Origin of the sequence: Streptomyces venetus (assembly GCF_039540295.1) — a bacterium.
Lineage (GTDB): Bacteria > Actinomycetota > Actinomycetes > Streptomycetales > Streptomycetaceae > Streptomyces > Streptomyces venetus.
The window spans coordinates 283305-339681 of sequence record NZ_BAABET010000008.1 but is presented as its reverse complement, the minus strand read 5'-3'; the positions used below and the strand labels follow the sequence as shown (position 1 = coordinate 339681).

Genomic DNA, 56377 nt, shown 5'->3' with positions numbered 1-56377 from the left:
CGCCCTGATGCTGCTCGCGACCGGCCTCGTGCTGCTGATCGTGTGGGGCTACCGCATGTGGTGGCAGCGCGGCCGGGGCACCGCCTTCGGCAGGCCGATCCCGCGCGGCGCCTGGCAGCAGGTGCCGCCTCAGATCCTGGTCCCGCTGCTGGCCGGCGTCGCCGTACTCGGTTACTTCCTGCCCCTGTTCGGCATCCCGCTGGCGGCCTTCCTAGCGGTGGACATCCTGCTGGGCGAGATCGCCTACCGGCGGGGGAAGCGGTCGTACGGATCCGGGACTCCGGCCCGCTAGCGAACCCCCGTCGACGCACAGGTGCCCGGCTCCGTGTGGAGCCGGGCACCTGTCTGCCACGGCGGTCAGTGCTGTTCGAAGTCCCCCGCGAGCGCGGAGGCGATCCGCAGATGCGACTCGGCCTCCTCGTGCCGGTTCTGCCGCTGGAGCGTGCGGCCCAGCATCAGCCGGGCGTAGTGCTCGACCGGATCCCGCTCGACGATCGTCCGCAACTCGGTCTCCGCGCGCCGCAGTTGGGCGGAGTGGTAGTAGGAGCGGGCCAGCAGCAGCCGCGGCCCGGTCTGCTCGGGCACCTCCTCGACCAGCGCGACCAGGACGCGCGCGGCGGCGGCGTAGTCCTTGGCGTCGAAGAACATCCGCGCGCGCTCCCAGCGCTCCGCCGGAGTGCCGTGCGCGTAGTAGTTCGTGTCGTGGGGCGTGTCGTAGGTCGTGTTCACTCGGGGCCTCCTTCGAGGCCGACAACCGAACCCGTTGGTTCAATATTCCACTACTTGGTCAGGGAGGTCAGCTCGGCGTTCGCACGCTCGGTGATCAGAGCCAGCACCCGTCCGGCGACGGCCAGGTCCTCCTCCGGGATGCCGGCGTAGATCCGGGCGGTGAACGGCGCCGCCTCCCCGGCCGTCCGGGTGTACAGCTCCCGCCCGGCGTCCGTGATCCGCACGCGCGACACGTCCTCCGGTGCCAGCAGCTCCGCGGTGATCAGCTGGTCGATCACCTCGTGCGCCTCGGCCCCGTCGGTCTTCAGCGCCCCGACGACACCGTCGACGATCTGCCCGCGCTCGACCGGCCCGTCGGCCGTCGCGGCGAGCCGGAGGGTGACGGACTGCTGGAAGGTGACGTCGTGCCGGGCCAGTACGTTCTCCAGGACCGCCCGGCCGGCGTAGTGGGCCAGGGCGATGACGCGCGGATCGACCAGGGGAGTGGTGGTGGTCATGGCTGCTCCGTCTCGTTCTCGCGGGAAGGGTCAAGAGGTGCGTCGAGCAGGGCCGTCAGGTCGCGTGTGAACTCCTGCGCCCGCGCGCCGTCGAGACCGCCGAGCGGCTCCATGAGCTGCTGGAGGAGCCCCCGGACGACCTTGATCGCCCGCTCGGTGACCTCGCGGCCCTGTTCGGTCAGGGCGAGCTGCACCGCGCGCGGGTCGCGGGGATCCCGGGTGCGTTCCAGGAGGCCGGCGGACTCCAGCGCGCGGGCGAGTTTCGACACGTAGAGCGGCTCGAGTCCGGTGCGGTCGGCGAGGCGGCGCTGACTCGGCCGTTCGCCGGAGTGCTGCATGCCGTGCAGCGAGGCCACGAGTGAGTACTGCGCGTGGGTCAGCCCCAGCGGGGCGACGGCCCGGTCGACCGCCACCCGCCACTTCATCGACAGCCGCCACACCAGGAAACCGGGCGTCGGCCCTTCGGAACCTCTGCTCATGCCCGATACAGTACATGGCTACTATGTACATGGCTACTGTTTTCCTCGAGGACGAGGACGCCTGCGCACGGCACGAAGGACGCACTGACGCGAGGCCTTCCGCCGGGCTAGGTTGTGCGCCATGAGCAATCTTGAGCGCGATGCGGCACCCGCCCTGTGCGGTGGCCGCGGCTTCGTCGTCGCGGAGCCGGTGCGTGAACTCCTCAGTCCTCGCCAGGTCAAACTGGGCGAGTCCAGCGAGGTCCGCAGGCTGCTGCCCAACCTGGGCCGCCGTATGGTCGGGGCCTGGTGCTTCGTCGACCACTACGGGCCCGACGACATCGCCGACGAGCCCGGCATGCAGGTGCCGCCGCACCCCCACATGGGTCTGCAGACGGTGAGCTGGCTGCACGAGGGGGAGGTGCTGCACCGCGACTCCACCGGCAGCCTCCAGACGATCCGCCCGCGCGAACTGGGCCTGATGACCTCCGGCCGGGCGATCAGCCACTCCGAGGAGAGCCCGCGCTCGCACGCCCGTTTCCTGCACGGCGCGCAACTGTGGGTCGCCCTCCCGGACGGTCACCGCCACACCGAGCCGCGCTTCGAACACCACGCCGACCTGCCGACCGTCACGGCACCCGGCCTCAAGGCCACCCTGATCCTCGGTGACCTCGACGGCGCGACCTCGCCCGGCACGGCGTACACCCCGATCGTCGGAGCCGACCTCGCCCTCACCCGAGGCGCGGACGTACGTCTCCCCCTGGAACCGGACTTCGAGTACGCGGCCCTGTCCATGTCCGGCGAGGCCCACGTGGACGGCGTCCCGGTCCTGCCCGGCTCGATGCTCTACCTCGGCTGCGGCCGCACCGAACTCCCGCTCCGGGCGGAGTCGGACGCGGGCCTGATGCTCCTGGGCGGCGAACCGTTCGAGGAGGAACTGATCATGTTCTGGAACTGGATCGGACGGTCGCAGGAGGAGATCGAGCAGGCCCGTCACGACTGGATGGAAGGATCCCGGTTCGGGGAGGTGAAGGGGTACGACGGGGCTCCACTGCCCGCACCGGAACTGCCGCCGGTGCCGTTGAAACCGCGGGGAAGGGTGCGCTGACCTGCGGAAACGCGTCAGCATTGGTGGCCGCGGGGCAGAAGACGGTCGAGCCATTCTCGCTGTCTTCCACCTGCTTGCCGGAAGGCGTCCAAACAGCCGACTGGCCCAGGCCGGTGCGGTTGGCGATTCCACGGTGTGGCTGTCTGTGGGCGGCTGTGGCAGGACTCTTGATGACCTAATGCTGACTTTGCTGACGCCTTGTCAGGCTGGGATGCGAGGTCCTTTTCCCAGGTTCTGCGCATGTGTAGGCGTTTGCAGATCCGGTGGTGTCCGGACCTATGCTGACCCTGATGGCGGTCGAGTCAGGCGTTACGGAGGGACGGCGTCGCTCGCACTGCTGCCTTGTGGGGATGCCACACATCTCCGATGTCAGGCTGTGTGGCTGGCCAGGGGGTCGGATACGAGTCCTGCTCGCTGTTTCGCCAGCCGCTTCCCGACGCTCATCCCGCGCCTCCGGCGGTGCGCACCCGCTCTTCGGGGCAGGGCACCTCAGGAGAGCCCCGAGACCCGGAACAGCTCGTGCATGGTCTCGGCGTCGATGCGGTGGCCCAGTCGTTCCACGAGTTCGACACAGGCGTCCGCCGTTCCTTGGAGCATGCACCCTGCGCCACGGAGCGCAGGGTGTTGTCGCGGCGGTGCGCCAGCGCCCGGATGGTGCCGAAACCCGGCTATGACGGTCTCCAGGACCGGGTCCTGAGTACGGCGGCGGATCAGGGCGATCACCGCGGCCCCGATCACCGTGCCGCCGTCGGCGAGCACCAGGAACTCGCGGCCGACGGCACCCAGTTCGCAGCAGCCGACGCCACGGCGACACCCGCCGCGACCCGGACCAGCACCAGCGACGTCGCGTCGTTGAACAGACTCTCCGCCTGCACCAGTACCTGAACACCGGGGGGCAGAGCGAGCCGTCGGCCCGGCGCGGTCACCGCCACCGGGTCGGTGCTGGCCAGCACCGCGCCCAGCACGAACGCCATCTGCTCCTCTGCCGCACGCGATTCCACCATCGGCTCATGTACGCCTGGGTGCTGGGTACCGACTCGGGAGGTCGCGTACTCGGTGATCGTTGCGCCGACGTCAGGGCGGTGGCTGTTGCGGCCGTTTAGGTCGTCAGACAGGGAAGGACATGGGGAGATGAGCGATACCGGCCGGCCGATGATGCCGGAGGTGGTGGACAGTCCAGCTCTGCGGACACACCCGACGGGCAAGGTCGCGCGCTGGCTGCTGCGTCATCAGGTGCAGCCGGTGGGGCCGGCGGCCGATAAGGGGCATGGCGAGGCGCATCCATGGTGGAAGGTGATGTGCCTGACCGGGGTCGACTACTTCTCCAGTCTGGCTTATGTGCCGGCGATCGCTGCTCTGGCCGCGGGGGCCGTTTCGCCTCTGGCGACGCTGCTGATCGTGGCATTGACACTGCTGGGGATGCTGCCGATGTACCGGAAGGTGGCCAAGCAAAGTCCGCATGGCGCGGGCTCGGTGGCCATGCTGGAGGATCTTCTGCCGTTCTGGTGGGGCAAGCTGTTCGTCCTGGTCCTGCTCGGGTTCGTGGCGACCTCGTGGATCATCACCATCACGTTGTCCACGGCGGACGCATCTGTGCACGTGATGGAGAACCCTTTCTTCCCCTCGGTACTCCACGGCCACGAGGTCGCCCTGACCGTGACGCTGCTGCTGGTCCTGGGAGGCGTCTTCCTCCTCGGGTTCAGTGAGGCGGTCAGTGTCGCCATTCCCCTTGTCGCCGTGTTCCTTGCGCTCAACGCGATCGTCATCGCCGTCGGCCTGGTCCATGTCTTCACGACGGACGGCGCACTGGCGGCATGGACCGACGCGCTCGTCGACGGTGGAAGCGGCTTCGGTGACCTCGCCGGTCCAGCGCTGCTCGCTTTCCCTCTGCTGGTGCTGGGCTTGTCGGGCTTCGAGACCGGCGTGAGCATGATGCCCCTCGTAGCGGCCGACGGCGCCGACGCCGAACAGCAGCTGCGCTCGCGGATCCGCAATGCCCGCAGGCTTCTGACCACGGCTGCTGTGATCATGAGCGTCTACCTGCTGGCCGCCAGCTTCGCGACCACTGTCCTCATTCCGGAGAAGGAGTTCGAGCCGGGGGGCGCCGCCAATGGCAGGGCGCTGGCCTGGCTTGCCCACGAACACGTCGGTGAGGCCTTCGGCACCGCCTACGACATCAGCACCATCCTCATCCTGTGGTTCGCCGGTGCTTCGGCGATGGCAGGGCTGATCAACATCGTTCCCCGCTACCTTCCCGGCTACGGCATGGCCCCCGAGTGGGGACGCGCGGTGCGACCGGTTGTTCTCGTCTACACGGCACTGTGCATTCTGATCACCATTGCCTTCGACGCGGACGTCGATGCCCAGGCCGGTGCCTACGCCACCGGAATTCTCGCAATGATGGTTTCCGGCGCCTTCGCCGTGACCGTCTTCATGGCACGCAACCGTCGGCGCCTGAGTACGGTCGGCTTCGGCCTGCTCACCGCGGTCCTGCTCTATGCCTTGGTGGCCAACATCGTCGACAAGCCCGACGGCATCGCCATCTCCGGCTTCTTCATTCTGGGCATCATCATCGTGTCGCTGATATCCCGCGTCTCCCGCACGACCGAACTGCGGGCCGACCGTTTGGTCTTCGATCAGGCCGCCCGCCGGTTCATCGCCGACACCCTCGCCCACGACAACTCCATCAACATCATCGCCAACCGCCGCCAGGCCGGCGACGAAGCCGAGTACTCCGCCAAGGAACGCGAGCAACGCGGCACCAACCCCGTGCCGGGCCCCGCTGACGTGCTCTTCCTGGAGATCGACGTCGTCGACCCGTCCGACTTCAGCGAAACCCTCACCGTCCACGGTGTCGAAGTTGGCGGCTACCGTGTCCTGCGCGCCGAGGCACCAGCCGCGCCCAACGCCATCGCCGCCATCCTTCTCGCCCTGCGTGACGCCACCGGGGTGCAGCCGCACTGCTATTTCGCCTGGGCCGAAGGCAGCCCGCTGAAGCACATGTTCCGCTACTTCCTCCTGGGGCGAGGTGACACGGCTCCGGTCACCCGCGAGATCATCCGTGGCAATGAACCCGATCCCGACCGCCGCCCCGGCATCCACGTCGGCGGCTGAGCTCGTCACCTTCGCCCGAGTGCGGTGCATCGAATGGAAGAAAGCAGGCGCGATGACGTCCTCCATACTTGAGGGCAGCCTTGCCGGAGCCCAGGACACACTCGCCCAGCTGGATGCCGGACGCGCCCGCCAAAGCGCCGCCGTGGACCTCGCCATCCCAACCTTCCGCGACATCGCCGGCCGGGGCGGCGCTTCACCTGGCTGACACGTCCTCGGTCTGGGCCGGTCGGGTGGCGGTCACGCAGGTTCGCGGCCCAGGAGTGTGGCACGGCGGTAGTACTCGTACAGTCCGTCGAAGACCGGCTTGGTGACGGCCATGGTGTGCTCGTCGTCGCCGATCATGGACAGGCCGCGCAGAATGACGTCGAGGCCGGGGGCTTCGGGGGCGTCGAAGAGTTCGTCGTCAAGGTCGGCCTCATGGACGATCTCGGCGATGCGCTTGAGGGCGGGGTCGGCGATGAGGTCGTAGCGGCGCACGATGGTCTCGAAGCTGCATTCGCCGTGGTGGTGGCCGAGTTCGACGCCTCGCATGTCGAAGGGGGTGGCGTCGGCGGGGACTTCGGCCCGATCGGCGACGAAGACGAACTCGGCGTCGGCGTCGACGAAGCGGCGGATCAGCCAGGCGCAGGCGGCGCGGTCGATATGGATGCCGGCGCGGGTGGCCCACTTCATGCGGGGTGCTCCTCGGGTGCGGGGGCTGTGTTGGCGGGGTGCAGGGCGGCCACCGCGGCTTCGGCTGTGCGGCGTTGCGGTGGCGGGAAGTAGTCGCGGCGGTTGATGCGGCGCAGTTCGGCACGGAGTCGGCGCAGGGTGCGCTGCCGTTCGTCGTCCTCCTGGTGGCGGGCCTGTTCGGCCTGGGCGCGGACCTGGTCGTACTCGGCGGCGCGGGCGTCGGCCATGGCCTGCGCGAGCCTGCGTTCCTCGGCGAGGGCGGCCGGGTGGGCGATCCACAAGGTGGCGATGCCGCCGAAGTCGGTGACCTCCTCGGCGATCCACTCCAGTTGCTCGCGGGTGCGGGTGTCGGCGGGCAGCGCGATCAAGCCGTCACTGATCTGGGCCACGCCGAGGCGCTTGAGCTTGCGCCAGACGGTGATGCGCGGAGTCGAGGGCTCGCGCGGCAGACGGTAAGACAGCAAGACCCACTGGCCCGGGCCGCCGGGCGAAGCCGGGGACGGCTGTTTGTCGTCGGTCACGCGGGCATTCCCCGGTGGCGCTGGTTTCGCATCATCACGAGGGTACGGGGCGCACACAGAGCGGCCGTGGCCGACAGCCGCAACAAACTCTTCATGCGCACAGGAACCGCGCTCCCTTCCACGGCGCCACATCATGAGGTAACCATGGTTGCACTTTACGCATCAGGGACGGAGACCTCCGCGGATGACCGCCACCGACCAACCGGCCCCGCACCAGCCACAGGCCGATCCCGACCGCGGCGATCTCATACCCTTCTACCAGGCGCTTCGGGCCTGGTTCGCGATCTCCCTGCAGACCTTCGGCGGCCCGGCCGGACAGATCGCCGTGATGCAGAGGGCCCTGGTGGAGGAGAAACGCTGGATCGGCCAGCAACGGTTCAACCACGCGCTCAGCTACTGCATGCTGCTGCCCGGCCCGGAGGCCCAACAGCTCGCGATCTACACCGGCTGGCTGCTCAACGGCACCCGCGGCGGTCTGGCCGCCGGCACGCTGTTCGTCCTGCCAGGCGTCGTGGCGCTGCTCGCACTGTCCGCGCTGTACGTCGGCTTCGGCACGACCGCCGCGGTCACCGGCCTGTTCGCCGGGCTCGCTCCCGCCGTGGTCGCCATCGTCGCCCAGGCGGTGTGGCGGGTCGGCCGCCGCTCACTCACTCACCCACTGCTGGTGGGCCTCGCGGTGGCCTCTTTCGCGGCGCTGGCCGTCTTCCAGGTGCCGTTCCCGGTGGTGATCGTCGCCGCCGGTGCGGCCGGGTGGCTGATCGCCCGCCGGCGGCCCGGCGTGTTCAAGCCGGCAACGCACGGCTCGGGCGACGGCGGCCCAGCACCGCTGATCCCCGACGACGCGCTGCACCGCGAACGTCCCAGTCGCCGCCGTGCGGTGCGCATCCTGCTGATCGGCCTCCTGCTGTGGGCCGCCCCGGTCGCCGCCGTCGCCGTCCTCACCGGCACAGGGAGCGTGTTCACCACCCAGGGCCTGTTCTTCTCCGGCACCGCCCTGGTCACCTTCGGCGGCGCCTACGCGGTCCTCGCCTACGTCGCCCAACAGGCCGTGCAGACCTATGGCTGGCTCAGCGCCGGAGAGATGGTGCGCGGCCTGGCGCTGGCCGAGACCACACCCGGGCCGCTGATCATGGTGGTGCAGTTCGTCGCGTTCCTCGGCGCCTACCGAGACCCCGGATCGCTCGACCCGTGGGTAGCGGCACTGCTGGGCGCACTGCTGACCACCTGGGTCACCTTCGTACCCTGCTTCCTGTTCATCTTCCTGGGCGCCCCCTACATCGAGCGCCTGCGCGGAAACCGGCACGTCTCCGCCGCGCTCAGCGGCATCACCGCGGCCGTCGTCGGCGTCATCGCCAACCTCGCGCTGTACTTCGCCGAGCACACCCTCTTCACCACAGTCGACGACCACACGTTCGGCCTGCTGCACTTCGCGGTGCCCGACTTCGCCACCTTCCGCCCCATCGCCCTCGGCATCGCGCTCGTCGCCATCACCCTGATCTTCAAGGCGCGATGGAGCGTCCTGCGCACGCTCGGCATCTGCGCGGGCCTGGGCCTGGCCGCTGCCCTCGTCGGTGCGTCTGGCATCTGAGATCGACTTCCGAACACAGGCACATAAGCCGGCTGAGGCATCCCGCAGCTGCGGAAGCACACACGATGGGGCAAGCGCGAGGCGTCGACCGCAGTCGACGTCGGTCACGACGGTCCTCCCGCCACGGAGGACGTTTCGCCCACACGGGCGCGCAGTGCGCGCCGGACGTCGTCGGAACCCAGAATGTCGCGGTCCACCGCTTCCACGTCCGCCCCGCACGGCCGGTCGTCGTCCAGGCGGGGCACGATCTCCCGGATCGCGCGGTGGAGGAATCGAGGTCCTCGTCCCAGGGCGGACGGTGCGGCCAGATCCACGGCCTGGGCAGCGACCAAGGCCTCCACGGCGAGCACCTGCCGTAGCCGGATGAGGATCGTGGCCAGCCGCCGTGTCCCGAGCGCCGCATTGGTCGAGTCGTCCTCCACGGCGTCCGCGCCATGGCGGGCGTCGGTGCACACGGGTACGGACAGCATGCGGATCTCGGCGACGAGTGCCTGCGCCGTCTTGGCCAGCGGTGCGAAGCCCGAGCGCTCCGGACCGTAGGGCGAGAGGTTCGCGGGCAGTCCGCTGACGGCGGGGTCGAGCAGCCGTCGCATCCGCTCGGCGGAGAGCGACGCGGTCTGCGTCAGGGCCAGCGCGAGGGCGTCGAAGGCGAGGGCCAGGGCCGGGGTGTGGAAATTGCCTGAGGACAGGATCTCGCCGGTGTCGGGCAGTACCACCGGATTGTCGCCGCAGCCGTTGAGTTCCGGTCGCAGCGCTGCGTCGGCGAAGTCCAGCGCGGCGTGCAGCGCCCCGTGCACCTGGGCCGCGCAGCGCAGGCTGACGGGGTCCTGGACCCGTCGCGCGTGCCGGGAATCGCCCAGGTCGCCACCGTCCAGCAGAGCGAGCAGCTCACCCGCCGCGCGGGACTGACCGGGGGCGGGGCGCAGACCCAGTACCCGAGCGTCGAGCGGGCTCGTGTTCGCCCGGAACCCCTCGTAGGTCAGAGCAGTGACCGCCTGGGCCAGCGTGAGGAGTGTGGCCGCCTCGTGCAGGGCCAGGGCCCCCTGTCCGGCTGCCAGGGGGCTCGCGCTGCACAGCACATGTCCGTCTTTCGGGCCCAGTCCGGCAGGACTGAGACCGGCGTGCCGCAGTGCCGTGCCGCCGTCGAGCACCTCACCGGCGAGCTCGGCCCTGCCCTCACCGATGACGACCAGGCCGACATGAGCCATCTGACACAGATCGGAGGCGCCGATCGACCCCACCTCGGGTATCACGGGATGCACCCGCGCGTTGAGCATGGCCACGAGCAGCCGCGGGATCTCCGGTCGTACCCCGCTGCCTCCGCCCGCGATGCCGTTGACGCGGGCGAGGACGGCGGCACGTACGAGGGGGACCGGCAGCGGATCGCCGACCGCGTTGGCCCGTCCCCGGACGGTACGGACGCTGAACACCTCCAGTTCCCGGCGTGGCAGTGCGTACGACGAGCGGGTGCCCAGGCCCGTCGTCAGGCCGTACGTCGGCACCTGGCGGTCGACCACGTCGTCGACGACGGCCCGGTCGCGGGTGAGGCGGGGGAGCACCTCGTCCGCCAGCACGACCTCGGCTCCGTGATGGGCGACGGCGACGACATCGTCGTAGGACAGGGTCTGTCCGTCGACGACGACCCCTGTCATGCGAACCGCAACTTCTGGCCGAGGCCGCGCTCTTCCGCCTTCTTCAGCATGGCCGCGCCCAGCGCGATGTCGGAGAGGGAAAGCCCGCGGTGCCAGAACAGGTTCGTCTCGTCGGCGCTCTCCCGGCCAGGCTTGCTGCCGACGACGATCTCGCCCAACTCGCCGTGCAGATTGACCTCGTCGAGTCTGCCGCTGTCGACATGTGCGCGCAGCGCGCCGAACGGTCCGGCGTGCGCCTGGCCCCAGTCGTCGACGACGATCTTGTCCATGACGTCCGTGAGGGAGAGTTCGACGGCGCTGTTCGTCCCGTAGGGCACGACCAGGGAGCCCGGGGAGATCCACTCGGTCCTCAGCAGCGGCTCCGGGCGCTCCAGCCTGGAGGCCTCCACCACGATGTCCGCGCCTTCCACGCAGCTCTTCCAGTCCTCGGTCACGACGACGGGCTTGCCGAGCTCCCGCTGAAGCCGCTCGGCGAAGGCCTCACGGCTCTCGGGGCGGCGTGAGTGGACGCGGATCTCGGCGAGGTCGAAGATCCGGTCGAGCAGGCGGACGTTCCAGTACGACGTGGCACGGGCGCCGACGTGCCCGAGCACCTTGGCGTCCGGGCGGGCCAGATGGCGTGCCCCCAGCGCGGTGAGGGCACCGGTGCGCATCTCGGTGAGGGCGGTGGCGTCGAGGAGGGCCACCGGCATTCCGGTGCTCGGGTCGAAGAGGTTCAGCAGCGCCATCTCGGACGGCAGGCCCTGCCGGTAGTTGCCCACGTAGTCGCCCACGATCTTGACCCCGGCCAGGGCGAGCGGAGCTATGTAGCCGCGCAGGACGTTGAAGTGGCCGTCGAACGCGGGATCGGGCATGAGGTGGACGCGTGGCTCGATGACCGTCTCCCCGAGGCCCTGGGCCCGCAGCCCGCCCTCGACAGCGTCGAGTATCTCGATGTCGGTCAGCTCGAGCTGTTCGACGTCCGAGGCGTTCAGGAAGGTGAACCAGACCGGTTCCATGAGGGTGTCTCCCTTGCGTTTGAGCTGGCCAATTGTGAGTGGTACATCCCTTGTGGAACGCGGGCATTTCGGACGCTCTTTGCCTGATTTCGTACGAACGTAACGCGGCGTTCACAGTCGGCCATTGACTGCCATTCACTCACTCGAAACTCTGCATAGGCATATGCAGTCAGGTGAGGGGCAGCCTTGATCAAATTCGACGCGGTGAGCATGAGCTATCCAAACGGAACCACGGCCGTGGACGATCTGTCCCTGGAGCTGGCCGAGGGCGGCATCACGGTCCTGGTCGGTCCCTCCGGCTGTGGCAAGACCACGACCCTGCGCATGGTCAACCGCATGGTGGAGCCGACAGCCGGGACGGTGAGCCTGCGCGGCCGGGACATCCGGGAGGTGAATGCCCCTGAGCTGCGCCGTGGCATCGGATACGTGATCCAGCACGCCGGGCTGTTCCCGCACCGGACGATCCTCGACAACATCGCGACGGTGCCGCTGCTGCTCGGCTGGAGCCGGAAGAAGGCGCGGGCGCGTGCGGCGGAACTGCTGGAACTGGTGGGCCTGCCGGCCGAGATGGCGGGGCGCTACCCGAGCCAGCTTTCCGGCGGGCAGCAGCAGCGCGTCGGGGTGGCCAGGGCGCTCGGTGCCGACCCGCCGGTGCTGCTGATGGACGAGCCGTTCAGCGCGGTCGACCCGATCGTGCGAGCGGAATTGCAGGCGGAGTTCATACGGCTGCAAAAGGAGCTGCACAAGACGATCGTGTTCGTCACCCATGACATCGACGTCGCGATCAAACTCGGCGACAACATCGCGGTGTTCCGGACCGGAGGCAAGCTCGCTCAGTTCGACACCCCCGAGCGGCTGCTCGCTCACCCCGCCGACGACTTCGTGGCCGGGTTCGTCGGCCAGGACCGGGGCATCCGCCGACTGTCCTTCGTCAATGCGGCCGAAGTGACCCTCCGCGACAATGCGGTGCTGCCGGCGATCTCTCCCGTGGCACGGGCCAGGGCGGCGGAAGAGCCGTGGGTGCTCGTCGTCGACGACCAGCGGCGACCGCTCGGCTGGGTCGCGGTCGCGGAGCTGCCGGAGAGCGGCACCCTCGCGGACGCGCCTCTCGCGCCGCTCGGCCACACCTTCAGCCTTGCCGGCGACTCGGCGCGGGCCGCCCTCGACTCGGCGCTCCTGTCGCCGTCCCGGCTCGCGGTGGGTGTGGACGCGGACGGCGCGGTCGTCGGAGTCGCGGACGCGCACGAACTGTCCGCCGCGGCAGCCGCCGCCGAGGTGCCCGAAGCGACGGCTGCCGTGGAAGCGGCGCCCGAGGTCACCAAGGGCGGCGGCCCGGAGCCCGGGGTCGCCAAGAGCGAGGACGCGAAGACCGGGGACGCGGCCGGTGCCGGCAGCCCTGGCGGTGGTGAGCGATGAGCGGCGGTGAACCGCTGCTCCGGTGGGACTGGATCGGCGACCACATCGGCGAGCTGGCCGACTACACCGGGGTTCACCTGCGACTCGGCCTGCTACCGGTGCTGTTCGGACTGATCATCTCGGTGCCCCTCGGCATCCTCTGCCACCGCTGGCGGTGGTTGTACGCACCGGTGCTGACCATGGCCAACATCCTGTACTCGATCCCGTCACTGGCCCTGTTCATGATCTTCGTCAAGTACACCGGGCTGACGGAACGCACCGTGATGATCCCGCTGACGCTCTACACGCTCTCGGTCCTGGTGCCCAACGTCGTGGACGGGCTGGCCTCCGTCCCCGAACCGGTCCGCCAGGCGGCCACCGCGCTGGGCTTCGCCCCGGTACGCCGTGTCGTCCAGGTCGAACTGCCGATCGCCGTACCCGTCGTCATCGCCGGCGTACGCGTCGCCGCCGTCTCGTCCATCAGCCTCGTCGCCGTGGGACAGCTGATCGGGCAGGGCGGTCTCGGCTACTACATCACCCGTGGCCTCCAGCTCGACTTCCCGACCCCGATCGTCACCGCGATCGTGCTGATCATGCTGCTGGCGCTCACCACCGACGCGCTGCTGGTCCTGGCGCAGCGGCTGCTGACCCCGTGGTCCCGGAGCAAGGTGACGGCGTCATGAACGATCTCCTGAACCAACTCGGGCTCGTGGGGGACTGGATGACGTCCTCCAAGCAGTGGCACGGAGCGGAAGGAATCCCGCAGCGGCTCCTGGAGCACCTCACCTACAGCGGCCTTTCGCTGCTGTTCGCCGCCCTGATCGGGCTGACACTCGGGCTGCTCGTCGGGCACACCGGCCGCGGGGCGTTCGCCGTGGCCAGTGTCGCCAACCTCGCCCGTGCGATCCCCACCTTCGGCCTGGTGGTCCTCGTCGTCACGCTCGCCGGGCTCAGCACCACCCCGGTACTGGTCGCCCTGGTAGCGCTCGCGATCCCGCCGATCCTCATCAACACCTTCGAGGGAGTCCGGGGCGTGGACCCCGCCACCAGGGACGCCGCGCGCGGGGTCGGCATGACCGAGTGGGAAGTCCTGGTGCGGGTGGAGGTACCGATGGCGCTGCCGCTGATCCTGCTGGGCCTCAGGGTGGCCGCGATCCAGGTCGTGGCCACCGCGACCATCGCGGCCTATCCGGGGCTCGGCGGCCTGGGCCGCTTCATCGTCGACGGGCTCTCCCGCAACGACTACGAACTGGTCATCGGCGGCTCGGCCGTCGTCGTCGTCCTGGCGCTCGTCGTCCAGATCCTGTTCACCGCGCTACGGCGCGTCATCGTCTCGCCGGGCCTCAGGGTCTCGGCGTCCAAGTCCTGAGTCTGTACCGAGCCCCCGGCTCCGAGAAAGGAAACACCCATGAGAGGCATCCACCGCGGCGCCGCCTTCGCTCTGATCGCCGCGCTGTCGCTGACCGCCTGCGGCGGCGGCGACAGCGACGACAACCCGCTGACGGGCAGCGGCGGCGACAGCGGCGACGACAAGTCCATCGTCGTCGGCTCGGCGAACTTCCCCGAGAGCCAGCTGCTCGCCGAGATCTACGCCGAGGCACTGGAGGCCAAGGGCCTGAAGGTGACCCGTAAGTTCGACATCGGGGCCCGTGAGGTCTACTACGACCAGGTCGTCAAGGGAGGCATCCAGGTCTTCCCGGAGTACAACGGCGCCCTGCTGGCGGTGGCGGTCGATAAGAAGAGCACGGCGACCAGCACGGAGGCCATCAACGCCGAGCTGAAGAAGAAGCTCCCGTCGTCGGTGGAGATCCTGGACTCCGCCGAGGCTCAGGACAAGGACTCGGTCACGGTCACCGCCGAGACCGCCAAGAAGTACAACCTCAAGACCATCGCCGACCTGAAGCCGGTCGCGGGGGACTGGGGAATCGGTGCCGGCTCGGAGTTCAAGACCCGTACACAGGGATGGGTCGGTCTGAAGAAGCTCTACGGCGTCGAGTTCGGGAAGTTCCAGCCGCTCGACGCGGGTGCCCAGAGCACTCTGCTGAAGCTGCTGAACTCGGGCAAGGTGCAGGCCGCCAACATCTACACCACCGATCCCGCCATCGTCGGGGACAAGCTGGTGGTGCTGGAGGACCCGAAGAACCTCTTCGCCTCGCAGAACGTCACACCTCTGGTCTACAAGTCCGCGGTCAACGACACGGCCAGAGCGGCGCTCAACGGCGTCTCGGCCAAGCTCACCACCGAGGACCTGCTGGGCATGATGAAGAAGCTCGTCAACGACAAGGAGGACACCGGCACCGTCGCCAAGGAGTGGTTGACGAAGGCCGGCCTCGCGACCTGACCGGTTCGGTCACTCCGATACCGTCCGCTCCCGCGCTCCGCCACAGACCGGGCAGGAGCGCGGGGAGCGAGTAGGACCGGCTGGGAACTCAGAATGCGGTACTGCATTCGCCGGGCAAGCCCCCCAGGGGTGGCCCCTCTCGGCGGCAGACCGCGACCGACCTCCGACCGATCTGCGGCCACGCCAGTTTGGGCTGGTCCGAACCCGGTCTCGATGGTCAGCGGGCGAGGGAGACGGCGAAGGGCTTGAAGCCGCGTCGGCGCAGGACGTGGGGAACCACGAGGATCATGGCCTCGGCGGCGCGGGCCGTGGTGACGCCGCCGAGGTCCTCGATCCACGCGGGCTGCCAGCCCAGGTCGCCGAGCAGGCCGGTGACGGTCTTCTTCGCGTTCTGGTCATCGCCCGAGAGATAGGCGGTCGGTGGGGTGGCCAGGCTTTCGGGAGCGGTCATGACCATGAACAACATGGTGTTGAGGGTCTTGACCACATGAGTGTCGGGGAGCGCGGCCTGGAGCTTTTCGGCGAGGCTGCTGCCGGGATAGCACAAGTCGCCGGGCAGGCCGTCATCGGCGTCGCGGGTGGCGTTGGAGACATCGACGAGGAGTTTTCCGGAGAGCTCGGTGCGCAGGCCGACCAGGCGGTCCAGGGAAGTGTCGCCGGGCGTCGCGTTGATCACGATGTCCGCGGTGCGGGCGGCGGTGCGCTGGTCGGCGAAGGCCGTCTGCGGGGCGGTGCCGGCGGCAAGGGCTGCGGTCTCGTCCGGGTTCCGGACACCGAGGGTGACACGGTGTCCGGCTGCCGAGAGCTTGCCGGCGAGGTTGGCGCCGACGCGGCCGGCGCCCAGGATGCCGATGCTGGTCATGGGGTGATGCTCCTTGCGGTCTCGGGTGGGTAGCAGAGGTGCCCGGTCAGGCGATCGGCGACAGGACCTCGAGGGCGGCGGTGTGGATGCCGGGGGCGGTGGCCAGGAAGTCGCGGCTGCCCGTGTTCCAGGGCTCGCCCGCCAGGTCGGTGACGGTGCCTCCGGCCTCGGAGACCAGCAGCGCACCGGCGACCAGACCGGAGCGAACGTCGGAGAACTGCCAGAAGGCGTCCGTGCGTCCGGCGGCGACGTGGATGAGCTGCATCGTGGCGGGAACGGACACGCGCACGACCAGGCCGTTGACGAGCATGGCGGTGACCGAGTCACCGATCCGCCGGAAGGTGCACTCGTCCTCGCCGGGTTTGGCCTGGCCGGTGCCGACGAGCGCAGCGCCCAGATCGGTCTTGGCGGACACCTTCAGGGGCCGGTCGTTGAGGCGGGCGCCGCCGCCGGCGACGGCGGTGTAGGTGTCGCCGGTCAGTGGCAGGTGGACGACGGTGAGCACTGGCTGGTTGTCGCGGACCAGGGTGGCGGTGACGGCCCAGTCCTCCATGCCGTGGACGTGGTTGATGTTGCCCTCGGCGGGGTCGACGACCCACCACTCCCCGGGCGGGAGCGCGCCGCCGGCGAGTTCGTCGTCGGCCCACTGTGATCCGGGCCGGGCCCGCAGCAGCGGCTCCCGCAGCACGTCCAGCACCGCGTCGTCGTTGGCGTGAATCTCAGCGACGACCTCGACCAGACTCACGCCCCGGGCGTGCGGGGTGTGGCGGTCGCGCAGGGTGAGGCCGGCGGTCTTCACCGCGGCGGTCACCTCGGACAGGAGCGTCGTGTCGGCGGCGAAAGGCATGACTGTGCTCATGGCGGGCTCCCTGGGGTTCGATGTGCGGGGCGGCTTGTCTCGCGCCCGCACTTCGAAGGTAGGGCGCCCGATCATGAACAACAAGTGCATGCTATTCACTCGTAGAATTACTGGCATGCAACTGGATCTGAACCTGCTCACGGCCCTGGACGCACTGCTGGAAGAGGGCAGCGTCGCCGGCGCCGCAGCGCGCCTTCACGTCACCGCACCGGCGATGAGCCGCTCCCTGGGCCGCATCCGCAAGGCCACCGGCGACCAGATCCTGGTCCGCACCGGCCGCAGCATGGTCCCCACCACCCGTGCGCTGGCCATGCGCGCCCAGGTCCACGCCCTCGTACAGCAGGCCCACCACCTGCTGTCCGCGCAGCAAGAACTCGACCTGGCAGCTCTGGACCGGGTGTTCACCGTGCGGTGGCACGACGCCCTGACCGCCGCCTGCGGCACCGCCCTGATCACCGCCGTCCACCGCCAGGCCCCCGGCGTCCGGCTGCGCCTGTCCGCCGAACCCGGGACGGACGACTCCGAGCTGCGCCGGGGTGAGGTCGACCTCGAATCGAGCTCCAGCGCTCCGACACTCCCCGACATCCGCCACCGCCTCGTCGGCAGCGACCGGCTGGTCGTCGCCGTCCGGCCAGGCCACCCCCTGACCGAAGGCCCGCTGAGCATCGAGCGCTACGCAGCCGCCGAACACCTCACCGTTTCGCGACGCGGAAGCCTGCGCGACCCGATCGACGACGCCCTGACCACCCGCGGCCTCGAACGACGCGTCGTCGCCGCCGGGCCCACCGCCGCCTTCGCACTGCAACTCGCCCTCGACACCGACCTGGTCGTCACCCTCCCCGACGCGGTCACCCGCGCAGCCCGGGACCGACTCGGCCTGGCCACACTGCCGCCGCCACTCCCACTGCCCGACGTCCCCCTGTACCTGCTGTGGCACCAGCGCTACGACGACGACCGCGCCCACACCTGGCTGCGAGACCTGGCCACCGAAGCCGTCCAGGCACTCTTCGCACCACCGACCGCCCCTCAACAGACCCTCATCAACCCGACCGGGCAGTGACGGACACGCAGGGGGAAGGCGCCGTGGTGGCCATGTCACGAGAGCAAGTCCGTTGCGTATGGCTACGGTTCCGGGGGAGGTTGAGGGCCGGAGCAGGAACCACTTCGGCATCGAGTTGGACATCGCCTGAGGTAACCAAAGGCCGACAGCTTCACCGTTTGCTCTGTTGGTGCTGCAATCCGCCGTGAGCGGCCACCTGCCACGAGTGAATGCTGTTCGTTCGCCGGATCGGAGACCGCGCGTCCTCGGCGCCGACGCCTACGCCGCGATCGGCGCTCGGGCCAGCAGCCTTGGCCGACTACCGGAGACTGTGCTGCCAGACCGCTATGTCGCTGCCGAACCCCACCACCAGCCGCCCTTCGGACGTCATGGTCAGGGCGGTCACCTCCGAGGTGAACACCAGATCCGAGCCCACTTGACGGTGGGTAGCCATGTCCCACACTCGTACCGTCCGGTCGTCACCGCCTGCGGCGACGAGGGGACGGCCGTCGACCACGGCCGTTGCGAGGGCCCACACCGGACCGGCGTGGCCGGTCAGGGGTACACGTTCCGTCACTTCCGTGCGGGCGGCCACGTCCCACACCTGAACCTGCCCGTTCCAGTTGCCTGTTATGGCGACCAGGCGGCCGCCCACGACAGAGGTAGTCAGCGATACCCGCTGCTGGGCGCCCCCCGTCGAGGGTGCAATCCGTCCGCGATATTGATGCTCAGTCAGGCACCATGCGTGGACGGTACTGTCGTCGTGCAGAGTGATGGCCGTTGGGCGGCCGTTCACCAACGCCATTGCCACCGCCCCCACCGCGCCGATGCGCCCCGCCGATGGGTCGCTCACGAATTCACACACGTTTTCCCCCGTGGCTGGGTCCCACAGGAGCAGCCGAGGAACGCATTGCCTACCAATCAGAACCACAGGCCGACCGTTCAGCAGGCCCGTCGCCGCCGCCCACGCCCCACCAGCGAAACTCGCCACAGGTCGGCCGTCGGCCAGATCCCATGACTGCACCAGCGCAGACGGGTCGGCGATGACAGCAAGGGCGCGGCCATCCACCATCTTCGTCGCCACAGCCCACACTGAGCCACGGGCGGGCAGCGAGGCACCAATCCGCTCACCTGTTGCCAGGTCCCATACCAGCACGGCTTCGTCGTCGGCTCCAGTGACGGCGACCGCGCGCCCGTCAACCATCGCTGTCGCCGCCGACCGTACCCAGTCAGCGTGTCCGGTCGCCGCCTTGGTGGACCCGGCGATCACACCGCCGGTGGCCCATTCCACCCGCCACGCCATCTCCGGGTCCGCGGCCCGTGTCGCCGCCGACTCGCCGCGGGTACCGCCCTCATGCACCAGGTCCGTCATGACCGGGACGCTAGCCACTCGCTCCTTGGAGGAGAAACGAAAATTCCGCCGGCTGTCACGGTAGTGCGGCAACTGCCGCCGGGGCAGTTGAAACCGCGGGGAAGGGTGCGCTTCTGGAGCCCTCGTCCGTGCCGGGGCACGCCGCGAATGCAGGGGTGGATCACCAGGCCATCTCACCGTGACGGTCGCGGAAGGTTCCGGTCGGGCCGTCCGGCCCGATGGTGGCGAGTTCGACGATCGCGTCGGTGCCCTCGGTCACGGTCTGCGGGCCGCTGTGCCCGTTGAAGTCGGTCGCTGTGTAGCCCGGGTCGGCCGCGTTCACTTTCACATCCGGCCAGGACTTCGCGTACTGCGTGGTCAGCATGGTCACCGCGGCCTTCGACGCCGTGTAGAGCGGCGCGAGGTTCCTCGACTCGACGCGCTCGGCGTCGTGGGTGGCCGCGAACGACCCCATGCCGCTCGACACATTGACGATGACCGGGTGCGCGGACTTGCGCAGCAGCGGCAGGAACGCGTGCGTGACCCGGACGATCCCCACGACATTGACGTCGAACACCTCGCCGGCGTCAGCGGCTGTGATCTGGTCGGCGAGGTTGTGCGTCCCGAAAACACCCGCGTTGTTGATCAGGACGTCGATGCCGCCCTCGCGAGCCTCGATATGGGCGGCGGCAGCGGCCACCGATGCGTCGTCGGTCACGTCGATCTGGACGAAACGGGCCCCGAGTGCGTCGGCGGCCGCGCGGCCGCGTTCCGGATCACGAGCGCCGATGAGGACGGTGTGGCCGGCCTCGATCAGGCGGCGGGCGGTCTCGTACCCGAGGGACTTGTTGGCTCCTGTGATGAATGTGGTCGTCATGCGTCCACTCTCGGCCCGTGGTGAGAGGCCGGCCAGTGCTCTCCGTGACGGTAGGACCGTCAGTACCAGGCACGACGACGGCACGGCGGACACAATGACTGAGTGGACGAGACCCTGGGCACGGCACTGCACCGCTGGCGCGACCGCCTCTCTCCCGCCGACGTCGGACTGACCGCACGGCCCGGACGACGAGCGGTGGGGCTGCGCCGCGAGGAACTGGCGGAACTCGCCGGGCTGTCGGTCGACTACGTGGTCCGCCTGGAACAGGGACGGGCCACAAGCCCTTCGGCACAGGTCGTCGCGAGCCTGACCAGGGCACTGCAACTGCAGCCCATGGAGCGCGATCACGCCTACCGGCTGGCCGGCCTCCTGCCTCCCCAGGAGGGGACGATCTCCACGCATGTTCCGGCCGGGGTCCAACGGATGCTGGCCCGCCTCGGGGAGTTCCCCGTGGGTGTGTTCAGTGCCGACTGGACCTTGCTGTCCTGGACCCCCGCATGGTCAGTCCTGATCGGCGACCCCAGCGCACGGACACACGACGAGCGCAACCTGGCACGGGCGGTCTTCGCCGCAGGGCCCAGCCGGCTCGCGTCCTGGCCCGTGCTTCAGGACGACGACGCCCTGAAACGCGCCTTCGTCGCCGACCTGCGCACAGCTCTCGTCGACTACCCCCGCGACCGCGGCCTGACCGACCTCGTAGAGGAACTGCGGTCCACCAGCGCGGAGTTCGCCCGCCTGTGGGACGAGGGCACGGTCGGCCCGCACGTCTCGGCCCGCAAGACCGTCGTACACCCCCAGGTGGGCGAGGTGGTCTGCGACTGCGACGTGCTCACCGTCCCAGGCTGCGACATCCGCCTCGTCGTCTACACGGTGGCCGCGGGTTCCACCGACGCGGAGAAGCTGGAGTTCCTACGGGTCACCAACGGCGGCCGCGCCGACGGCCCCACGCCTCCGGGGCCCGGGCTGTTCTCCACGCCGTAACGATCGGGCCGGCCGGATCCCGTCCAGCAAGCAGAGATCATGTTTGCCAGTGAAAACGACCCCACGGCGACGATTCCCGACCTCCAGTGGACAAGGACAGCGACGCCGCCGCGAACAAGCCAACCTCTGACGAGTTAATCCAGTGTTTCGGCACGGGTGGTCGATCACTGCCGGCGAGCCGCTAGGATCACGGCATGATTACGGCTTGGTCGCCCTGGCGCATCGTCAGGACCCGCTCTGGTGCGGGTCCGCTGCTGCGCGTGCTGGCCATGGCCGTGCTCCTGTTCGGCGTCCTGGTGACGCACGGCGTGCACGTGGAAAGCGTCAAGGGACACCTCTCCGCCGGCGCAACGGCCTTCACCGCACCGTCGGACGGCGGCGTTCGCCATGCGGCCGTCGCGGCTGCGGTGCTGCCGGCTGCGGATGCCGACGATCACCCTGGGGGCCATGGGCCGTCACATCCTGGTGAGCACTGCGTATCCGGAGCGCCTCAGCAGGCTTCCGCCCTGGCATCGCCCTGCTTCGCAGCGTCGGTTCGCGAATCGACCGGTTCCTATGACGCCGCGACCATTCGAGGGCCGACCGCTGGTGGGCCCATGGGCGGTGAGTCTCCCGTGGCTCTCAGAGCGGCCTCCGTGGTGCGGCAGATCTAGAGGTACGCAGTTCCTCCAACCGGCCTGCCGGATGTCACCGGTTCGGCTGGTACCGCGCGACGAGCGTCCTGCCCGTGCTCATGATGGGGCGTCACGTTCGTCGAAGCCGTCCTGCCCCCACCCAAGTCTGCGCCTCACTCCGTGCTTGCCGGAGACGTGGCAGCAGCGCGGAGGACCCGTGTCGACCCAGTCCCGTATGCCCGCGCACCCCCTGTGGCCGCCGTGCGGCTCATCGTTGTCCCGCCGATTCGTCTCGGCGATCCGCGGCGCCCTCGTGATGGCGCTCGTGCTCTGCGCCGTCCTGCACGGCGTGCCCGAGGAGACGCACGAGTCGGTGTCCATTCCCGCCGCCGTCTCGGCGATGGCAGCGGACAAGGACCGGCATGGCCCCCACGCTCCCCACGGGGCCGAGGAATGTGCGGCGGACGTGATCGTGCGCACCGCGGCCCAGCCGGCCGAGGAACTTGCCCTCGGCGCGATGGCTGTCGTGCTCCTTGCCGTGTCCTTGGTGGCCGGGAGGCCCCTCCTACGGCGTGATCGCCGTAGACGTCGCAGCGCACGCACCGGCCGCCTGGCGCTCGCTCGTACATCGCGGTGGCGGATCTAGACCACTCGCTCGCAGCCGGCTGACTTCACGGCTGCCGCGTGCCCATGGCCTGGGCGCGGACCCACGGTCCGCCCCCTGGCCAGGACGTGCGAGATGAACCGCACCGGTATTCATCGAGCGAGAGTGAACACAAAGACATGCAGTCATTGACCAAGGCCGCGACCCCCTCCGGCCAGTCCGCCCTGTCCGGGCTGGTGGGCAACACCCCGCTGCTGCGGGTGTCGGAGCCGCTGGCCCCGACCGGGCGTGGCTTCTGGGCGAAGCTCGAAGGCTTCAACCCCGGCGGCATCAAGGACCGTCCGGGGCTGCACATGGTGGAGCGGGCCCGTGCCCGGGGCGACCTGCGGCCCGGCGGGCGGATCATCGAGTCCACCAGCGGGACCCTGGGACTGGGACTGGCTCTGGCCGGGATGGTGTACGGCCATCCGGTCACCCTGGTCACCGATCCGGGGCTGGAGCTGTCCATGACCAGGCTGCTGACCGCGTACGGCGCCCAGGTCAACGTCGTCTCCGAGCCGCACCCCACAGGTGGGTGGCAGCAGGCCCGCCGCGACCGCGTACAGCGGCTGCTGGAGCAGCACCCCGGCTCCTGGTGCCCGGACCAGTACAACAACCCCGACAACGTCGCCGCCTACACACCGCTGGCTCTCGAACTCGCCTCCGAGATGGGTCACATCGACGTGCTGGTGTGCAGCGTCGGCACCGGCGGCCACTCGGCCGGCGTCTCCCGCGTTCTGCGCCAGCTCTACCCCGAGCTGACCGTCGTCGGCGTGGACACCATCGGCTCCACGGTCTTCGGACAGCCGGCCCGACCCCGCCTGATGCGCGGCCTCGGCTCCAGCATCTACCCCCGCAACGTCGCCTACGAGAACTTCTCCGAGGTGCACTGGGTCGCCCCGCACGAGGCGGTGTGGACCTGCCGCCAACTGGCCGCCTCCCACTACGCCACCGGCGGCTGGAGCGTCGGCGCGGTCGCGCTGGTGGCCGGCTGGCTGGCCCGGACGATGCCGGCGGACGCACGGATCGTCTCGATCTTCCCCGACGGTCCGCAGCGATACCTGGGGACCGTCTACGACGACGACTACTGCGCCGCCCACGGCCTGCTGGACTCGCCACCGGCACCCGAACCGGAGCTGCTCGGCCGCCTGGACGAGAAGGAGGTCACCCGCTGGACCCGGTGCACCACCGTCGTCGACCCCCTCACGCTGCAAGGCGCTCAGGGCGCGTCGGACGTCGAGTCCGAGGCTTCGGGGGAGGAGGACCGGTGAAGGGGCTGCTCACCCAGGTCCGGTCGTACGAGGGCAGCGTCCAGCTGTTGATGGTCAACCAGTTCACCATCAACCTCGGCTTCTACATGCTGATGCCCTATCTGGCCGCCCACCTCTCCGGGACGCTCGGGCTGGCCGGCTGGATCGTCGGACTCGTCCTCGGCGTACGCAACTTCAGCCAGCAGGGCATGTTCCTGGTCGGCGGCACCCTCGCCGACCGGCTCGGCTACAAGCCGCTGATCGTCGCCGGATGCGTGCTGCGCACCCTCGGCTTCGCGACGCTCGCACTGGTCGATTCCCTGCCTGCCCTGCTGGCAGCGTCCGCGGCCACCGGACTGGCCGGGGCGCTGTTCAACCCGGCCGTACGGGCGTACCTCGCGGCCGACGCCGGGGAGCGCAGGGTCGAGGCGTTCGCGCTGTTCAACGTGTTCTACCAGGCAGGCATCCTGCTGGGCCCGCTGGCGGGCATGGTGCTGACGGGCGTGGACTTCCGCATCACCTGCCTGGTGTCGGCCGGGATCTTCGCGCTGCTGAGCGTCGTACAGATCCGCGCGCTGCCCGCCAGGAGGTCGGAGGACGCCAAGCGGCAGGACGCTCACGCTGGCCAGGGTGTGCTCGCCCAGTGGCGCGGCATCCTCGCCAACCGGCCGTTCCTGCTCTTCTCCATCGCCATGATCGGTTCGTACGTCCTGTCCTTCCAGGTCTACCTGGCGCTGCCGCTGGAGGTACGCCGGCTCGGCGGCGACGGGGAGTTCGGAACGGCGGCGGTGGCGATGCTCTTCGCCGTCTCCGGTCTGACCACGATCCTCGGTCAGACGCGGGTGACGGCGTGGTGCAAGGCGCGGTACGAGCCAGGACAGGCACTCGTGCGCGGACTGGCGGCGATGGGACTGGCCTTCGTGCCCCTGCTGCTCGCCACCGCCGTACCCGTACCGGAGTCCGGGATCGGGCTGTGGCTGCTCGCAGCGGTTCCGCCGACGCTCGCCGCACTGTTGCTGGCCATCGGCACGATGATCGCCTACCCGTTCGAGATGGACACCATCGTCCGCCTCTCCGGTGACCGCCTCGTCGCCACCCACTACGGGCTGTACAACACGATCTGCGGCATCGGCATCACCGTCGGGAACCTCGGCACGGGCGCCGCGCTCGACGCCGCCCGCGCGGCCGGGATGCCCGCGCTGCCCTGGATCACGTTGTGCGCGCTCGGCCTGGCCTGCGCGTCCGCCCTGTACGGCCTGCACCGCACCGGCCGACTGGCGGCGCCGCCGGCCTCCGAGCCGCTCGCCGCGACCGTCTGACCCACCGGCCCTCCGGCCCAGGGGCGGGGCACCACACGGTGCCCCGCCCCCTCCGGGAGCCGCCACGGCTCAGCTGACGGCCCGCGAGTCGGCGTCGGGGGCGACGGCGGTGGCAGCCGGCGAGGAATTGCGGCGCCGAGGTGGGCGCCGGCACGGTGACCACCCTCGACCGCGTGGAGCAAGCGGACCAGGACCGCGACGGCGGCCTGGCGCCCGGTGCCGCTATGGGCCCGTGCCGCGGTGAAGCGAGCTGCTCCGCCGTATGGCGTTGAAGAGCTTCGCCTGCGGCTCGGCAGGTGCCTGTCGCCGGGGAGAGGTGTCAGGGCGGACACGCCTCGACCGCGCTGAGGGCTGACGCCTGGTCGAGTACGACACTCACCTCGCCCATCTTGGTGTCGAGGACCACCGTGCCCGCGTTGAGACGCACCACCGAGCCGCAGACGGAGCCGGAAGGCGCGTCGACGCGGATCGCGGGACCCTTGTGTGGCGGCCCGTACCAGGTCGTTGCGACAGCGGTGACGAGAGTTGCGACGCAGAGGAGTGTGAGAGCGATGCCGCGTCTGAGCGCGGCGGCGGCGGAGCGGGCCTCCAGGTGATCGGCGACCGCGCGGCTCTCCACCGCGCTCATGGGTACGACGGTGGGGCGGCCGTGAGCCGCCCGTACCAGCAGCAGTGCCCCCGCGAGACCCGCGAGCAGCGCCAGCAGGAGCAGTACGCCGACTGCCACGGCCCAGGGCTCGGCAAGCTGGCCCACGTCGCTCCGACCGCGGACCAGGCTGAATCCGATGAGCCCCGCCAGCAGCGCACCCAGTGCGTTGCGCCAGGCGGTGGCGGTCTCGCGCACCCGGGGCAGTTCCGCCTCCAGCAGACGCTGGCGCTCGTGTGCGGCGCGCAGGTCCGCGGGGGCGGCGCCGTCGCCGGGTCCGACGGTCGGCATCAGGCGTCACTGCTGGAGATCCGCAGCATCCAGTACGCGCCGCACCCCTTGCGTCCTTCCGGCCGGTCGGGGTGATGCTCTTCGCACGCGCACACCACCGGCTCGTCGCGGACATCCGACGCCGGACGTGGCTGGGAGGGTCGGAACAGGGAGAGGATGCCGTCCAGCCCCCGGAAGACCATGTGTGGCAGCGGCACCTCCAACGGTGCGGCGCACCGCGGACAGGGACCGCTCAGCACGAGCAGGTCGGGACCGGCCTTCCGCAGGGTGAAGGTCTCCGCGGCCCGCGCGGCGTAGACGGGATCCGTGGTCTCGGCGTAGGGGGCGGGTTCATGCTGTGCGATGGTCAAGGCGTTCCTCTTGTCGGTGTGTGCGACCGATGCCGGCGGGTACGGTCGCCGGGGTCACGGACCTGTGTGGGTGAAGGGGAGCCAGGAACTCGCGGGCAGACCGGTGTCCTCACGGAGTCGCAGCAGCGCGGTGTGCAGGGCGTGGGCCGCCTTCTCGGGATGCAGGACACCGTCGGAGATCAGTTCCCGGTGGACGAGCCGAGCGACGTCCGCCGCCGCGTCGTCGGCGATCGACCACAGCGCCGCGATGACATGCCGGTAGCCGGTGTAGTGCAGGACGGCGGCCATCGTCAGGGCCTCGTCCGGCATTCTGGGGCTGCCCACCGCGCTCTTGCAGGCCGACAGGAAGACGAACTCACCGCGATGGCTGAGTGCACTGAGGTCACCGAGAGTGAGGGTCTTGTCGAAGAGGGTCAGGCCTCCTGCCAGCGGATCCACGACATTCTGGTCGCCGTGACAGCTGAACTGTGTCCAACGGTGCGCCGGTAGTTCGGACTTCACCGCGTCCCATGTCGCCTCCGCGTTCTCGAGCAAGGTCAGCCGGTCGGGCAGCAGAGACGTGAGCACGTCGATGTCCTGCCGTACCGCCTGGAGCGGTTCCTGCCCCGGGGTCTGTGACATCGCGACCAGGAGCATGCGCCCGTCCGAGGCGCGGTCGGGTGGTTCCGGGGCTCTGAGCCTGGCCTCCAACAGGGCCCGCAGGGTGGGCGTGTAGGAGGAGACCACCCGGTCGAGGACGGTCCGCGGGGGGCCCTCGTGGGGGCCGGCGTGGTGGCCGGCCGCGTGGAGAGGCAGGAGTGTCAAGGCCCCCGTCGGGCACCACCACAGGCGCGGCCAGTCATCACCCTCGGGTCTGTTCACGAACCCGAGGTCCTTGAGGACGGGTTCGGCGATGCGGTCCCACAACCACTCCAGCACGGAGGCGAGTACCGTCTCGCGTTCCGTCCGGGCGTGGTGCAGCTTGTCCCGGGCAGCGGTGTAGGCGGTGATCTCGGCCCTGCTGCGGTCGCCGCTGTCGAAGGCTTCGCGGGCCTGGAGCATGGCCTCGGTGGCGAGTTCGACGTCGAGCAGCGAGCCGAGGTATCTGTTGGCCTCTTCGATCAGCTCCTTCTCCGTGACCCTCGGCAGCGGCCTGACGCGCAACCGCCCGTCGGTGATGATCAGCGCATCGCAGCGCAGTGAGGAGATGTTGACCAGCACGACGGGGCCTTCGTCTCCCAGCGAGAGCAGCCGGTCGATACCGTGCGGCTTGAGGAAGTCCGTGAACCCGTCGAGCTGCCGGACCTGCTCGACCAGGTCGTCCCATTCCCGGGCCAGCGCGGAACGGTCCGGTGGTGCCGGATCCCCTTGAGGCTGTCCCAGAGACGGGATGGATGAAGGCTGGACGGGTGCGTCGAGAAGCATGCGGAGGTGATCGAGCCGCACGGCGAGGTCGGACGCGGCCTCTCGCAGCGCACTGAGGTCGGCCCGCATGTCCAGGAGGCGGGACCACATCACGCCGCGTCCCTGCTCGGCCAGTTCCACCGCGCGTGCCGGGTTGTCGGACTGCAGAGCGCAGGACGCGGCGAAGCGCGCTTGCCCGGCGAAGCGTCTCAGATGGTGCTGGCTGTCCGCCTGCTCCGCTCCGCGCCACGCGAGCAGTGAGAGCAGACCGACCGCAGTCTCGGCTGCCTGCACCGCGGCCGGCCAGTCCTCGCGTTCGGCGGCCAGGGAACACCACCTGGCAGCGGCGTCGATGCGGCAGGAGGCGGCCGCGGAACCCATCCGGGCGGCCTCGCTCAACACGTCCGCCGCCTCGGTCGCGTCCTCGGGCCTCCGCGTGACCGCGTACCGTCTCCCCAGCGCGGAACCGAGGCTGACCAGGTATCGGGCGCGGTCCGGATGGTCGGCCAGCGCGAGTCGGGTCGACCGTCTCAGGAGCCGCACGGCCTCGTCGAGGTCGGACATCCGATCGCCCCGCTTGTACCGGGTGGCGAAAGCGGCGCCCAGGTTGTGCAGGTGGACACTCTCACAGGGGTGTCCCGGCGGAGTGGTCCGCACGGCTTCACGCAAGGCGGCCAGGGCCGCTTCGAGATCGCCTTGTGAACCGTTCCTGTCGAAACGTGTCGCCAGCGTCCCGCCGAGGTTGGACAGCAGGCGTGGGCGCTCCGGGTCCGATACGGAGGCGGTCGCGACGGCCTCCTGGTCGTAGGCGATCGCCCTGCTGATGTCCTCTTCGTCGAAGGTGCGATGGAACCGCGTGCGAAGCACCAGGGCGAGATTGCTCAGGTGACCGATCCGGTAAGGGTGGTCCTCGGGTATTGCCGCCACGGCCAGCGTCCCCGCCTGCACGGCTTCGTCCAGATCGGCGAGCCGGCCGCTGTGCTCGTGGCGGACTTGCAGGGCGTGGCAGAGGTTCGACAGATAGGGAGCGCGCTGGAGGGGGCCGGGGGCCGCGCCGACGGCCTGTCGCAGACGGTCGACGGCGTCGTCGACGTCGCGGGAATCGCCGATACGCATGAAGCGTCCGAGGTGGGCGCTTCCGAGGTTGTTCAGGTCCGCGTGCGCATCGCACGATGCGCCCTTCGTGCGCTCGTCGGCGATGGCCAGGCCGAGCGTGGCAATGGCTCGGTCGAGATCCGCCACGTCACCGCTTCGCCGGGACCGCTGCGTCAGAGCCGCGCCCAAGGCGGACGAGTCGCCCGCGGAGTCGAAGAGTCCGATCGCTTCGTCGACGTCGTCCATGACCTGCAAGTGGTCGAACCTCTTCGCCAGGGCGATGCCGAGAGCGGACTTGGCCGCGGACAGGCTCGGGTGGTGCGCCGCGGTGGAAGCAAGGTTCGCCCGCTGTGCGGCGATCGCCTCGTCGATGTCGTCGGACTTCCCCAGCCGCTCGAAACGCGCCGTCAGGGCCTTGGAATAGGCTGACATGTGCAGATGCCGGTTCGGGTGACTGAAGTCGGCACAGTCCAGGGCGTGCCGGGCTGATTCGACAGCACGGTCGAGGTCCTCGAGCATCCCACGACGCTCGAAGCGATCGACCAGCGTCGTGGCGAGATTGGAGAGGTAGTCGGGGCGATCGGGATGGTTCGGAGGCGTCACTTCGAGGGCGCGGCCGACCAGCCGGACCGCCTCGTCCAGGTCCGTGGCGGACGCGGAGGACCTGGCTCGTGCCGCGAGGGCCGAGGAGAGGTTCGAGAGGCGGATCGCGTCGTCCGGGGAGATTTCGACGGCACGCTCAAGAAGGTCGATCGCCGCCGCGAGATCCGCCGGGTCCCGATTCCGGCTGTGGCGTACCTGTAGTGCCGCCCCCAGGTTCGCCCCCACCAGTACAGACCAGTCCGGTCCAGCCGCCCCCGCCTCAAGAAGAAGCTCGATGGCCTCGTCCAGCGCTTCCTCGTCACCGGAGGCCAAACTGTGCGCGAGCAGGGCCTCGGCCCGCGCGGACAGCAACCGCGGATCACGGTTGCCCGCTTCGGGCGGCGCGAAGAGCGGGCGCAATTCGTACGGCAGCCATTCGGTGTCGACCGAGGCCAGCCGGCCGAACAATTCCAGCGCCACCTGGAAGTCGGTGCTGTGCTCGCCCTCACCCAGCAACTGCCACCGGATCCAGTGCACCCACGCGACCGTCGCCGCCACTTCTGCGGGCGGCCCCTCGGCCGACAGGCTCGTCATCCGAACGAGATGCGCCGCTGCGGCGACCGCGTCGGGGGTCAGTACACCGGAGGGGTCACCGCGTGTGAAGAACGCGAGAAGGCGCTGCTTCACCATGAGATGCAGCTGCTCCGGGGATACCTCGAACATGTCCATGCTGCTCCGCATCTCGCGCCGACCCAGGGCAGCGGTCTCTTCGCACCACGCACTTCTTCTTCGTCGCCCGGAACACCCCCGCCCGTCATCGGACCATACGAACACCCCGCCCCCTATCTGCCCAACTGATAGATCTTAATGCCAATTTGACACCTTCTGCCGTATCCCGAAACTGGGCCTGGCTCGGCCGGTGAGGTCGGCGATTCCACGGTGTGGCTGCCGCTCCGCCAGTGCTGTGAGTCGTTCAGAACGGCACGGTGGTGAACGTCATCCGGGAGAAGACCCAGAGGTGGCCACCCTTGTCCCACATGTGCACGTAGCCGGTCACCCGGCCGACCACGCCGATCCCGCGCTCGCCCGGCAGCCACAGCGAACGCACGCGCCGGAACACACGCCACAGCGGAATGCCGCCGACCTGATCGTGATCCGCACTCAGGCCGGCAGCGGTCAGCTGGCCAAGGCCTGCTCGGTGGTGGGATGGCAGGGGATGAGGGTGTCCACGCCGACCAGTTGCAGGACCCGCAGGACCGAGTCCTGGGCCCCGGCGATGCGCACCCACCCGCCGGTGTCGGTCGCTTGCTGATAGGCGGCGACGAAGACGTTGATGCCGCTGGAGTCCATGAAGGTCACACCACTGAGATCCGCCACGACTCGCAGCGGCACCGTCGTGTCCTCGGCCAGCAGGGCTTGGCTGAGCACGTCCTGGACGTCGTGGTCGATCTCACCCCGCAGCATCACGACACGGACGCCCGAAAGCACGCGGTGTTCGACGGAGAGCCGCTCCGGCCGGTCCGCTGATTCAATGTGGGCCACGATCTCCCCGACTGCGATTTAGGCTTGTCCCCGGTTTACGGCACGCGCGGATGATTCTGCCCCACCCGTCCGGCCGGATGCATTCACGTGGAGGTTTTCGAACACCACCCATCCGGCATGGACGGCGGCAGAGGGGGTACAGGGCGCGCGAAACGGGGAGTGAGGACGAGGCCAGTGGAATCCGACACCAAGGGTGGGGACTGTACAACGCCGGACGGGCATCTGGCACGCGTCGGCTTCGCCCTGGGCGGAGACGAGGGATGCATCGCGGACGCCCGCCAGCACGCCGCCGCGTTTCTCGACCAGGCCGGCGACGACTACGGGATCCTGGTGCCGGCGCGCACGAGGGACCTCACCCAGCTCGTGGTCAGCGAACTCGTCACCAACGCCTGCAAGTACGCTCCGGGCCCCGTCCTGGTGGAGCTGGGTATCACCGCCGAAGCCGTGGAAGTGGTCGTGTGGGACAGCGCCCCCACGGTTCCGACCGCCCGGGCGGCGGATCCCGGCAGGGTCGGCGGCCACGGCCTGGAGATCGTCAAGGCGGTGACGGAGGGACTGTCCGTCGATCAGGAGGCGGTGGGTAAGCGCATCACGGCCCGCCTCGCCCTGCCCGGCGTATCCGAGGACGCTCCCGTCAGGAGCCTGCCGTAACGAGGCGCCGTGCTTGGCGTGATCAGGAAGTCCTGGGTGAAAATACTGGCCGAACCGCCCACAGGGGCCAGCCGCGCGGCTTCAGCCGGTTCCGAGCCCGGCGCGCAGGAACGCGGTGGCCTGGTCGATGGCGGCTCGCGTGGCCCGGGTCTCGCTGAGCGCGTTGAGCAGCATGAAGTCGTGGATGGTGCCGTCGTAGCGCACGGTCGTGACGGGGACGCCGGCCGAGCGCAGTTTGGTGGCGTAGGCCTCTCCCTCGTCGCGCAGCACATCGGCCTCGTCGACGCACAGGTAGGTGGGCGGCAGCCCGGTGACCTGCTCGGTGCTGGCCCGGTTCGGCGATGCCGTGATCTCGGCGCGCTGTGCCGGGTCGGTGGTGTAGGCGTCCCAGAACCACTCCATCGCTTTGCGGGTGAGGTAGTAGCCGGTGGCGAACTGGTCGTACGACGGGGTGTCCATCGCCGCGTCGGTGACCGGGTAGTACATCGACTGCTGCAGGAAGGTGACGTCGCCGCGTTCCTTGGCCATCAGCGCCAGCGCGGCCGCCATATTGCCGCCCACCGATTCACCGGCCACCGCCATGCGGTCGGCGTCCAGGCCCTTGGACGCCCCGTGCCGGGTGATCCACTGGGCGGTGGCGTAGCCCTGCTCGATCGCGGTCGGATAGTGGGCTTCCGGCGAGTTCGGGTACTCCACGAACGCGAGCGCCGCGCCGGCGCCGACGGCGAGCTCGCGCACGAGCCGGTCGTGGGTATCGGCGTTGCCCAGAATCCAGCCTCCACCGTGCATGTACACGATGACCGGCAGCATGCCGGCAGCGCCCCGCGGCCTGACGATGCGTACCCGGACATCCCCCACCGCGGCGGGAACCGTGATCCACTCTTCGTCGACCGGTGGCTTGCTGACCGGGGCCGACTGCGCGTCTGCGAGGACCTTCCGGGCATCGGCCGGGGCCATCTCGTACAGGAACGGCGGCTTCGAGAACCCCTCGGCGACGTCCTGAGCCGCGGGCTCGAGCACGATGGTGCCGGCAGCAGACATGACAGCACTCCTCACACGAAGTCTCAGACATGGACTTTTGCCCAGAGCGCGCGGCGCTGTGCCGATGCCGGCTCGTCACGCACCGGATCTTCCCGATGATCAGGCGATCAATCGCGCGATCGCGGCTTGGTGGCTGCCCGCCGTAACGGTACGTCTCCACGCTCGTGACGCTTTCCATCTAACACCCGCCGAAAGGGCCGTTCCAGTCGGGGCGATCGCCGTCAGCCGCACGGCCCGCGTCTCGCGCCGATACGTCAGCGCGGAGGGATCGCCGCCTCGGCCGCTGCCTTGATCCGGGCGCCGAAACCGGCGGCATCCTTGCGGGCGGCAGTGAGCGCCAGGCCGACGAGGAGCTTGCCAAGCCCGTGGCCCTCCAGAACGTTGAAGATGCGGACCCGGGTCTTGTCGGAGGCCATCGGCTCCAGGTCGTAGCCGCCTTCGCTTGCCGTCACGCTGTTCTTCGACACTTCGGCCCACCGGATCCTGACCGGGGCTTCGAGCTCGGTGATGCGGAATTCCCTGGACGTCTTCATTCCAGCGTCCTTGACCGTGCTGCGGAACACGGTTCCCACGGCGGTCGGGGCATCGGGGACCCGCTCGATCGTGAGCACGCGGGGGCTGAACTGTGGATCGTTGCGTCCATCGGCGAGGTAGTCGAAGACCGCTTCGACGGGACGATCGATCTCGATGGTCGCTTCGAACTGCCCTGACATGAGCACTCCTCGATCGCCTGAACCACGGCGTGCCCGCGGCTTCGTTCCGAAGATTCCCGCCGAACCGTGGACCTGCGCGGTACTGCTCCGTACGCACCCGAAGGGCCTAGCGCGCGAGTGGCCCCGGGGCCGAGGCTCGCGATCAGCCGGGCCGCGTCTTCGGGTTCGGCGTCGAGGACCGCTGCGACGGCACCGAGAGGCATGGCCATCTCCCGGAGCCGGCGCAGCGTGACCACCCGTGCCGCCTGGTCAGCACCGTAGTAGCGGTAGCTGGTCGCCAGGTCGACCTCGACAGGAGGAAGCAGTCCGGAGTCGGCGTAGAAGCGCAGGGCGCCGGCGGTCAGCCCGGTGCGTCGGGCGAAGACCCCGATCGGCATCAGCTCGGATCTCGTCACCCCGCCGTCGTCGGCCTTCGACCAACTCGAAGGTCAACACCATCGGGTCACCGCTCGTGGGCCGGGAGTTCCGCGAGGGCCTTCTCCACGGCCGCGAGGACCGGCAACGGTGCCTTGTCCAGGGGTTCGCGCAGTTCCCGGCCCCGCCACCACCTGGTCGTGCGGCGGAACGTCTCCGCGCGCGCCGCGTCGACACCGCGGATGGCGTCCAGCACGGTCAGGTACGCGGTCCGGTCGTCGATGACGGCGTCGAGCCCGCTGCCGAGCGTCAGCGGGGCTCGCGGCGACGACGGCAGGGGGTGGCTCTCGGTCCAGGTGTACGTCCCGCTCCCCACCTCGTGACGCGCTCCGGACGGCAACTCGACGACGGCCCGTGTGTTCGGCGGGATCCTGGCGTGGAAGGACACCTCGTCGCCGTCGCGCCGCCACCCTGCCTCCGCGCGCCCGAACGGCGTCTCGTGCCAGACGGAGGCGTCGTCCAGTCCGTCCAGCAGGGTCGGTGCGACGCGGATGACCCTGTAGGCCGGTTCCATCGGTGCCAGTCCGGCGACACAGCGGTGCAGCCAGTCGGCCACGCCGCCCAGGGCGTAATGGTTGAAGGAGGTCATCTGGCCCGGGTTGATCGAGCCGTCCTCGAGCATGGAGTCCCAGCGCTCCCAGACGGTGGTCGCACCCATCGTGACGGGGTACAGCCACGAGGGGCATTCGGTCTGGGTCAGCAGGCGTGAGGCGGCGACGCGGTGGCCCGTCGCCGTCAGTGCCTCGCAGATGATCGGGGTACCGACGAAGCCCGTGGCGATGCGGTAGCCGCCGGCGCGGACCAGGTCGCGCAGACGGTCGCCCATGGCCTGCCGTCGCGCGCCGTGGACGAGATCGAAGACGATCGCCAGGGCGTACGCGGTGGGGGAGTCGGACATCATGCGCCCGTGCGGCGTGATGTAGGCGCCGCGGAAGGCCTCGGCGATCCGCTCCGCCAGGTCGGCATAGTGACGGGCGTCGCCTTCCAGGCCGAGGAGAGCGGCGGTCCGGGCGGTCAACTGTGCCGACCGGTGGAAGTACGCGGTCGCCACGATGCCCGCGTCGGTCTTGGCGTCACCGGGCCGCTCGGGCGGCGCGTCGGGGTCGAGCCAGTCGCCGAACTGAAGCCCCTCCTCCCAGAGCAGAGCACTGCCCGCCCTGTCCCGCACGACGTCCACCCAGGCCGTCATGGCCGCGTAACAGTCCCTGAGTGTGTCGTGGTCCGCGAAGCGCTCCCACAGCACGGCCGGTACGACGGTGATGGCGTCTCCCCAGGCGGCGACCGGCTTGAGGAGCCCGGGTACCTGCGGGATCACGGCCGGTACGACCATCGGAACGACGCCGTGCGCGGCGCGCTGTTCGAGCCGGACGTCCTCCAGCCAGGAACGGAGGAAGGCGTCACAGTCGTAGAGGAAGGCGGCGGTGGGGGCGAAGACCTGGATGTCCCCGGTCCAGCCCAGGCGTTCGTCACGCTGCGGGCAGTCGGTCGGGAGGGAGAGGAAGTTCCCGCGCATGCCCCAGACGACGTTCTCGTGGAAGCGCCGCAGCAGCGGGTGGGAGGTGGTGAAGTCACCGGTCCGGGGCATGTCGGTGTGCATCACGGCCGCCGTGACGTGTTCGGGGGTGAACGGGCCCGGCCAGTTGTCGACTTCGACGTAGCGGAAGCCGTGGAAGGTCCACTTCGGTTCCCAGACCTCCTCGCCGTCGCCGCTGAGGACGTAGCGGTCGGTCGCGGCGGCGTTGCGCAGTGGACGGGTGCCGAGTTCTCCGTGTTCCAGGACTTCGGCGTGGCGCAGGGTGATGGTGTGCCCCGCCTCCCCGGCGACCCGGATCCGGACCCGGCCGACGAGGTTCTGGCCGAAGTCGAGGATGGTCCTGCCGCTCGGTGAGGTCAGGACGCGTTCGACCGAGCGGTGTTCCGTCACGCGCACCGGTGGCGCCGAGCGCGGAGTCGGCGTCGCCTCGGGGACGACGGGGAACCGGACGGAGTTCCACTGCGCGTGGTCGAACGACGGGCCGCCCCACCCGGGCACGGCCAGGCGGGCGTCGTAGATCTCCCCCTGGTACAGGCCGGCGGACACGACAGGACCCCGCGCCCAACGCCACCGTTCGTCGGTGACGACCATGTCCACACTGCCGTCCTCGTACTCGAGCGTCAGTTGTGCGGCGGCAGCCGGTGGCCCTTCGTAGAAGCGCTCGGCGGCGTCACGGAACCCGAAACGCTCGGTGTACCAGCCGCCGGTCAGGGTGATGCCGAGCGCGTTGCGGCCGGGGCGGAGGAGCGCCGTGACGTCGGCGACGTCGAGGCTGACGCGCCATTGGTAGCTGTTCCAGCCGGGCTTGAGCTCGGCGTCGTCGACGGGGGTGTCGTTGACGCGGAGGTCGTAGGCGCCGAAGGCGGTGGAGTGCAGCAGGGCGCGGCGGACCGTGCGGGGTACTTCGAAGGCGGTGCGCAGGAGGTGCGGCTCGTCGGATCCGGAGCCGACGAAGCGGGCGCGCCACTGACCGGGGGCCAGGAATCCGGCGGTGACCTCGGTGCCGGCGCTCCAGCCGGACGCGGAGCCGTCCTTGCCGCGCACCCGCACGCGGACGAGAGCCGATTCGAGCGGCCGCAGTGGTTCGAAGGGCCAGTCGACCAGGACGGACTCGGGACCGTCGACATGTGCGGTGGCCGTCGTGCCGTCGCGGGTGACCTCGATGTCCGCGGCGGCCTGTACCCATGAGGGCAGCGTCGTCGTGGTCTTCCAGGAGAGCGGGGGACGGGCGTCCGGGACGAAGGGGTCGTCGCTGTGGCCGATGCGCGGAGCGCCGGCCCGCACCTGGTCGGAATCGGTCATCGGGCGTCTCCGGCGGGAGTCACGGTCAGGGCATCGGTGGTTGCGGCTGCCTCGGCCGGTGGCCGCTGGACGCGCCGGATGATCAGCATGCCGATGCCTCCGGAGACCAGGGCGAAGAAGGTCAGCAGGACATAGAGGCCCGAGGGACTCCAGTCGATCAGTGCCGGAGTGACGAGGGCGAATCCCGACGCGACGAGGCGGGCGACGGCCATGGTCGCCCCCTGCACCGTCGCCCGCGCGTTGACCGGGAACGACTCCTGGGTCCAGATCTTGTACAGCGCTTCACCGACGAAGGGGAAGCCGATGTTGTACAGCACGAGCGCGACGATCATGACGGGCAGGACGACGCCGCCGGTGACCGCGATGAGCAGCTGGCACGACGTGAAGATCACGACTCCCGCGACGAAGAAGCGGCTGCGCCACCTGGTGTCGGCGATGCGGGTGAAGACGATCGTGCCGACCAGGCCGATGAGGGTGGTGACGAAGGACAGGGCGGTCGCGAAGGTCTGGGAGGTGCCGCCGACCGTGACCAGGAAGTAGGTCTTGAACGCGCCGAAGGTGTTGGCGACCAGGGTGAAGAAGAGGTAGAAGAGCGCCGTCAGCACCATCATGGCGGCCAGGGAGCGGTCGCGGAACAGAGTGCGCAGAGGCAGCGCGCGGAAGGGGTCCACTCCCTCGGCGGTGTGCCGTGCGTCGGCTTCCGTCTCCAGCTGGCGGAACGGCGGGTAGAACGCGCGGAAGGCGAAGGTGGCGACGGCGAGGACCGCCAGGGTGGCGAAGATCAGCCGGATGCCGAACGTGTCGAGCGTCGAGACGGCGAAGCCCAGGGACGTCGCGAAGACCACGCCGGCGGTCCACATCACGTGGGTGAAGGCGACGAGCCTGCCCTCGGTACCGGCCGGTGCCCGTTCGGAGAGCACGGCGATCGAGGTCGGGAGATCCGCTCCGGCGGCGACGCCGATCACGACGACGCCGGCGACCAGCACGCCCGCGTTGGGCGCGAACGTCACGGCGAGGGCCGCCGCCGCGTACAGCAGGATCGTCAGGGAGAACACGCGTCCACGGCCGACGAGATCGGCCAGTCGTCCTCCGGTCAGAGCACCCACGGCGATGAACAGGGTCAGCGCCGACCCCAGGAGGCCGACCGTCCAGACGTCGAGTCCGAAGCTGTCCTGCCACAGGGCCAGCCCCAGCCCGACCGAGATGATGGCGCCGGAGTCGAGGAACGAGGCCATGCCCGCTGCCACAGCCAGCATCCAGTGTCTGCGGTCGAGCCGCGGCGGCGAAGCTTTGGTCTGCGCCATGAGGTGCTCCATTCTGCACGGAGGTGGTGCCACGCCCCCTTGGTAATACGTTTTACCAAGGGTGCGTACAGCAGAGCACGGCACTTCAAGGGGTAGTCAAGGGGGCGGAAAGTAAATAGTGAATCGATTTACCAAACGGCCTCGACCGCCCCGTGCCCGAAGGTCACGAGGGTCCTGGGTTCAGGCGCCGACGGTGGAGGCGCGCACCACGAGCTCGGGTGAGAACTCGATCTGTGGCGCCGTGCGTTCCTCGCGCGCCGTCCCGGAAGCACGCAGCGCGGCGATCTCGTCGATGAGCAGGTCGGCCGCTGCGGCGCCGAGCCGGGCGTGCGGTGTGCGCACCGTGGTCAAGGGCACCACCGTCGACTGGGCGAACTCGATGTCGTCGTAACCGGCCACGGCGATGTCCTGGGGAACCCGGATCTGCCCGCCGGTCACGAGGGACTGGATCACGCCGATGGCCAGCAGATCGTTGGCGCAGAACAGGGCGTCGGGACGGTCGGCGGGGTCGCGTGCCGCGAGCCGGTCGGCGCAGGCGATGCCCGCCTGCACGGTCCGCTCCGGGACGGAGATGATCTCCAGGCTCGCGTCGGGCACGCTCTCGATCACGGACAGGGCGCCGCGCTGCCGGTCGGCGACCTGCCGCAGGTCCAGTGAGGACGCGACGAACCCGATCTTCCGCCTGCCCAGTTCGATCAGATGCCGGACCGCGAGACGGCTGCCGGCGACGTGGTCGGTCGAGACCGAGGGCTGCCGGGGCGACACCGCGCGCCGTGCGCTGAGCACACTGGCGATGCCGCGCTGCCGGAGCCGGTCGAGCTCCGGCTCGACGTCGCCCACGGGCGAGATGATGATGCCGCCGACGCGCTGCTGTTCAAAGAGCTGCAAGTACTCCCGTTCCCGCTGACGAGATCCGGTGTCGTTGGCCATCAGCAGGTACATCCCCCGCGCGGACACGCGCTGCTCGATCGCCGCGGCGATCTCCGGGGTCGTGGCACTGGCCAGTTCGAACGCGAGGTAGCCGACCACCGGGCTGGCCCCGGTGCGCAGGATGCGGGCCGCGTCATTGGGCACGAACTCCAGCGCGGTCACCGCCTGCCGGATCCGCTCCCGGGTGGCCTCGGAGAGCTTGTGAGGCTTGTGGAAGTAGTTCGACACCGACGACTGCGACACCCGGGCGAGCTCGGCGACGTCCCTGATGGTGACCTTGTTCAGGAGTCCTCCCAGGCATCCCTCAACCCGCGCCGCAGTTCAGCGGCATGACCATGGTAGTCACGGCGACTCCGGCGCGGTCGGCCCACCGCGAGCCCTTGCCCGTGCTGCGCGAAGTATTGACACCCCTTGTTCGACTGCGTACATATGACTGCGCAGTCATGACAGCGCGGTCATATCGCTGATCACGCGGTCGTACCGCTGACCATCTGCACGCGGATCAGCCGTGACAGGCCAGGAGTCGGCCAGGAGCCGAGCCGCCGAGCACCGGGAGACGACATGGCCCGAACGGGAAGAGGGGGGAGCCACCCCGCCCCGCCGAGCGGCGCGGACGTGGCCGGCGCGGCCGGCGTCTCCCAGAAGACGGTGTCGCGGGTTTTCAACGGCGAGCTCGGTTACCGGATGGGACTTCCGCCGTACGGCACGTGACCCGTGCGCCGACGCGGTGCGTGCGACGCAGTGCGTGCGCCGCAGATCCGACGACGCAGATCCGACAGGGCGACCTCGATGCCGCGGTAGCGACGTCCGTGCCTCGCCCTTCCTCTCACACACCCCCCCTTCCCTTCGCCCACCGGCGGGAGTTCACCATGCCCAGATCCCTCGATCCCACGTCCTCCATGAGTCGTCGGCGGTTCCTCGCCGTGACCGGCGCGATGTCCCTCGGCAGCGCGCTCACCGCGTGCGGCGGTGGCGACTCCGGCACCTCCGCGCGGGCCAAGCCGGTGAGCCGGGCCGACATCGACAAGGCGATGAAGACGCCGACCGAGCTGACGTTCTGGACCTGGGTCCCCGACATCCGGCAAGAGGTCGCGCTCTTCGAGAAGAAGTACCCCGCGATCAAGGTCAAGGTCGTCAACGCCGGCCAGGGCGTCGAGCACTACACCAAGCTGCGCACCGCGCTCAAGGCCGGCACCGGCGCACCCGACCTCGCGCAGATCGAGTACCAGGCGATCCCCACCTTCACGATCACGGGCAGCCTGCTGAACCTGGCCCCGTACGGAGCCTCGGCGCTGAAGGACCGGTTCGTCGACTGGACGTGGGGACAGGTGAGCGGCCCCGGCGGCGAGGTCTGGGCGATCCCCCAGGACACCGGCCCGATGGGCATGCTCTACCGCAAGGACATCTTCGACACGCACGGCATCCAAGTGCCCAGGACCTGGGACGAGTTCGCCGCGGCGGCGCGCAGGCTCCACAAGGCCGACCCCGACGTCTACCTGACCAATCTCGCGGCGAACGAGCCCGCCGCCTGGCACGGTCTGCTGTGGCAGGCGGGCGCCGAGCCGTACACGACCTCGGGCAAGAGCTCGCTCTCCATCAGCGTCGACGACGCCGTCTCCCAGAAGCTCGGCACGTACTGGGGCCGCCTCGCGAAGGAGGGCGTCATCAGCACCGACCCGGACTTCACCGACGGGTGGTACGCCGGGTTCAACAAGGGCAAGTACGCCACCTGGCTCACCGCGGCCTGGGGCCCCGCCTTCCTCTCCGGCTCGGCCAAGTCCACCGCGGGCAAGTGGCGAGCGGCGCCGCTGCCGCAGTGGGACGCGTCCAAGCCGGTCTCGGGCAACTGGGGCGGCTCCACCACCGCGGTCGTCAAGTCCACCCGGAACCCCATCGCCGCGGCACGGTTCGCCCAGTTCCTCAACAGCGACCCGGCCAGCGCCAGGATGTTCGCCACCAAGCAGTTCTTCTTCCCGGCGACCAAGGCCCTGCTCGCCGACCCGGAGTTCACCGGCGGCGCCTCCGCCTTCTACGGCGGCCAGAAGGTCAACGCGCTCTTCGCCGACATCAGCGGCACGGTGCCCGCCTCGTTCCAGTGGCCGCCGTTCCTCGACCAGGCGGCGACCGACTGGACCGAGACCGTCGGCAAGTCCCTCGCAGGCAGGACCGACACCGTCGCCGCGCTGGGCGCCTGGCAGTCGCGGCTCACCACGTACGCCGAGAAGCAGGGCTTCACCCTCAAGGGGGCCTGAGATGGCCACCACCACCGCGGGCCCGGCCAGGAGGCCGCGCCGGGCGGGGCCGCTGTTCGTCGCCCCGTTCCTGGTCCTCTTCCTGCTGCTGTTCCTCGCCCCGCTCGGCTACGCCGCCTACCTCAGTCTCTTCCAGCAACGGCTCGTCGGCGGCACGGTCTTCGTCGGCCTGGACAACTATGTCACCGCGCTCAAGGACCCCCTGCTGCTCCACGGCGTCGGACGTGTGGCGCTGTTCTTCGTGATCCAGGTGCCGCTGATGCTGCTGCTGGCCCTGGTGTTCGCCCTCGCCCTCGACAGTGGGCTGCTGCGGCTGGCGCGGGTGATCCGGCTGGGCATCTTCGTGCCGTACGCGGTGCCGAGCGTGGTCGCCGCGCTCATGTGGGGCTACCTCTACGGCCGGGACTTCGGCCCGTTCGCCCAGCTCAGCCGCGAGCTGGACCTGCCGGCCCCGCGCTTCCTCAGCGAAGGGTGGATGCTGGGCAGTCTGGCGAACATCGTGACCTGGGAGTTCGTCGGCTACAACATGATCATCCTGTACGCGGCCCTGCGGACCGTCCCGCAGGACCTGTACGAGGCGGCAGCGATGGACGGGGCGGGCCCCTGGCGCGTCGCCTGGTCGATCAAGCTCCCCGCGCTGCGGCCCGCTCTGCTGCTGACCCTGCTGTTCTCGGTGATCGGCAGCTTCCAGCTGTTCAACGAGCCGAACCTGCTGATGAAGATCGCCCCGGACGTCATCAGCAGCTCCTACACCGCCAACCTCTACGCCTACTCCCTCGCCTTCACCGGCAACCAGGTCAACTACGCGGCCACGGTGTCCTTCCTCCTCGGCCTGGTCATCGTCATCGCCTCCTATGCCGTGCTGCTGACCGCGAACCGCAGGAGGGCCACGTGACGACCACCATGCCCAAGGCCGTGGCCGCCCCGGCCGCCCGGGCACCTTCAAAGCCGAGGCGGCGGCCCCCTGCCCGCCGCCGCAGCACCCCGCTGACGATCGCCATGCTGGCGGCCCTGGCCTACTTCCTCCTCCCGCTGTGCTGGCTGCTGGTCGCCTCCACCAAGAGCACACAGGACCTGTTCGACAGCTTCGGCCTGTGGTTCTCCCGCACCCCCCAGCTCTTGGCGAACATCAGGGAGACCTTCACCCAGGACGACGGCGTCTTCGTGCACTGGCTGCTCAACACGGCCGTCTACGCCGTCGTCAGCGCCTGCGGCGCCGCGCTGCTCGCGGCCGCCGCCGGATACGGCTTCGCCAAGTTCCGCTTCCGCGGCGACCGGGCCGCCTTCAACCTCGTACTCGGCGCCATCATGGTCCCGGCCACCGCGCTGGCGATCCCCACCTATCTGCTCTTCGCCAAGGTCGGGTTGGTCAACACGCCCTGGGCGGTCATCCTGCCCTCGCTCGTCAACCCCTTCGGCCTCTACCTGATGCGTGTCTACGCGGCCGACGCCGTCCCGGACAGCCTGCTGGAAGCGGCCCGCATCGACGGGGCGGGGGAGGGGCGGATCTTCTTCCGGATCGCCCTCAGACTGCTGGCCCCCGGCCTGGTGACCGTCCTGCTGTTCACGCTGGTGGCGACCTGGAACAACTATTTCCTGCCGCTGATCATGCTCAACGACCCGAACCTGTACCCCGTCACCGTCGGCCTCTCGTCCTGGGCCGAGCAGGCACAGAACGGCGGCGCGGGCGCGAGCGGCGACATGCTCCCCCTGGTCGTGACCGGCTCCCTGGTCTCCGTCCTGCCGCTCGTCATCGCCTTCCTCCTGCTCCAGCGCTACTGGCAGAGCGGCCTCGCGACCGGAAGCGTCAAGCAGTGACACTCCCTACTCTCCCGGAGGTTCCTCCATGGCGGAGCTGCCCGCCCGCGTCCTCTTCGGCGCCGCGTACTACCACGAGTACACCCCCGCCTACGACCCCCATACGCGGCCCGACGAACGGCTCAAGACCGACCTCGACCTCATGGCCGACGCGCACTTCACCGTGATCCGTGTGGGCGAATCGGTCTGGTCGACCTGGGAGCCGGAGAACGGGCGCTTCGACCTCGACTGGCTCCAGCCGGTCCTGGACGGTGCCCACGAGCGCGGCATCGCCGTCATCCTCGGCACGCCGACCTATGCGGTACCCCCGTGGCTGGCCCGCCAGTACCCGGAGATCACCGCGGAGACCGCCACCGGACAGCGCCTCGGCTGGGGCGCCCGTCAAGAGGTCGACTTCACCCATCCCGCCTTCCGCTTCCACGCCGAGCGGATCATCCGGAAGATCGCCGCCCGGTACGCGGACCACCCGGCGATCATCGGCTGGCAGGTGGACAACGAACCGGGCCTGCACCTCTTCCACAACCAGGGCGTCTTCCAGCGCTTCACCGACCACGTGCGCGAGAAATACGGGGACGTGGAGACCCTCAACCGGGAATGGGGCCTGGTCTACTGGTCCCACCGGCTGTCCACCTGGGCCGACCTCTGGACCCCGGACGGCAACGCGCAGCCCCAGTACGACGTCGCCTGGCGGGAGTTCCAGGCCCGCCAGGTCACCGAGTTCATCGGCTGGCAGGCCGACCTCGTCCGCGAGTACGCCCGCCCCGGCCAGTTCGTCACCACCTGCATCTCCTACACCCGCCAGGGTGTGCAGGACGACGAACTCTCCGCCCGGCTCGACATCGCCTCCGGCAACCCGTACTACGACATGCAGGACGGTCTCCTGCTGCCCGACCCCACCCCCGACGACCATGAGCAGGCGTGGAAGACCACCGGCGTCTGGGCGATGTACCAGACCGCGGACTGGATGTTCTCCTCCCGCCAGGAGCCGTTCCTGGTCACCGAGACCAACGCGAGCTCCATCGGCTTCGCCTGGGACAACCGGCCCGCCTACGACGGCCAGTGGCGGCAGACCGCCTGGGCGCACGTGGCGCGCGGCGCGAGGATGATCGAGTACTGGCAGTGGCAGACGCTGCGCTTCGGCGCCGAGACGTACTGGGGCGGTGTCCTGCCGCACACCGGGACGCCCGGTCGTGCCTACGCCGAACTCGCCCGACTGGGAGCCGAGTTCGGGAAGGCCGGGCCGCTCGTGGCGGGACTCCGGCCGGACGCCGACCTCACGATGGTCCACTCGACCCCGAGCAAGTGGCTCATGCAGCAGCACCCACCCCTCGCGACCGCGGACGGCACCCCCGACCCCGCCGCGTACCACCGCATCTTCGACCCCTTCTACCGTGGCGCCTTCGAGGCAGGCCGCCAGGTGCGGATCGTGCACGCACGGCAACTGCACGACCCGCTCGGTGAGCGCGAGGGGATGACTCCGGCGGACGGCGCACGCCGCCATCCCGTGCTGGTCGTACCGGGGTTGTACATCGCCGCGGACGAGACCCTCGACTGGCTCGCCGCCTATGCCGAGGCGGGCGGCCACCTGGTCCTCGGCCCACGCACCGGATACGCCGACCACGAGGCCCGTGCCCGCCTCTCACCGGCACCCGGTCGCCTGACCGAAGCCGCGGGCGTCACCTACGACGAGTTCAGCAACCTCGCGCACGACATCGCGGTGCACTCCGCGCCCGACAGCCCGTTGCGGCTGCCGCAGGACGCGACGGCGACCCGCTGGGCCGACGGCCTGACCGTCACCGACGCCGAGGTGCTCGCCGCATACGACCACCCGCACTTCGGTCGCTGGCCCGCCGTCACCACCCGCCGCCACGGGCAGGGCCGCGTCACCTACGTCGGCACGCTCCCCGGCCGGGACTTCGCCCGCGCACTGGCCACCTGGCTGGCACCCGCCGCATGCCACGGCTGGCATGAACTCCCCGCATCTGTCACCGCCACGACAGGCACGGCCCCCGACGGGCGCCGCGTCCACGTCGTCCACAACTGGAGCTGGGAGCCGACCAGCGTCCGGGCCCCGGTGGACCTCTCCGACGCCCTGGACGGGACGCCCGTCCCCGCGGGCACGGCGCTGGATCTCGGCGCCTGGGACGTACGCGTCCTCGTCTCCTGATCCAACCGCTGATTCGCCTCCTGATCCGGCCTTCGCGAGCATCACCGTCGACATCCCCGAGGAGGGGCCATGCAGAGAAGCAGACTCGGAAAAGCACTGGGGACTTTCGTCGCCGGATCCGCCATGCTGGCGCTGCCCATGACCAGCGCGCAGGCGTACAACCCGACCGGCGGCATCCTCTACCAGCTCGGGAACGAACCCTGCCTGAAGGGCCGCGGCAACTGCGCCGTCTACCCGAAGTCGGCCCAGCTTCCGAGCGGCCGCCTCGTCGCCGCCTTCGAGAAGGCGACGGTCGTGCCGGCGACCGGGAGCGCCGACGGAGAGACGCTCCCGGTCTACAGGAGCGACGACCACGGCACGTCCTGGCAGCCGCTGTCCGAGGTCAAGGCCCCGGCCTACCTCTCCAGGGACCCCAGGTACGCCAAGTACACCAGCAACTGGACCAACCCGTACCTCTACGTGCTGCCGCAGACCGTCGGGAACCTGAAGAAGGGCACGCTGCTCCTCGCGAGCGTCGTGTCGGGCGACGACCACTACTACACGGAGCACAAGGCCGCCGACCCGAACTGGACGCCGTCCAACGACGGAGACCGCAAGGACCTCGCGATCGCCCTGTACTCCAGCGGTGACGACGGCCGCACCTGGAAGGTCGTCAACGTCATCGCCACGGGCGGCTGGCAGGGCGGCAGCGCGGGCGCGGTCGGCCGGAACGTCGCCGCCGCGAACACGCACCAGCAGGTGGACCCGCTCTGGGAGCCGTACCTGATGGTGCACGGCGGCAAGCTCGTCTGCTACTACTCCGACGAGAACGACTATCTGGGCTTCGATCCGGCGACCGGCGTACCGATCCCGGACCCCGCGAACGACACCGCCCCGGACTCGCACGGCCAGATCCTCGTCCACAAGACCTGGAACGGCCGCAGCGCGCAGTGGAGCGAGCCCGTCGTCGACGTCGCCGGACTCACCCAGGACATGGGCGGCGGCAAGACGGAGATCGGCGGCGGCCGCCCCGGCATGACGAACGTCGTCCCGACGACCGACGGCAAGTGGCTCCTCACCTACGAGTACTGGGGCGGCGGCGTCAACACCAGATACGTACGCGCCGGCAACCCGCTGAGGTTCTACGCCGGTTCCTCGGACAACCCCGTCACCTCCCTGCCGGTCGACCCCGGCTCCCGGCCCCTCGCGGTCAACGGCAGCCCGGTCGTCATCCGGCTCCCCGACGGGCGCCTGGTCTACAACGCGGCGGGCAGCGGCAACGTCTGGGTCAACGAGAGCGGACGCAGCGACGGACTGTGGAAGGAGTACCAGACGACCTCACGCGCCGGGTACAGCCGCAACCTGCAGTACGTCCGGGGCACCGGCCGCATCGCGATCCTCAACAACCAGGACACGTCGGTGATCGCCCACGCCGAGGTCGACCTCGGCCGCTCGGCCGGCGCCTACTACCGGCTCGTGAACCGCAGAACCGGCCAGGTGATCGGCACGGGGAACAAGACCAACGACGCGAACATCGGCAACGGCGACGTCCCGGACGTCCGCCTCGAGGACGCCGGCACGGCGGCGAACCAGGACACCCAGTACTGGCACATGGTGACCGAACCGCAGGGCGGTACGACCCTGCTGAACAAGTCCGGGGGCCGCGCGGCGGCGATCTGGAAGGGCAGCGCGACGGTCGGCCGGCGCATCGGCCAGTGGGTCGACGACAGCGCCACCGGCAGCTGGAACGTCACCCGGACCGCCGACGGCTACTACAGGTTCCAGGCGGTGAAGAACCCGGACGTGTACCTGACCGGTGCCTCCCGGGGCGCGCCGCTGACCTTGCAGAACGCGGTGGCCGACGGCTCCCAGGAGTGGCGGCTCGTCCAGCAGGCACCGAAGAGGTAAGCGGGGTCGGCGCGATGGGTTCCCGCCGCACTCACGAGGAACGCCTGCGCCGCCCACGTGAAGTCGGCGTTGGTGAGCACCGGCCTGCCCCTCACACAGGTCACCGGCCCGATCCACCGCGTCTCCGGTGCGGAGGAACAAGGGAGCCTCGACCGCGCTGTTGGTTAGGCTCGTCGGGGGAGAGCGGTCTCAGGGGGGGGCGCTGCATCGTGGTAGGTGAACGTGGGACGGGGGTACTGCCGCCGTCGCTGCGTGCGTGGCTCGGGCTGATCGCGGCGCTCGCCGCACTGCTGGTCGTCGCGCTCGGGGTCCTGTACGCAGGCGCAGGTGAGGCCGGCACGGTGGACGCCTGGATCCAGCCGACGGTGGAGGGCGTGCGGTCGCCGTGGCGGAGCATCGCTCTGGCCACGGACTTCCTGGGGGAGCCCGTGGGGGCGGCGACGCTGGTCGTGGTCACCGTGACGGTCTGCCTGCTGCTGCGGCGTCCTCGCGCGGCGGCGCTCGTCGTCGCCGGCGTCGCCACGGCCGTGGGGGCGACGACGCTGCTCAAGCCCCTGGCGGGGCGCACCATCCACGGCGACGCCAACCTGTCCTATCCGAGCGGGCACACCGCCTTCCTCACCGCGCTCGCCCTCGTGGTGGCGCTGCTCGCGACCGGCCGGCTCGGCCTCGGCAGGACGGCCGGCATATCACTCGTACTCGCCGCCGCGCTGGTCGCCGGCTGCGCCATGGGCTGGGCGCAGGTCGCCTTGGGAGCCCACTACCCGACCGACGTCCTCGGCGGCTGGTGCACCGCGCTGGCGGTGGTACCGGCGACCGCGTGGCTGGTCGACCGGACGGCTGACCGGTGGGCCGACCGGACGGCCGACGCCGGTCGAGAGGAACGCCGCTGACGCCACGTCACGTCATGCCAAGCGGCGGAAGGCGGGCTTCACCGGTCGTCCGCCCAGCCATGGAGTGGGGTCGGCGGCGTCCAGTGCCTTGCGGTACACCGCACACGCCTGGGCCACCACATCGACGGTGTGATCGATGTCGGCGTCGCCGAGCGCGCTGCTCACCACGAACGACGGGGCCAGCACCCCGCCCGCGAGGAGCCGGCGCAGGAAGAGTGTGCGGTACTCCTGTGACGGTCGGAGGTTCTCGTCGAGGGTGGCGAAGACCAGGTTGCTGGCCCGGCCCCGGACGACGACGTGGTCGCCGACGCCCATGCTCGCCGCGGCGTCGCGAACACCGGCGGCCAGCCGCTCGCCGAGGGCGTGCAGCCGCGCCGTGATGCCCTCCTCTTCGTAGGTGGTCTGCACGGCCATCGCGGCTGCCAGGGAGTGGGTCTCCGCACCGTGCGTGGTGGACAGCAGGAACACCCGGTCGCCGGAGTGCCGCAGCCCGCCTCGCTCCATCAGCTCGCGGCGCCCCGCCAGAGCGGAGACGGCGAACCCGTTGCCCAGCGCCTTGCCGAACGTGGAGAGGTCGGGGACGACGCCGTACAGGCCCTGGGCGCCCGCCTCGGACCAGCGGAAGCCGGTGATCATCTCGTCGAAGATCAGGACGCAGCCGTGCCGGTCGGCCAGCTCGCGCAGACCGGCGAGGTAGCCGGGCGGCGGCTCGGTGTGGGTGGCGGGTTCGAGGATCAGGCAGGCGACCTCGTCCTCGTACCGGGTGAGCAGCTGTTCCGTGGCGGCGAGGTCCCCGTAGGGGAACGCCACGGTGAGCTCGTTGGTCGCCGCCGGAACACCGGCGGACATCGGCGTGGTGCCGATGAACCAGTCGTCGACGGAGAAGAACGGATGGTCGGCGCAGAGGGCCACCCGCGGGCGCCCGGTGGCGGCGCGGGCGAGGCGGACGGCGGCGGTGGTGGCGTCGGAGCCGTTCTTCGCGAACTTCACCATCTCGGCGGTCCGCACCGTGGCCAGGAAGCGTTCCGCGGCCTCGACCTCCACGACGGACGGCCGGACGAAGTTGCTGCCGCGGTCGAGTTCGCGTCGCACCGCCTCGGTCACGCGTGGGTGGGCGTGGCCGAGGCTGACCGAGCGCAGGCCCGATCCGTACTCGACGTAGCGGTTGCCGTCGACGTCCCAGACGTGGGCGCCCTGGCCGTGGCTGATGACCGGGGCCAGGTGCTCGGGGTACTGGTCGTCGCCCTTGGCGTAGGTGTGCGCGCCCCCGGGGACCAGGGCGTGCAGCCGCTCGTTCGCCGCCCGCGACCGGGGGAGGAGGAACTCTTCGGTGTTCACGCTCACTTCACCTCTCCATGTGCTTGAGGACCTCGGCGAGGCTCGGCGCCTCCCGGTCCCGCCGGGACATCGATGTGGCCGGCAGCGGCCAGGGGATCGCGAGCTCCGGGTCGTCGAAGGCGATCGTCACGTCCTCGGCCGGGTCGTGGGGGCGGTCGATCCGGTACGAGGTGTCGGCGGTCTCGGTCAGCGCCTGGAAGCCGTGCGCGCATCCCGCCGGGATGTACAGGGTCGTCTGCGTCTCGCCGGACAGCTCGAAGGAGGCCACGTCGCGGTAGGTCGGCGAGTCCGGCCGCAGGTCCACGACGACGTCGAAGATCCGCCCGTACGAGCACCGCACCAGTTTGGCCTCGCCCTTGCCGGAGCGCAGGTGCAGGCCGCGCAGCACGCCCCGCACCGAGCGGGACACGCTGTCCTGGACGAAGGCGTCCGGGTCCAGGCCCACCGAGCGGATCACGTCGGCGTCGAAGGTGCGGCAGAAGAAGCCGCGTTCGTCGGCGTACGGCGTCGGCTCGAACAGATACGCGCCGGCGATCGCCGGGACTTGGGTCGCCTTCACGGAGTCTCCTGCCGGGTGCGGGCGTTCGGGTGGTCGTCCGCCGGGAACAGGGCGGCCGTCAAGGAGGTGAACTGGTCCCGGAGTTGCCGGGCGGTGAGCCGGTTCCGCTCGGCGAGGGTCTGCCGCAGCTCAGCCGACCGCTTCTCCAGCGCGCGGAACTGCTCCAGCAGCCGGTCGGCGTCGACCTCGCGGGCCGGATGGCAGTACGCGCCGAGGCCCATCCGGTCCATGAGGGCGTCACTCTTCGCCGCGTAGGTGAGGGCGAGGGTCGGCGTTCCGGACTTCAGCGCGCAGACCAGGTTGTGGTACCGGGTCGCCACCACCGTGTCGGCCGCCGCCGTCTCCCTCATCAGGTCGGCCAGCGAGGCGGCTTCCGCGGCGGTGACCAGCGGCGAGTCCACCGCGTCGAGGATCGCGGCGACGACGGACGCGTCGCACGCGTCGCCGGTGAGCAGCCGGACCGGCCTGCCGTCCTCGACCAGCGCGCGGACGAAGCGAGTCGTCCCGTCCAGATAGCGCCGGTGGATCTCCTCGGCACGGGCACGGTCGTCGTTGCCGCCGTGGAAGTCCATGACGCCGACGCAGACCAGGCCGGGCGAGCCGGAGGGCCCGCCCGCCGGTGGTGCCGGCAGGGCGAACGCGAGGTCCGGGTGGACCTGGTCGCGTGCGGTGTCGACGCCCATCTGGCGCATCGCGTCGCGGGACAGGGCGTCGCGGTACGACCGGTAGGCGGCCAGCCGCGCCGACCGGCGCACCAGGGCCCGGGTCGCCCGGTCGCGGATCGCGGCGGCGCCGACCCCGACGAGGGCGACCTTGGTGCCGAACAGCCGGCCGGTCGCGCAGAGCAGGAACAGTGAGTAGGGGAAGCCCCACGGCCGCAGCGGCAGGGTGGCCTCCAGGACGCCCATGCCCGGCACGATCACCACGTCGTGCCGGCGCACCCAGGCGGCGGTGCGCACCACGTCGACGAGCTTGCCCAGCCCCTTCCCCGCGATCGAGCCCACCCGGGACGCGGTCCGGTACTCCCCGCGGTACCAGTGCAGCCGGGTCGCGGGGATCCCGTACCGGGCCGTGACGACCTCGGGCCCGCCGCACAGCGCGTCCACGACCGCCTCCGGATGCTCGGCACGGAGGTAGCCGAGTACGGCTTCGAGTGAACCGTCGTTGCCGAGGTTGCCGGAGCCGAGCAGGCCGAACACCCCGACACGTACGCCAGTTCTCATGTCCGCCGCCCCTCGCGCCCTGCGACGACGTCGTCGACGGACACGGTGAGCCTGGCCGGGTCGACCGGGGCGCGGTCCTCGACCCGCTCGCCGGCGCCCGGCCGGGCCCGGCTGGTCATCCACGCGGCCAGGTGGCGGTAGCAGGCGCGCCGGTCGGCCGCGGACAGCGGCGCCCGCTGGATCGCCGAGGCGAAACCCCAGACGTACTCGGCGAGCAGCCGGGGCGTCGGGTGCAGCGCGCCCGCCCGGCGCGGGTCCAGGTTGACGCACCGGGAGCGCTTGGAAGGGTTCGCCCGCTCGGCGCGGGTGGGGTGGTCGCGGCGGAAGTACAAGAGCTCCGGCACCTGGTGGAAGGGCCCGTGCAGGACGATCTCGGCGACGAACGTACGGTCCGCGTGGTGGTAGCTGTCGTGCGGTTTCACCCGGCGCAGCATGTCGGCACGCATCACCCCGTAGAAGTCGTCGCCACCGGGCTCGAACAGGAAGCTGCGGAAGCGCTCCGGCGCGTGCGGCGAGGCGGTGGCGAGTCCGTACTCGTAGGGGACCTTCACCTGCCCTTCGCCGTCGATGACCGCCTGGTCGGAGTGCGCGAGGACCACGTCCGGCCGCTCGTCCAGCGCCTCGACGCAGCGCCGCAGCAGGTCCCGGGCGTAGAGGTCGTCGTGCGAGGCCCACTTGAACAGCTCGCCGCGGCACTCGGTGAACACGTAGTTGTGGTTCGGCGCGGCGCCGATGTTCCGGCGCAGCCGGACGTACCGGATGCGTGAGTCCTGCGCGGCGTACTTGCGGCAGATGTCCTCGGTTCCGTCGGTCGAGGCGTTGTCGGAGATGACCAGCTCGAAGTCCTCGAAGGTCTGGCCGAGCAGGGCGTCGAGTGATTCGGCCAAGTACTCCTCGCCGTTGTACACGGGCAGGCCGATGCTCAGCCGGGGATGGGCGGTCATGACGTCCTCACTTCAGGGATGGGTTCCTTCAGGTGCTCGCGCAGGGCGGACCGCAGCTGGAGCCACCACACGGCCGAGCCGGCGAGGGTCGCGGCGGCGACGCCCCAGGCCGAGCCGACCGTGCCGGCCAGGGCCGCGCCGCCGAGCCCGCCGGTGACGTAGCAGGCGGAGGCGAAGAGCTGGCAGCGCAGACTGCGCCGGGCCGCGGCGAGCGCGCGCAGCCCGGCCGCCGCACCGGTGCCGAGGCCGGCGCCCGCCACGCCGAGGGTGACCGGCACGATGAGCTGTGCGGCGGAGTGCCAGACGTCGCCGAGCACGAGCTCGCCGAGCCGGTCCGGTATCAGCAGCAGCGCCCCGCCCCAGAGCAGCGCGGCCACGGCCTGCCCGCCTCCCAGCAGGAGGCAGAAGCCGCCGAGGCGGTGCGGGGACCGCCGCAGCACCCGTGCCGCCTCCGCGACGGTGACCAGCGACAGCCCCATCAGCACGGCGAGGAACGGGCCGAGCAGGAGCTCGGCGCCCCGGACCGCGCCCACCGCGCCGACCCCGGCGATCGCGCCGAGCCCGTACGCGCGCAGCTGGCTCGCGCCGCTGAGGCTGACGTTCTCGACCAGGTACCGGTAGCCGAGGTCGCGTTGCTCGCGCAGCCACGCGCGTGCCCGGGCCGCCCGGGGCAGGATGCCCGACTGGACGCAGCCGTACGCCGCGGCCACCGTGGCGGACGCGCCCCAGGCGAGCACGAAGGCGGCCACGCTGCCCACGCGGGCCGCCACGACCATGGCCGGGACGAGCGCGACGCCCCACACGACGTCGTTGACGAACGCCTTCCGCCCGGTGCCCGCCGCGAAGAACGCGTACCGCCAGGCGTCCTGGAGCAGCAGCCCCGGCAGCATGACCCCGAGACAGGCGAACGCGGGCCCCACGCGCCCGCCGAGCGCGAGCCCGACCAGCAGACACGCCGCGCCGATGGCGGCACCGACGCCGAGGGCGGTACCCGACGACCGGGCCACCGCCCCCCGCCAGGACGCGTCGGACACACCGCTGAAGCGCACCACGAGCGGATCGGTGGCCAGCCCGCGGGAGACGTTCAGCACCACGCCGTACGTCACCCAGGCGAGGCTGAACACGCCGAACGCGGTCACCCCCAGCGAGCGCGCCACATAGATCCCCACCGCGAAGTTGCTGATGCTGGAGGCCGCCTGGTCGGCCAGCCCCCAGGACAGCCGCCCGACGAAGCCCCGCCGGACGGAGCCGGCCGGTGCCGTCGCCTTCTCCTCCTCGGTGGTCATCCGCGTCATGCCTTGATCAGACCGGCGCCGTGCAGGGCGTCGGCCGCGGCGGCGACGGTGTCGAACGGCAGCCCGGACCGCTCGGTGACGTCCAGCAGACTGTGCTCGCCGTCGGAGAGGCTGAGCACCCAGAGCATGGCCATCTGGGCCTGCTTGGTGTCGCTGCGCCCACCGAGCGCGTCGTACAACCCGCGCCGCCCGAGCTGCGGTTCGCCGTAGGGGCTGAGGTTGAGGTACCTCCGGTTGCGGTCCAGGACGGCGAACGCCTCACGGCAGACGGCGAGGGTGTCCGCCATCGCCTCCGGGGAGACGAAGCCGGGGTTGTCCGCCGAGGTGTGGTACTCGGGGTAACCGGCGTACGGGGTCCGACTGAGCGAGCCCACGCCGAGGTTGAACCCGGGCGAGCAGAACTGCCGCTCGTCGTAGCCGTACGGCGTGAACTCGTCGACCCGGTGCGGGCGTTCGGAGGCGGCCAGCACATGCCCCATCACCCGGTCGATCTCCGCGTCGCCGCGCCTGCTCCGCTTGTACGTCAGCGCGCCCGAGTCACCGGCGCAGGCCAGCACCAAGCCGTGCTTGACGCGCTCCACCCGCTCCGCGTTACGGGCCAGCCAGGTGATCGCCCCGATGGTGCCGGGCGCGAACAGGAACCGGTAGGTGTAGTACGGCGTCTCCTCCGCCAGCGCCCGGGCGAGGAACGTCGCCACCGCGATCCCGGCCAGGTTGTCGTTGGCCAGCGACGGGTGGCAGACGTGGCAGGACACGATCACCTCGTCGGGGACCTGCCCGGGAACCACGTACTCGGCGTAGGTGAGATGGCCGTCGGCGAGCGTGGAGTCGATCCGTACCTCGTAATCGGCGTCCGGCAGCGCGTCCAAGGTCTCCTGCGCCAGGCAGAACCCCCATTCCGGCTTGTAGTAACTGGTGCGGTAGGGCACCCAGGTCGGGTGGTCCGGCAGTGTGTGCAGGTGCGCGCGCAGCTCGGACAGGGGCATGGTCGCCGACACCGGCACGCTGTAGCCGAGCACGTGCAGGCTCGACTCGGCGAAGTCGACGACCCGGTTGCCGGCGGCGTCGGCGATGTAGGCGTCCCGGATGTTCCACTCCTGCGGCACCGTCCAGTCGAGCACCTGGGTCCCGGTCGGCACCTCGTGCGTCCGCAGCGGGATGTACTCGCCGACGATCTCCAGGGTGGCGCGCACCCCGTCGCCGGTGATGCTCCGGCACAGCGGGTACAGCCGCTCCACCAGCGCGTGCATCTCCTTGCCGGGCTCGGTCACCGGCGCCGCCGCAGGGTGTCGTCGACGGCGCCGGCGTCGGACGCCGCGCGCAGCACGGCGAGGCGGGTGAAACGCTCCTCGAAGTCCTCCCGGGTCAGCCCGTGGTTCCGGTAGGCGTCGGCGAGTTCGAGCGCGCCCTGCTTCACCGTCCACTCGCAGTCGAAGCCGGGTATCGCCGTGCGGAACCGGGAGAAGTCCACGCGGTACGACCGCGGATCGGCGCCGTTCTCCCCGGTGATGTTCACCTTCGCGCCCGCCACCGCCTCGGCGACCTGCGCGGCGATCTCGGCGACCGTGACGTTGTTGGTCTCGCTGCCGATGTTGAACGCCCGGTCGTGCACCGTCTCGCGCGGTGCGGTCAGCGCGGCCGTGAAGGCCCGGGCGATGTCGGCGGCGTGCACCAGCGGACGCCAAGGGGTGCCGTCGGACAGCACCAGCACCTCGCCGGACAGCAGCGCGTGGCCCACCAGGTTGTTCAGCACGATGTCGGCGCGCAGCCTGGGGGAGTAGCCGAAGGCGGTGGCGTTGCGCATGTACACCGGGCTGAAGTCGCCGTCCGCCAGGGCGTGCAGGTCGTCCTCCACCCGCACCTTGGATTCCGCGTAGGGCGTCACCGGGCGCAGCGGGGCGTCCTCGGTCACCAGGTCGTCGCCGCCCGCGGCGCCGTAGACCGAGCAGGTGGACGCGTACAGGAAGCGCCGTACTCCGGCGTCGCGGGCCAGCCGGGCCAGGCGGACCGACGCGTGGTGGTTGATGTCGTAGGTGAGCTCCGGCGCCAGCGAGCCGAGCGGGTCGTTGGACAGCGCGGCCAGGTGGATCACGGCGTCGACCCCGGCCACGTGGTCGGCCGTGACGTCGCGCAGGTCCACCCGGTGCCCCGGCGGGTCCGCGGGCGCCGGGCCCAGCACGCAGTCGGCGAACAGGCCGGCGTCGAGGCCGACGACCTCGTGCCCGGCGGCCTTGAGGACCGGGGCCATCACGGTGCCCAGATATCCCTGGTGTCCGGTCAGCAGTACGCGCACTTTTCATCCCCCCAGATGGAGTGTGAGTTTGGTGGCGGCGAACGCCTCGGCATAACGCGCGTGGCATTCGATGCCGCGGATCCGTGCCAGCCCGAGGAAGGCCTCCCGGTCGTACCAGGGCCGGTGCCGCTGCGAGGGATAGTGCTCCTGAAGCAGCCGCACCTTCTGTTCGGCGATCTCCGGCGACAGAGGCTGGTAGGCGGCCGGCCGGCCGAGGTCGCCGTCCCACTTGACGATCTCGTAGCCGAGCACCAGGTGGTCCCGGAACGCGGTGGGTATCAACCGCGCCAGGCCGCGGTGATCCTGGTGCGCGTCATCGGTGCGCGGGGCCAGGATCAGATCCGGGTCGGTCTGTCCGCGCAGCTCCTCGACCGCGGCCTTGGCCTCTTCCCAGTACGCGGGCATCCGGCCGTCCGGCAGCTTGAGCACGGTCAGCCGCAGGTCGGCGCCGGGGCAGAAGGCGGCCAGCGCGGCTCGCTCCTCCTGTTCCCGGTCGGTGCCACCGCCGGAGAGCACCAGCGCGTCGACACGGACACCCGGCCGCGCGAGGCACAGCGTCAGCAGGGTGCCGCCCGCGCCGATGGCGATGTCGTCGCAGTGCGCGCCCACCGCGACGATCCGCTCCAGGGGCCCGGCCCCGAGCCCGATCACGCGTTCACCCCGGCGCCGTCCCGCTCCCACACGGCCCACGGCCGGTCACCCCGCGCATAGGCGTCGTCGAGCGCGGCCCGCTCCTTCACCGTGTCGGTCGGCTTCCAGAAGCCACGGTGCCGGTGCGCCACCAGCCGCCCGCGCTTGGCCAGTTGGGCACATCCGTCGGCGACCAGGTCCCCGCCCTCCGGGATGTGGTCGAAGACCTCCTGGCGGAGCACGAAGTAGCCGCCGTTCTCCCACAGCGGCAGTTCGCTCACCGCCGTGATGCCTCCCACCAGGCCGTCCTCGCCCAGGTCCACGCAGTGGAACGAGGACTGCGGCGGCACCACCATCATCGACGCGCCGGCATCGCGCCGCGCGAACCGGTCGATCATCTCCGGCAGCGGGGCGTCGGTGAGCACGTCGGCG

Annotated in this window: 52 protein-coding genes and 2 pseudogenes (2 of these 54 only partly in view); 22 read left to right on the top strand and 32 right to left on the bottom strand. The window is 70.3% G+C overall.

Annotation, left to right across the window (positions count from 1 at the left end):
- Positions 1-292: the final stretch of a PepSY-associated TM helix domain-containing protein gene (locus tag ABEA82_RS26710; protein ID WP_345664209.1), read on the top strand. It extends 1118 nt beyond the left edge of the window; only the last 292 of its 1410 coding nucleotides appear in the window; its start codon lies beyond the left edge, outside the window; the stop codon is at positions 290-292.
- Positions 293-357: 65 nt separating this feature from the next.
- Here the strand turns inward: ABEA82_RS26710 and ABEA82_RS26705 are convergent, their stop codons facing one another.
- From ABEA82_RS26705 to ABEA82_RS26695, 3 genes are all read right to left on the bottom strand, one after another.
- Complete coding sequence (locus tag ABEA82_RS26705) at positions 358-648, bottom strand: tetratricopeptide repeat protein (RefSeq protein ID WP_345664356.1); 291 nt, start codon at positions 646-648, stop codon at positions 358-360.
- 131 nt (positions 649-779) lie between these two features.
- Positions 780-1226 carry a MarR family winged helix-turn-helix transcriptional regulator gene (locus tag ABEA82_RS26700; protein ID WP_345664208.1) on the bottom strand — a complete coding sequence of 149 codons (447 nt, stop codon included), beginning with the start codon at positions 1224-1226 and terminating at the stop codon, positions 780-782.
- Positions 1223-1705, bottom strand: coding sequence for a MarR family winged helix-turn-helix transcriptional regulator (locus tag ABEA82_RS26695; RefSeq protein WP_345664207.1), 483 nt, complete (start codon positions 1703-1705; stop codon positions 1223-1225). Before ABEA82_RS26695 ends, ABEA82_RS26700 begins: the two co-directional genes overlap by 4 nt.
- A gap of 121 nt (positions 1706-1826) precedes the next feature.
- On the opposite strand from ABEA82_RS26695, the gene ABEA82_RS26690 reads away from it, so the two are divergent.
- Entirely contained in the window at positions 1827-2792 is a 966-nt protein-coding gene (locus ABEA82_RS26690) for a pirin family protein (protein WP_345664206.1), read from the top strand.
- Positions 2793-3458: 666 nt separating this feature from the next.
- On the opposite strand, the pseudogene ABEA82_RS26685 reads toward ABEA82_RS26690, so the two are convergent.
- Positions 3459-3766, bottom strand: a pseudogene (locus ABEA82_RS26685) (cation:proton antiporter domain-containing protein); the annotation flags it as partial.
- Between the two features lie 178 nt (positions 3767-3944).
- On the opposite strand from ABEA82_RS26685, the gene ABEA82_RS26680 reads away from it, so the two are divergent.
- Positions 3945-5906, top strand: a complete 1962-nt coding sequence (locus ABEA82_RS26680) for an APC family permease (protein WP_425588560.1) — start codon at positions 3945-3947, stop codon at positions 5904-5906.
- Between the two features lie 237 nt (positions 5907-6143).
- Here the strand turns inward: ABEA82_RS26680 and ABEA82_RS26675 are convergent, their stop codons facing one another.
- Both ABEA82_RS26675 and ABEA82_RS26670 read right to left on the bottom strand, forming a co-directional pair.
- Positions 6144-6578, bottom strand: a complete 435-nt coding sequence (locus ABEA82_RS26675) for a chromate resistance protein ChrB domain-containing protein (RefSeq protein ID WP_345664204.1) — start codon at positions 6576-6578, stop codon at positions 6144-6146.
- Positions 6575-7099: a Chromate resistance protein ChrB gene (locus ABEA82_RS26670; protein ID WP_345664203.1), complete on the bottom strand. Its 525-nt coding sequence runs from the start codon at positions 7097-7099 to the stop codon at positions 6575-6577. The genes ABEA82_RS26675 and ABEA82_RS26670 overlap by 4 nt, the downstream gene beginning before the upstream one ends.
- 184 nt (positions 7100-7283) lie before the next feature.
- On the opposite strand from ABEA82_RS26670, the gene chrA reads away from it, so the two are divergent.
- Positions 7284-8687: a chromate efflux transporter gene (gene chrA, locus ABEA82_RS26665; protein WP_345664202.1), complete on the top strand. Its 1404-nt coding sequence runs from the start codon at positions 7284-7286 to the stop codon at positions 8685-8687.
- Between the two features lie 104 nt (positions 8688-8791).
- On the opposite strand, the gene ABEA82_RS26660 is transcribed toward chrA, so the two are convergent.
- Both ABEA82_RS26660 and ABEA82_RS26655 read right to left on the bottom strand, forming a co-directional pair.
- Positions 8792-10339, bottom strand: coding sequence for an HAL/PAL/TAL family ammonia-lyase (locus ABEA82_RS26660; RefSeq protein WP_345664201.1), 1548 nt, complete (start codon positions 10337-10339; stop codon positions 8792-8794).
- Entirely contained in the window at positions 10336-11337 is a 1002-nt protein-coding gene (locus ABEA82_RS26655) for an ornithine cyclodeaminase family protein (protein WP_345664200.1), read from the bottom strand. Before ABEA82_RS26655 ends, ABEA82_RS26660 begins: the two co-directional genes overlap by 4 nt.
- A 186-nt stretch (positions 11338-11523) precedes the next feature.
- Here ABEA82_RS26655 and ABEA82_RS26650 point away from each other — a divergent pair, with 186 nt between their 5' ends.
- From ABEA82_RS26650 to ABEA82_RS26635, 4 genes are read left to right on the top strand one after another with little or no spacing between them, the layout of a single operon-like run.
- Positions 11524-12753: an ABC transporter ATP-binding protein gene (locus ABEA82_RS26650; protein ID WP_345664199.1), complete on the top strand. Its 1230-nt coding sequence runs from the start codon at positions 11524-11526 to the stop codon at positions 12751-12753.
- Entirely contained in the window at positions 12750-13415 is a 666-nt protein-coding gene (locus ABEA82_RS26645) for an ABC transporter permease (protein WP_345664198.1), read from the top strand. The genes ABEA82_RS26650 and ABEA82_RS26645 overlap by 4 nt, the downstream gene beginning before the upstream one ends.
- Positions 13412-14101, top strand: a complete 690-nt coding sequence (locus ABEA82_RS26640) for an ABC transporter permease (protein ID WP_345664197.1) — start codon at positions 13412-13414, stop codon at positions 14099-14101. The genes ABEA82_RS26645 and ABEA82_RS26640 overlap by 4 nt, the downstream gene beginning before the upstream one ends.
- Positions 14102-14140: 39 nt before the next feature.
- Entirely contained in the window at positions 14141-15073 is a 933-nt protein-coding gene (locus ABEA82_RS26635) for an ABC transporter substrate-binding protein (protein ID WP_425588555.1), read from the top strand.
- A 217-nt stretch (positions 15074-15290) separates the two neighbouring features.
- Here ABEA82_RS26635 and ABEA82_RS26630 read toward each other — a convergent pair whose 3' ends face one another.
- Positions 15291-15935, bottom strand: a complete 645-nt coding sequence (locus tag ABEA82_RS26630; RefSeq protein WP_345664196.1) for an NADPH-dependent F420 reductase — start codon at positions 15933-15935, stop codon at positions 15291-15293.
- 46 nt (positions 15936-15981) lie between these two features.
- Positions 15982-16794 carry an inositol monophosphatase family protein gene (locus tag ABEA82_RS26625; protein WP_345664195.1) on the bottom strand — a complete coding sequence of 271 codons (813 nt, stop codon included), beginning with the start codon at positions 16792-16794 and terminating at the stop codon, positions 15982-15984.
- Positions 16795-16909: 115 nt separating this feature from the next.
- On the opposite strand from ABEA82_RS26625, the gene ABEA82_RS26620 reads away from it, so the two are divergent.
- Entirely contained in the window at positions 16910-17854 is a 945-nt protein-coding gene (locus ABEA82_RS26620) for a LysR family transcriptional regulator (protein WP_345664194.1), read from the top strand.
- Positions 17855-18152: 298 nt separating this feature from the next.
- Here ABEA82_RS26620 and ABEA82_RS26615 read toward each other — a convergent pair whose 3' ends face one another.
- Positions 18153-19205, bottom strand: a complete 1053-nt coding sequence (locus ABEA82_RS26615; RefSeq protein WP_345664193.1) for a WD40 repeat domain-containing protein — start codon at positions 19203-19205, stop codon at positions 18153-18155.
- Positions 19206-19365: 160 nt separating this feature from the next.
- Positions 19366-20061, bottom strand: coding sequence for an SDR family NAD(P)-dependent oxidoreductase (locus ABEA82_RS26610; RefSeq protein ID WP_345664192.1), 696 nt, complete (start codon positions 20059-20061; stop codon positions 19366-19368).
- A gap of 102 nt (positions 20062-20163) precedes the next feature.
- On the opposite strand from ABEA82_RS26610, the gene ABEA82_RS26605 reads away from it, so the two are divergent.
- From ABEA82_RS26605 to ABEA82_RS26585, 5 genes are all read left to right on the top strand, one after another.
- A complete protein-coding gene (locus ABEA82_RS26605; RefSeq protein ID WP_345664191.1) occupies positions 20164-21042 on the top strand; it encodes a helix-turn-helix transcriptional regulator in 879 nt (292 codons plus the stop codon).
- 194 nt (positions 21043-21236) lie between these two features.
- Complete coding sequence (locus ABEA82_RS26600) at positions 21237-21695, top strand: hypothetical protein (protein WP_345664190.1); 459 nt, start codon at positions 21237-21239, stop codon at positions 21693-21695.
- Between the two features lie 178 nt (positions 21696-21873).
- On the top strand, positions 21874-22302 hold the full coding sequence (locus ABEA82_RS26595) for a hypothetical protein (protein WP_345664189.1): 429 nt from the start codon (positions 21874-21876) through the stop codon (positions 22300-22302).
- 137 nt (positions 22303-22439) lie between these two features.
- Entirely contained in the window at positions 22440-23570 is a 1131-nt protein-coding gene (locus ABEA82_RS26590; protein WP_345664188.1) for a PLP-dependent cysteine synthase family protein, read from the top strand.
- Positions 23567-24868, top strand: a complete 1302-nt coding sequence (locus ABEA82_RS26585) for an MFS transporter (protein WP_345664187.1) — start codon at positions 23567-23569, stop codon at positions 24866-24868. Before ABEA82_RS26590 ends, ABEA82_RS26585 begins: the two co-directional genes overlap by 4 nt.
- 319 nt (positions 24869-25187) lie before the next feature.
- Here the strand turns inward: ABEA82_RS26585 and ABEA82_RS26580 are convergent, their stop codons facing one another.
- The 5 genes from ABEA82_RS26580 to ABEA82_RS26560 form a co-directional block, all read right to left on the bottom strand.
- Complete coding sequence (locus ABEA82_RS26580) at positions 25188-25805, bottom strand: hypothetical protein (RefSeq protein ID WP_345664186.1); 618 nt, start codon at positions 25803-25805, stop codon at positions 25188-25190.
- Positions 25805-26155 carry a hypothetical protein gene (locus tag ABEA82_RS26575; RefSeq protein WP_345664185.1) on the bottom strand — a complete coding sequence of 117 codons (351 nt, stop codon included), beginning with the start codon at positions 26153-26155 and terminating at the stop codon, positions 25805-25807. Before ABEA82_RS26575 ends, ABEA82_RS26580 begins: the two co-directional genes overlap by 1 nt.
- A gap of 54 nt (positions 26156-26209) precedes the next feature.
- Entirely contained in the window at positions 26210-29938 is a 3729-nt protein-coding gene (locus tag ABEA82_RS26570; protein WP_345664184.1) for a CHAT domain-containing protein, read from the bottom strand.
- A 250-nt stretch (positions 29939-30188) separates the two neighbouring features.
- Entirely contained in the window at positions 30189-30335 is a 147-nt protein-coding gene (locus tag ABEA82_RS26565) for a hypothetical protein (protein WP_345664183.1), read from the bottom strand.
- Between the two features lie 56 nt (positions 30336-30391).
- The gene (locus ABEA82_RS26560) at positions 30392-30757 is read right to left on the bottom strand and encodes an STAS domain-containing protein (protein WP_345664182.1); all 366 of its coding nucleotides are present in this window, start codon (positions 30755-30757) and stop codon (positions 30392-30394) included.
- A gap of 174 nt (positions 30758-30931) precedes the next feature.
- On the opposite strand from ABEA82_RS26560, the gene ABEA82_RS26555 reads away from it, so the two are divergent.
- The gene (locus ABEA82_RS26555) at positions 30932-31408 is read left to right on the top strand and encodes an ATP-binding protein (RefSeq protein WP_345664181.1); all 477 of its coding nucleotides are present in this window, start codon (positions 30932-30934) and stop codon (positions 31406-31408) included.
- Positions 31409-31489: 81 nt separating this feature from the next.
- Here ABEA82_RS26555 and ABEA82_RS26550 read toward each other — a convergent pair whose 3' ends face one another.
- The 6 genes and pseudogenes from ABEA82_RS26550 to ABEA82_RS26525 form a co-directional block, all read right to left on the bottom strand.
- A complete protein-coding gene (locus ABEA82_RS26550; protein ID WP_345664180.1) occupies positions 31490-32449 on the bottom strand; it encodes an alpha/beta hydrolase in 960 nt (319 codons plus the stop codon).
- A gap of 254 nt (positions 32450-32703) precedes the next feature.
- A complete protein-coding gene (locus tag ABEA82_RS26545) occupies positions 32704-33162 on the bottom strand; it encodes an SRPBCC family protein (RefSeq protein WP_345664179.1) in 459 nt (152 codons plus the stop codon).
- Positions 33163-33302: 140 nt separating this feature from the next.
- Positions 33303-33557 (bottom strand): annotated as a pseudogene (locus tag ABEA82_RS26540) (MerR family transcriptional regulator); the annotation flags it as partial.
- A 47-nt stretch (positions 33558-33604) separates the two neighbouring features.
- A complete protein-coding gene (locus tag ABEA82_RS26535; RefSeq protein WP_345664178.1) occupies positions 33605-36412 on the bottom strand; it encodes a family 78 glycoside hydrolase catalytic domain in 2808 nt (935 codons plus the stop codon).
- Entirely contained in the window at positions 36409-37716 is a 1308-nt protein-coding gene (locus ABEA82_RS26530; RefSeq protein WP_345664177.1) for an MFS transporter, read from the bottom strand. Before ABEA82_RS26530 ends, ABEA82_RS26535 begins: the two co-directional genes overlap by 4 nt.
- Before the next feature lie 180 nt (positions 37717-37896).
- A complete protein-coding gene (locus ABEA82_RS26525) occupies positions 37897-38916 on the bottom strand; it encodes a LacI family DNA-binding transcriptional regulator (RefSeq protein ID WP_345664354.1) in 1020 nt (339 codons plus the stop codon).
- A 291-nt stretch (positions 38917-39207) separates the two neighbouring features.
- Here ABEA82_RS26525 and ABEA82_RS26520 point away from each other — a divergent pair, with 291 nt between their 5' ends.
- From ABEA82_RS26520 to ABEA82_RS26490, 7 genes are all read left to right on the top strand, one after another.
- Positions 39208-39357, top strand: coding sequence for a LacI family DNA-binding transcriptional regulator (locus ABEA82_RS26520; protein WP_345664176.1), 150 nt, complete (start codon positions 39208-39210; stop codon positions 39355-39357).
- Between the two features lie 158 nt (positions 39358-39515).
- A complete protein-coding gene (locus ABEA82_RS26515; RefSeq protein ID WP_345664175.1) occupies positions 39516-40898 on the top strand; it encodes an ABC transporter substrate-binding protein in 1383 nt (460 codons plus the stop codon).
- 1 nt (position 40899) lies between these two features.
- On the top strand, positions 40900-41793 hold the full coding sequence (locus ABEA82_RS26510; protein WP_345664174.1) for a carbohydrate ABC transporter permease: 894 nt from the start codon (positions 40900-40902) through the stop codon (positions 41791-41793).
- The gene (locus ABEA82_RS26505) at positions 41790-42716 is read left to right on the top strand and encodes a carbohydrate ABC transporter permease (protein ID WP_345664173.1); all 927 of its coding nucleotides are present in this window, start codon (positions 41790-41792) and stop codon (positions 42714-42716) included. Before ABEA82_RS26510 ends, ABEA82_RS26505 begins: the two co-directional genes overlap by 4 nt.
- Positions 42717-42744: 28 nt before the next feature.
- The gene (locus ABEA82_RS26500; RefSeq protein WP_345664172.1) at positions 42745-44883 is read left to right on the top strand and encodes a beta-galactosidase; all 2139 of its coding nucleotides are present in this window, start codon (positions 42745-42747) and stop codon (positions 44881-44883) included.
- Positions 44884-44952: 69 nt separating this feature from the next.
- Positions 44953-46770, top strand: a complete 1818-nt coding sequence (locus ABEA82_RS26495) for an RICIN domain-containing protein (RefSeq protein ID WP_345664171.1) — start codon at positions 44953-44955, stop codon at positions 46768-46770.
- 209 nt (positions 46771-46979) lie between these two features.
- Positions 46980-47663 carry a phosphatase PAP2 family protein gene (locus ABEA82_RS26490; protein WP_345664170.1) on the top strand — a complete coding sequence of 228 codons (684 nt, stop codon included), beginning with the start codon at positions 46980-46982 and terminating at the stop codon, positions 47661-47663.
- 12 nt (positions 47664-47675) lie between these two features.
- On the opposite strand, the gene ABEA82_RS26485 is transcribed toward ABEA82_RS26490, so the two are convergent.
- The 9 genes in view from ABEA82_RS26485 to ABEA82_RS26445 are tightly spaced (at most 17 nt apart) and all read right to left on the bottom strand, a layout consistent with a single transcriptional unit that may run on beyond the window.
- Positions 47676-49001 carry a glutamate-1-semialdehyde 2,1-aminomutase gene (locus ABEA82_RS26485; protein ID WP_345664169.1) on the bottom strand — a complete coding sequence of 442 codons (1326 nt, stop codon included), beginning with the start codon at positions 48999-49001 and terminating at the stop codon, positions 47676-47678.
- Between the two features lie 7 nt (positions 49002-49008).
- Positions 49009-49560: a dTDP-4-dehydrorhamnose 3,5-epimerase gene (rfbC, locus tag ABEA82_RS26480; protein ID WP_345664168.1), complete on the bottom strand. Its 552-nt coding sequence runs from the start codon at positions 49558-49560 to the stop codon at positions 49009-49011.
- Positions 49557-50783 (bottom strand): polysaccharide pyruvyl transferase family protein, encoded by a 1227-nt coding sequence (locus ABEA82_RS26475; protein WP_345664167.1) that lies wholly within the window; start codon positions 50781-50783, stop codon positions 49557-49559. Before ABEA82_RS26475 ends, rfbC begins: the two co-directional genes overlap by 4 nt.
- A complete protein-coding gene (locus ABEA82_RS26470) occupies positions 50780-51727 on the bottom strand; it encodes a glycosyltransferase family 2 protein (protein WP_345664166.1) in 948 nt (315 codons plus the stop codon). The genes ABEA82_RS26475 and ABEA82_RS26470 overlap by 4 nt, the downstream gene beginning before the upstream one ends.
- On the bottom strand, positions 51724-53013 hold the full coding sequence (locus tag ABEA82_RS26465; protein ID WP_345664353.1) for an MATE family efflux transporter: 1290 nt from the start codon (positions 53011-53013) through the stop codon (positions 51724-51726). Before ABEA82_RS26465 ends, ABEA82_RS26470 begins: the two co-directional genes overlap by 4 nt.
- Positions 53014-53018: 5 nt before the next feature.
- A complete protein-coding gene (locus tag ABEA82_RS26460) occupies positions 53019-54272 on the bottom strand; it encodes a DUF4910 domain-containing protein (protein WP_345664352.1) in 1254 nt (417 codons plus the stop codon).
- A 17-nt stretch (positions 54273-54289) separates the two neighbouring features.
- Positions 54290-55315, bottom strand: coding sequence for an NAD-dependent epimerase/dehydratase family protein (locus ABEA82_RS26455; RefSeq protein ID WP_345664165.1), 1026 nt, complete (start codon positions 55313-55315; stop codon positions 54290-54292).
- 3 nt (positions 55316-55318) lie between these two features.
- Positions 55319-55966: a PIG-L deacetylase family protein gene (locus ABEA82_RS26450; protein WP_345664164.1), complete on the bottom strand. Its 648-nt coding sequence runs from the start codon at positions 55964-55966 to the stop codon at positions 55319-55321.
- Positions 55963-56377, bottom strand: the 3' portion of a protein-coding gene (locus ABEA82_RS26445; protein ID WP_345664163.1) for a glycosyltransferase family protein. The gene runs 380 nt beyond the window's last position; 415 of the gene's 795 nt are visible here — the last part of the coding sequence; its start codon lies beyond the right edge, outside the window — the gene reads right to left on this strand; its stop codon occupies positions 55963-55965. The genes ABEA82_RS26450 and ABEA82_RS26445 overlap by 4 nt, the downstream gene beginning before the upstream one ends.

Excerpts from the sequence above, each read along its gene's own strand:
- ABEA82_RS26530 (WP_345664177.1), bottom strand. The coding sequence starts at position 37,716 with ATGGCGCAGACCAAAGCTTCGCCGCCGCGGCTCGACCGCAGACACTGG.
- ABEA82_RS26700 (WP_345664208.1), bottom strand. The coding sequence starts at position 1,226 with ATGACCACCACCACTCCCCTGGTCGATCCGCGCGTCATCGCCCTGGCC.
- ABEA82_RS26475 (WP_345664167.1), bottom strand. The coding sequence starts at position 50,783 with ATGAGAACTGGCGTACGTGTCGGGGTGTTCGGCCTGCTCGGCTCCGGC.
- ABEA82_RS26545 (WP_345664179.1), bottom strand. The coding sequence starts at position 33,162 with ATGTCAGGGCAGTTCGAAGCGACCATCGAGATCGATCGTCCCGTCGAA.
- ABEA82_RS26615 (WP_345664193.1), bottom strand. The coding sequence starts at position 19,205 with ATGACGGACCTGGTGCATGAGGGCGGTACCCGCGGCGAGTCGGCGGCG.
- ABEA82_RS26465 (WP_345664353.1), bottom strand. The coding sequence starts at position 53,013 with ATGACCACCGAGGAGGAGAAGGCGACGGCACCGGCCGGCTCCGTCCGG.
- chrA (WP_345664202.1), top strand. The coding sequence starts at position 7,284 with ATGACCGCCACCGACCAACCGGCCCCGCACCAGCCACAGGCCGATCCC.
- ABEA82_RS26695 (WP_345664207.1), bottom strand. The coding sequence starts at position 1,705 with ATGAGCAGAGGTTCCGAAGGGCCGACGCCCGGTTTCCTGGTGTGGCGG.
- ABEA82_RS26600 (WP_345664190.1), top strand. The coding sequence starts at position 21,237 with ATGATTACGGCTTGGTCGCCCTGGCGCATCGTCAGGACCCGCTCTGGT.
- ABEA82_RS26570 (WP_345664184.1), bottom strand. The coding sequence starts at position 29,938 with ATGTTCGAGGTATCCCCGGAGCAGCTGCATCTCATGGTGAAGCAGCGC.
- ABEA82_RS26500 (WP_345664172.1), top strand. The coding sequence starts at position 42,745 with ATGGCGGAGCTGCCCGCCCGCGTCCTCTTCGGCGCCGCGTACTACCAC.
- ABEA82_RS26520 (WP_345664176.1), top strand. The coding sequence starts at position 39,208 with ATGGCCCGAACGGGAAGAGGGGGGAGCCACCCCGCCCCGCCGAGCGGC.
- ABEA82_RS26515 (WP_345664175.1), top strand. The coding sequence starts at position 39,516 with ATGCCCAGATCCCTCGATCCCACGTCCTCCATGAGTCGTCGGCGGTTC.
- ABEA82_RS26550 (WP_345664180.1), bottom strand. The coding sequence starts at position 32,449 with ATGTCTGCTGCCGGCACCATCGTGCTCGAGCCCGCGGCTCAGGACGTC.
- ABEA82_RS26590 (WP_345664188.1), top strand. The coding sequence starts at position 22,440 with ATGCAGTCATTGACCAAGGCCGCGACCCCCTCCGGCCAGTCCGCCCTG.
- ABEA82_RS26625 (WP_345664195.1), bottom strand. The coding sequence starts at position 16,794 with ATGAGCACAGTCATGCCTTTCGCCGCCGACACGACGCTCCTGTCCGAG.
- ABEA82_RS26510 (WP_345664174.1), top strand. The coding sequence starts at position 40,900 with ATGGCCACCACCACCGCGGGCCCGGCCAGGAGGCCGCGCCGGGCGGGG.
- ABEA82_RS26630 (WP_345664196.1), bottom strand. The coding sequence starts at position 15,935 with ATGACCAGCATCGGCATCCTGGGCGCCGGCCGCGTCGGCGCCAACCTC.
- ABEA82_RS26645 (WP_345664198.1), top strand. The coding sequence starts at position 12,750 with ATGAGCGGCGGTGAACCGCTGCTCCGGTGGGACTGGATCGGCGACCAC.
- ABEA82_RS26655 (WP_345664200.1), bottom strand. The coding sequence starts at position 11,337 with ATGGAACCGGTCTGGTTCACCTTCCTGAACGCCTCGGACGTCGAACAG.
- ABEA82_RS26460 (WP_345664352.1), bottom strand. The coding sequence starts at position 54,272 with ATGCACGCGCTGGTGGAGCGGCTGTACCCGCTGTGCCGGAGCATCACC.
- ABEA82_RS26705 (WP_345664356.1), bottom strand. The coding sequence starts at position 648 with ATGTTCTTCGACGCCAAGGACTACGCCGCCGCCGCGCGCGTCCTGGTC.
- ABEA82_RS26635 (WP_425588555.1), top strand. The coding sequence starts at position 14,141 with ATGAGAGGCATCCACCGCGGCGCCGCCTTCGCTCTGATCGCCGCGCTG.
- ABEA82_RS26620 (WP_345664194.1), top strand. The coding sequence starts at position 16,910 with ATGCAACTGGATCTGAACCTGCTCACGGCCCTGGACGCACTGCTGGAA.
- ABEA82_RS26495 (WP_345664171.1), top strand. The coding sequence starts at position 44,953 with ATGCAGAGAAGCAGACTCGGAAAAGCACTGGGGACTTTCGTCGCCGGA.
- ABEA82_RS26675 (WP_345664204.1), bottom strand. The coding sequence starts at position 6,578 with ATGAAGTGGGCCACCCGCGCCGGCATCCATATCGACCGCGCCGCCTGC.
- ABEA82_RS26680 (WP_425588560.1), top strand. The coding sequence starts at position 3,945 with ATGATGCCGGAGGTGGTGGACAGTCCAGCTCTGCGGACACACCCGACG.
- ABEA82_RS26640 (WP_345664197.1), top strand. The coding sequence starts at position 13,412 with ATGAACGATCTCCTGAACCAACTCGGGCTCGTGGGGGACTGGATGACG.
- ABEA82_RS26580 (WP_345664186.1), bottom strand. The coding sequence starts at position 25,805 with ATGCCGACCGTCGGACCCGGCGACGGCGCCGCCCCCGCGGACCTGCGC.
- ABEA82_RS26470 (WP_345664166.1), bottom strand. The coding sequence starts at position 51,727 with ATGACCGCCCATCCCCGGCTGAGCATCGGCCTGCCCGTGTACAACGGC.
- ABEA82_RS26535 (WP_345664178.1), bottom strand. The coding sequence starts at position 36,412 with ATGACCGATTCCGACCAGGTGCGGGCCGGCGCTCCGCGCATCGGCCAC.
- ABEA82_RS26690 (WP_345664206.1), top strand. The coding sequence starts at position 1,827 with ATGAGCAATCTTGAGCGCGATGCGGCACCCGCCCTGTGCGGTGGCCGC.
- ABEA82_RS26610 (WP_345664192.1), bottom strand. The coding sequence starts at position 20,061 with ATGACGACCACATTCATCACAGGAGCCAACAAGTCCCTCGGGTACGAG.
- ABEA82_RS26660 (WP_345664201.1), bottom strand. The coding sequence starts at position 10,339 with ATGACAGGGGTCGTCGTCGACGGACAGACCCTGTCCTACGACGATGTC.